Below are 56,471 nucleotides of genomic sequence, written 5' to 3'. Positions count from 1 at the left end.
CCGGGGGACGTCCTCTCGTGACGAGTTCGTCCACCTCACCCACCGGTCATACGTACCTGGGCGTCCCCCGGCTCGGTCAAAACGGAAAAAATTTTGATCGAATTCGGTTTTCCCAGGTCAGCCGCGTTGCGCGACGGCGAGCCGGACGCACACCGCCAGCGCGCGGACGGCCTCTTCGACCTCGGCGAGCTTCGGGAACGTCGGCGCGATCCGGATCACGGCGTCGGCCGGGTCGTCGCCGTGCGGGTGGGTCGCCCCGGCGGGGGTCAGCGCCACACCGGCCTCCTTCGCCAGCCGCACGACCTCCTTCGCGGTGCCCTGCGGGACGGTCAGCGTGATGAAGTACCCGCCGGTCGGCTTGGTCCAGGACGCCAGGTCGGCCAGCTCCTCGGTGAGGATGCGGTCGACGGCCGCGAACTTCGGGCCGATGATCTCGGCGTGCTTGCGCATGTGGGCGCGGACGCCGGCCTCGTCCTTCAGGAAGTGCGCGTGCCGCAGCTGGTTGACCTTGTCCGGGCCGATGGTGCGCTTGCCGGTGTTGCCGGTCCACCAGGCGAGGTTCGCCTCGGAGGCGCCGAAGAAGCCGACGCCGGCCCCGGCGAGGGTGATCTTCGAGGTGGAGCCGAAGACGAAGACGCGGTCGGCGTGGCCGGCCGCGGTGGCCAGGGCCAGCAGGTCGGCCAGCTCCGCCTCGTCGTCGGTGAGGTGGTGCACGGCGTAGGCGTTGTCCCAGAAGATCCGGAAGTCCGGCGCCGCGGTGCGCATGGTGGCGAGCCGCTTCACGACGTCGTCACTGAACGTGACCCCGGTGGGGTTGCTGTACTTCGGCACGCACCAGATGCCCTTGACGCTCGCGTCTTCGGCGACCAGCGTCTCGACGACGTCCATGTCGGGGCCCTCGTCGGTCATCGCGACTCCGACGAGCTCGATGCCGAAGCGCTGGGTCAGCGCGAAGTGGCGGTCGTAGCCCGGGACGGGCGCGAGGAACTTGACCTGCGGCTCGTCGGCCCAGCGGCGCTCGGCGCCGGGCAGCTTGCTCAGCAGGGCCTGGACGACGGCGTCGTGCATGAGCTCGAGGCTCGAGTTGCCGGCGGCGAGCAGCTGCCCGGCGGGCACCTGCAGCGCGGGGGCGAAGATGCGGCGCAGCTCCGGCAGGCCGTTGAGGCCGCCGTAGTTGCGGACGTCGGTGCCGTCCTCGGCCTTGAAGGTGCCGTCGCCCGGGAGGGACAGCAGCGCGTTCGAGAGGTCGAGCTGCTCGGGGGACGGCTTGCCGCGGGTGATGTCCAGGGAGAGGCCTCGGCCGACCAGGGCCGCGTAGTCGCTGCGGGCCGTGTCGACGTCGACGGAAGCAGTGGTCATGGCCTCAACGCTAAACCCGCCGTCGATACCATTTCGGGGCGGGTCCTGGCTAGGGTGGTGAGTGTGCATCTCGTCGTCCACGCCGACCAGCGTCAGTTCTCGGTGCGGGACTCCCGCTTCCGGTTGACGGGCAGCGGGTGGACTTCGGTCGCGGTGGAACGGCACCGGATCGGGGTGGAGCCCGGCGGTCTCGCGATCGCGACGGCACGGTCGGACCTGGTGGAGTCTTCGGTGACGCTGCTGCCATCGCCGCCGGTCCTGGCCGCGGATGCGGAGCACGTCGTGGAAGCGGATCTTCCGGTTCCGAGCGGCCGGCTGGTGATTTCCGGACCGGCCGACTACCCGTCGCAGGAGAAGTACTTTTCGGTGCTGCCGGGGCTCTACCGGGCGCGGGTTTCCTACGTGCCGGCCGGGCCGCCGTCGGTGGACTGGAACGACCACGAGTACGGGGAGCACTACCGGTACGTGGTGGAGCTGTGGCCGGTCGACGACCAGTCCGATGTGGAGGTTCTCCGCCAGGGCGCCGCCGTCTGGGACGGCTGAGGGGCCGCCGATATCCGGTCGCGGCGCACCCGCCGGGGGCGGCATCATGCGACCCATGGACCAGTCGTTCCTCCCCGGCCTGGAACTGTCCCGCCGCTTCTACCACGAGGCAGTCCGGCCGGTGCTCCACGCGCGCTTCGGGGAGCTGCCCCACACGGCCGCGCGGATCGGCACCGGTTCGGAGGTCCTCGGCTTCGACACCGCTCGATCCGCCGATCACGAATGGGGTCCGCGCCTGCAGCTGTTCCTGGGCCGCGACGACGGCGAGCGCTACGCCCAGGACATCGTCTCGGCGTTGAGCGACGAGCTGCCCAAGACGTTCTACGGCTACCCCACCCACTTCGGCCCCACCGCCAACGAGCACGTGCGCCACATGGTGGTCACCGACGGACCGGTCTTCCACCGCGTCGACGTCACCACCCTCGACGAGTGGCTCCCCCACCACCTGGGCTTCGATCCCCGCCACGGCAGCACCACGCTCGACTGGCTCGCCACCCCCACCCAGGCCCTCGCCGAGCTCACCGCCGGCGCGGTCTTCCACGACCACACCGGGGAACTCACGACCGTTCGCTCCCGGCTCGGCTGGTACCCGGAGCAGATCTGGCGCTACCTCCTGGCCTGCCAGTGGCAGCGGATCTCGCAGGAAGAGGCGTTCGTCGGACGGTGCGGAGAAGTCGGCGACGAACTCGGCTCGGCCGTCGTCGCCGCCCGCCTGGTCCGCGACCTCCTGCGCCTGAGCCTGCTGATGCACCGCCGTTACCCGCCCTACGGCAAGTGGCTCGGCAGCGCCTTCGCGCAACTCCCGTTCGCGGCCACCGTTTCCCCGGCACTGACCGCGGCACTGGCCGCCACCACCTGGCCCGAACGGGAGAGCCACCTCGCGGCGGCCTACACCGCCATCGCCGAACAGCACAACCGGCTCGGCCTGACCGAGCCGCTCGACCCCGGCACCCGCCCCTACCACGACCGGCCGTTCCAGGTCCTGCACGCGGACCGGTTCGGCCAGGCGCTCCACGACACCCTGACCGACCCGGCACTTCGCGCTTTGCCGCGCACCGGGGCGATCGACCAGTTCGCCGACAACACCGATCTGTTCGGCGATCGCGCGGCGGCTCGCGCCGTCACCGCTGCGCTGGCTCCCCGGAGTTCAGAGCCCGGCAGCTGAGCGGATCAGAGCGCCGTCAGGGTGGCCAGTTTCCAGCGGCCGTCGACCCGTTTCGCCGTCACCGCCAGCTGGGCCACCGACGACGTCGGCGCTCCGCCGCCTTGGGCCACCGTCTGCTGGTCCAGGAACAGGAGCAAGTCCGCGGAGTCGCCCCGCAACGACCGGACCCCGATCGCCCGGACCGTGGTCGTGCGGGTCAGCTTCTCCGCCGTCGCGTGGGTTCGGGCCGAGGCGAACTGGGCCTGGTACTGCCGGACCGCGTCTCCGGTCAGGACCTCCGAAGCCGCCCGCTCGGTGCGAGGCAGGTTCGCGTAGTCGTACGAAAACACCGCCTTCACCGCGTCACTCACCTCGGACGACACCGCCGCCGTCGCCGCGGGATCCACCAGGGCGAGGTTGTCGCCCGGGGTGAGCGAGGCCGCTTCGATGCCGAACCACGCCGTGCAGCCCAGCGCCAGGACCACGATCGCCACGAGGACCCTCGTCATGAGCCCGCCGCCTGGACGCCCGCGATCTTCCACCCGTCCGGGGCGCGGGACACGTCCACCGTCAGCCGGTTCAAGCGCGGTGTGGCGGGAGATCCGCCCGTCGACACCCGGACGTCCACCACGGCCAGGAGCCGCGCTGTCCCGCGTGGCACGTCGATCTCCGTCACCGCCGCCTGGACCAGCGACGCGGACGACACCGTGCGGGCCGTGGCGGCCCGGTCGATCTGCAGCTGGCGGTCTCCGGCCAGGTCCTTCCCGTACTGGCCCGTGGTCGCCGTGAGCCAGCGGTCCACGTCCGCCGCCGCCGTGCGGTAGTCGATCGTGTTCAACGTGACCAGCTGGGGACCCGCCGCGGCCAGCACCGCGTCACGCTCGCGGCCGCGGGCGTAGGAATCGTCGGCCGCCGCGCGCCACCAGGACCAGCCCGAGAACGCCGCCGCCAAGACCGCCAAGACCGCCAGAACCACCAGGAACCGCAGCTTCACGGCGCGCCCAGCAACCGGGCCAGCCCGCCCGCCGACGGCCCGGTGAGCAGGCTCAGCATCCCGGGCAGCTGCTGCGGAGCCGGGGCGGCCTGCTGCTGCGGCGCGGCCGGAATCGCGGGCGGTTTCCCCGCGTAGGGCGCGTTCTGCGCCCCGCGGACCCCGGTCGGGCTGCCCGGCGGCTCGGCGCAGTAGGCGTTCATGTTGACCGGCGCTTCGGTCTCGTCGTTCGCCGGACGCTGCTTCGTTCCCTCGTACCCCTTCGTGCACGAAGCCGGGTCGAAGAAGTTGAACACCACGCCCAGGTGACCGGTGCCGTCCGGGGACGTCGACGGCGAGAACGCCGAAATGATCGGGTACGCGACCAGCAGCTCCTCGAGCGAATCCTTCCGGGACGTCGTGATCTGCGCGGTGGTCAGCAGATTGGCGAACAGCACCCCCAGATCGGTCCCGGACGCGGCCAGCACGTCGCTGATCTGCCGGCTCAGCCGCGGCGCTTCCGCGATCACCCGCCGCAGGTCCGGATCGGACTTCTTGAGCTGACCGGCGATCGTGCGGAGCCCCGAAGCGAAGTCGGTGATGTTCGCCGCCTGGCGCTCCTGGGTGCCGAGCACGATCCGCGAGTTCGCCAGCAGCCCCTGCGTCTGCGGCACGTACTGCGCGGCCACCGCCGTCAACGACCCCGTGCTGTCCAGCAGCTGCTGCAGTTCCGGCCCCGCGCCCGCGAACGCGTTGTACGTCTCGTCGACGACCGTCCGCAGCGAGTCCGGGTGCACACTGGCGACGAGGTCGTCGAGGTGGGTGAGCACGGTGTCCGGCGACGGCGGCAACGACGTCTTGTCCGCCGTGATCACCGAGCCGTCCTTCAGGAACGGCCCGCCGTTGTGCTGGGGCAGCAAGTCCACGAACTGCTCCCCCACCGCCGACCGGTTCGCCACCTGCGCGTGCGCGTCGGCCGGGATGTCCGGGGCACTCGCGTCGATGTCGAGGGCGACGTCGACGCCGTGCTCGGTGAGCGTCATCGACGTCACCCGCCCGACCGTGACCCCGCGGTAGGCGACCTCGGAGTTGACGAAGACGCCGCCGGAGTCGGTCAGCTGCGCGGTGACGACGTAACCGCGGTTGCCGAAGAGCCGGTCCAGCCCGGCGTACCGGCCGCCGGCGTAGACGACCGAAACCACCGCGATCACGACGAACGCGAACAGCTGGATCCGGATCTTGCGGGTCACCGGCCGCCCCCGATCAGGCCGAGCAGCCCGCCCAGCAGGCCGGGACCGGCCGCCTGCGGGACCGAACCCAGGTCGGGCAGCGGCAGGGGTGGCGCGACCGGCGTCTGCTGACCGCCGATCCCGGACGGCAGCGCGATCGGCGGCTGCGACGAGTTCGTGAAGTTCGAGATCAGCGTGTCCAGGTCGAGGTTCACATTCGCCTCGACGTTCGCGTAGTCGCCCTTGATCACGTTGCCCGCGTAGTCCGGGAACGGGTAGGTGAGCAGGATCTGCAGCGCGTTCGGCAGGTTCTGGCCGGCCTCGCCGAGTTTGGCCAGCGTCGGCTGCAACGCCTTGAGGTTCGCGACGAGCTGGTCGCGGCTCTTCGTCACGGTGTCCACCGCGACGCCGGACAACGTGTTCAGCGCGGTCAGCATGCCCACGAGCTGGTCACGCTGGTCCGTGACGACCTTCAGGCCCGGCGCGAGGTTGTCCAGCGCGTTCGTCAGGTTCTGCGTCTGGCCCGTCAAGGTGTGGGACAGCTTCGCGAGGCCGTCGATCGCGCGGAGGATCTCGGTCTTGTGCCCGTCGAGCTGGGTCGCCAGTTCGTCCACCCGGGACAGCAGCGCGCGGATCTCCGGCTCGTTGCCCGACAGGGCGTCGTTGAGCTCGTGGCTGATCTTCTGGATCTGCTCGACGCCGCCGCCGTTGAGCAGCAGCGAAAGCGCGCCGAGCACCTCCTCGACCTCGGGGTTGCGGTTGGTGCGCCCGAGCGGGATCTGCCCGCCGTCGGCCAGTTTCCCGCCGGCCGGCTCGGCCGTGGGCACGCTCAGCTCGACGAACTTCTCCCCCAGCAGGCTCGACTGCTTCAGTTCGGCGCGGGCGTTGGCGGGCAGGGCGATGTCACCGTTGACGGTCATCGCCACCAGCGCCGAGCGCGTGTCCGGGGTCAGCGTGATCTTGTCGACCCGCCCGACCGCGACGTCGTTGACCTTGACGCTGGACTGCGGCACCAGGTCGAGCACGTCGGTGAACAGCGCGGTGACGTGGTAGGGGTGGTCGCCGACGTCGGCGCCGCCCGGCAGCGGCGTGCCGTAGAGGCCGTTGAACCCGCCGTCGCTGCAGCCGGCCAGCACCAGCACCCCGGCCAGCGCCCCGGCGATCCGCCGGCGTCCCTTCACTTCGCACCGCCGGAAAGCTGTTCCATCACGTCGACCAGCGGGAGCGGGAGCGGCGGCAGTGTCCCGTTCTGCAGGGAGTTGAGCACCTGCGGGATCGTCGGCAGCTTGAGCGCGCCGTCCAGGATCGGCGCGAGCTGCTTGCAGATGTTCCCGAGTGCGTCGGGGACTTCCTTCGGGGTGACCGCGCTGATCAGCCGGCACACGGTGAGGATCGGCGGGTTGGTCAGCTCGTTCAGGTTGTCGCGGACGGCGATGGTGCCCGACGCCGCGTCGTAGGAGTTGATGAAGTTCGTGGCGCCGGTCGGCGCGATGTCGAGCACCTCGGCGAGCGCGGCGCGCTGGTCGACCAGGACCTTCGACAGCGACGCCAGCTTGTCCACATTGGATTCCAGGGCCGTCTTGTTGTCGTTGACGAACTGCTGGACGTCGCCGAGCGCGCCGCCGAGGGACTGCAGCGCGGCGCCCACCTCGGAAGAGTCCGCGGCGAGGAAGCGGCTGACGTCGGCGACGCGGCCGTAGAACTCGTTGAGCTGCTGGTCGCTCTGCGCCAGGGCACCGGTGAAGGAGTTCAGGTTCTGCACGGTCGAGAACAGGTCGTCCTTCGAGCCGTCGAGGGTCTTCGCGAGTTCGGCCAGCTGCCCGACCGTCGAATTCAGCGAAGCACCGTTGCCCTTCAACGTGTTCGCGGCGGTGTCGAGCACGCCGGACAGCGCGCCGTCCTTGTTCGCGCCGTTCGGGCCCAGCGCCGTCGACAGCTTGTCGAGGCTCGAATACAGGTCGTCCAGCTCGACCGGAGTGGCCGTCCGGTCCTTCGCCAGTACCGTGCCCGAAGCGAGGACAGGTCCGCTGTCGTAGGCCGGGGTCAGCTGGACGTACCGGTCGCTGACCAGGCTCGGCGCGACGACGACGGCCCCGACGCCGGCCGGCAGCGGCACGCCGTCGACCCGCATGTCCACGCGGACCGCGTCCCCCTGCGGCGTGACGTCGGTGACCTCGCCGACCGGCACGCCGAGCACCCGCACCGACGAACCGGCGTACAGCCCGACGGTCTTGCCGAAGTACGCCGAAAGCTTGGTGCCGTTCGAAGACCGGAACACCAGGTACAGCCCCGCGGTGACGATCAGCGCGAGGATGCAGGCGAACGCGAGCCAGGTCACCAGGCTGCGGCCGCGGGACGTGTGGATGGTCATCGGCGGCCCACCCCCTGGTTCGGCGCCGCGATCGGCGGGGTGCAGCCTTCGGGGTTGATGTGCAGCCCGCCCACGGTGATCGTCGGCGGCAGCAGCCCGCACAGGTAGCCCTCGAACCAGCGGCCGTTGCCGGTGGCGTTCGCGCCGACGCGGGCGAACGGCGCCATCAGCTGCAGGCTCTTGTCGAGGTTGCCCTGGTTGCGCTGCAGGATGTCGGTCACCTTCCCCAGCTTGTCCAGCGTCGGCTTGAGCTGTTCGCGGTTGTCCTGGACGAGCCCGGTCAGCTGCGCCGAAAGCTGCTGGGTGCCGGTGAGCAGGGCGTTGATGGCCTGCTTGCGGTTCTGCAGCTCGGTGAGCAGCAGGTTGCCGTCGCTGATCACGCGTTGCAGCTGCGCGTTGCGGTCGGACAGCGTCTTCGAGACCTGGCTGGTGTTCGCCAGCAGCGTGTGCAGGTCGGCGTCCCGTGACGACACCGTGCGCGCCAGCGACGACAGCCCGGTGAGCGTGTCCTTCAGGTACTGCGGGCTGTCCTTGAGGCTGTCGGACAACGCGTTGAAGCTGTCCGCGAGCTGTTTCGTGTCGATGTCGCCGACCGTCGTCGACAGCTGCTCGAAGGCGTCCTGCAGCTGGAACGGCGTGCGCGTGCGGGCCTGCGGAATGGTCTCGTTCGGCTCCTGCGCGCCACCGCCCTTCGGGTCGAGGGCGAGGTACTTCTCCCCCAGCAGCGTCTTGATCTCAATGGACGCCGTCGTCGCGTCACCGACGCGGACGTCCTTGACGCGGAACTTGACCAGGACCTGCTTGCCCGCCAGCTTCACCGACGACACCGTGCCGACCTTGACCCCGGCGACCTCGACCTCGTTGTCCGCGGCCAGCCCGGCGGATTCGCCGAAGTACGCCGAATACGTCGTGCCGTTGCCGAAGAACGGGAGCTGGTCGGAGAAGTACGTGGTGGCCGTGACGAGCACGATCAGCACGAGCGCGACCGCGCCGACCATGGCCTGGTTGCGTTCCTTCAGCGGCTTCACGGACCACACCTCTCCGCGCGCTGCGTACCGGGGATGGGGATGATCGGCAGGGTGATGTCGAGCGAGGAAATGCCGATGGTGCCGGTGATCCCGCACAGGTAGTAGTTGAACCAGCTGCCGTAGCTCAGGGTCCGGGTGAACTTCTCCAGGTTGCCCGGCAGCACCTCGAGGAGGTGGTTGAGCAGCTCGCCGGAGTCGCCGAGGTTCTGCGAGAGCACGCCGAGCCGAGCGACGTCGTCCTTGAGGGCCGGGCGCGCGTCGGCCAGGAGCCCGGTGGTCGACACGGCGAGGTCGCCGAGCGCGCTGACCGCGTCGCCGATCGGCTTGCGCTGCTCGGCCAGCCCGCTGACCAGCTTCTGGGTCTGCTCGATGAGGTCGCCCAGCTGCGGGCCGCGGGCGTTGACCGTGCCGAGCACCGTGTTGAGGTTGGCGATGACCTGGCCGATCACCTGGTCCTTGCTCGCGATCGCCGACGTCAGCGACGCCGTGTGCCGCAGCAGGCTGGTGATCGTGCCGCCCTCGCCCTGGAAGACGCTGATGATCTCGGCCGAGAGCTGGTTGACGTCCTTCGGGCTCAGCGCCTTGAACAGCGGCTTGAAGCCGTTGAAGAGCACGGTGAGGTTCAACGCGGGTTTCGTGCGCTCCGGCGGGATCGTGCCGCCTTCGGGCAGCGCCTTGTCCCCGGGGACGTCGGTGCCGAGCGCGAGGTAACGCTGCCCGACCAGGTTGCGGTACTTGATCGTCGCGGTCACCGTTTCCGGCAGCCGGTAGGCGTGCTCGACGTCGAACCGGACCTCGGCGAGGTTCCGCTCGCCCTCGACCACCTCGATCGTGTCGACCTGGCCGACCTTGACGCCGGCGATGCGGACGTCGTCGCCTTCCTTGAGCCCGGACGCGTCGGTGAACTTCGCCAGGTAGCCCGATGTCTCGCCGAAGTTCGTGTTCGCGATGGTGGCCGCGAGGATCCCGGTGAACAGCACGGTGACGACGGCGAACACCGCGAGTTTGAGCAGGGACGGGACGAAACTCCTCATTTCAGCTCGACCTCCGCCCCGCGGTAGAGCGGCCCGACGAGCAGGCCGGCCCAGCCCGGCACGGCACCCGGCGACGTGCCGAGTGCGGGCGAGGCGAGCAGGTCGATCAGGTCGTTCTCGTAGGCCGACCCGACGATCGTGCCGTCCCCGCCGACGGCCCCGCCGCCCGCGGTGATCGGGCCGGGCAGCTTCTCGGGCGGGTTCTTCGGCGGCGCCGGCTTGCTGGAGCCGTCCTTGATGGCGCCGTCGGGCGGGTACTGCGGCCACACCCCGGGCTTCGGCACGGTCGGGTAGCAGCGCGGGCCGCGCTTGTCTTCGTACTTCGGCTCGTCGACACCGGGCAGGTACTTCCCGCGGCTGGCGGCGAACTCGATGGTGACCCGGCTGACCTCGGGGTGCGCGGTGCCCTTGCCGAACGCCAGCTCCGCCCGCGGCACCGACTCGGCGAGCTGCCGCATCAGGCACGGGTACTCGGGCGCGTACTTGGCGAGGACGTCCAAGGTCGGCTGGATCGCCGTGGTGAGCCGGATCAGGTTGTCCTCGTTGACCTGCAGGAAGCTCGTGAGGTCCACCGAAGCCGCCGTGACCGTCGCGTAGAGGTCGCTCAGCTGCGCGCGCTGGTCGACGATCGTCCGGCTCGTGGTCGTCAGGTCGGAGAGCGCCTGCAGCAGGTCCGGCGCCGCCTTGTCATAGGTGGCGGCGACGTTCGCGAGGCCGGTGATGTCGGCCTTGACGTCGGGCAGCGACGGGTTGAGCTTGCCGAGGTAGTCCGACAGCCCCGCCAGGGTCTCGCCGAGCTGCTTGCCGCGGCCGTCGAGCGCGGTCGCCACCGCGGTGAGCGTGCTCGACAGCTTTTCCGGCTGGACCGCCTGCAGCAGCGGCATCACGTCGTCGAGGACCTTCTGCAGCTCGATCGCGGCACTGCTGCGGTCCTGCGGGATGACGTCGCCGGCCTGGATCGGGCGTTCCGGCTTCCCGGGCAGCTGGAGGGCGACGTACCGCTCGCCGAAGAGCGTCTTCGGCAGCAGCCGCGCGGACACGTTCGCCGGGATGACGGGCGTCTTGTCCGGGTCGAGGGCCAGCTCCAGCTCGGCGTGGTCGCCCTTCGCCAGCACCGAGCGGACTTCGCCGACCAGCATGCCGCGGACCTTGACGTCGCCGCCGGTGCGCAGCTGGCTGCCGACCCGGTCGGTTTCGAGTTTCACGAGCGTCACCGGCGTGAACGCCTTGTGGTAGACGGCGAGGGTGAGCGTGATGAACAACGCGGCGACGAGCAGGAAGACGAGCCCCAGCACCTGGTACCGGAGCCGCTGCCAGAGCTCGCGCCTCATCCCGAAATCCTCACCGTGGTGTTCGCGCCCCAGATCGCGAGGGACAAGAAGAAGTCCAGCACCGAGATCAGCACGATCGACGTCCGCACCGCGCGGCCGACCGCGATGCCGACACCGGCCGGGCCGCCACTGGCGTTGAAGCCGTAGTAACAGTGGGACAGGATCACGAGCACGCTGAACACGATCACCTTCCCGAACGACCAGAGGACGTCGCCGGGTGGCAAGAAGAGCGTGAAGTAGTGGTCATAGGTGCCCGCGGACTGGCCGTAGAGCCAGATGGTGATCTGCCGCGACGCGAGGTAGCTCGAGAGCAGGCCGACCGCGTACAGCGGGATCACCGCGGCGACCCCGGCGAGCACCCGGGTGGTCACCAGGTACGGCATGCTCGGCACGCCCATGACTTCCAGCGCGTCGATCTCCTCGGAGATGCGCATGGCGCCGAGCTGGGCGGTGAAGCCGCAGCCGACCGTCGCTGACAGCGCCAGCCCGGCCGAAAGGGGCGCGACTTCGCGGGTGTTGAAGTAAGCGGAGATGAACCCGGTGAGCGCGGCCGTGCCGAGCTGGTTGAGCGCGGAATAGCCCTGCAGGCCGACGATGAGCCCGGTGAACAGGGTCATGCCGATCATCACGCCGAGCGTGCCGCCGATGACCGCGAGGCCGCCGGTGCCGAAGCAGACCTCGGTGAGCAGCCGCAGCGTCTCCCGGCTGTAGCGGCGGATGGTGCGCGGCGACCAGGCGAGCGCTTTCGCCGCGAAGGCCAGCTGCTTGCCCAGGCCTTCCAGGCTCTGGCCCGGGCGCGCGATGTACTCGAGCGTCCGGTCGGCGTCCAGGGGTTCCGCGGTCATCACATCGCCTTCGGCGGGACGATCCGCAGGTAGATCGCGGTGAGCACGACGTTGATGAGGAACAGCAGCAGGAACGTGATGACCACGGCCTGGTTGACGGCGTCGCCGACGCCCTTCGGCCCGCCCGCCGGGTTCAACCCGCGGAAGGCGGCGACGACCCCGGCGACGAAGCCGTACAGCAGCGCCTTGATCTCGCTGACCCACAGGTCCGGCACCTGGGCGAGGGCGTTGAAGCTGGCCAGGTACGCGCCGGGCGTGCCGCCCTGCAGGACGACGTTGAAGAAGTAGCCGCCGAGCACGCCGACCACGCTGACCAAGCCGTTCAGCAGCACCGAAACGACCATCGCGGCGAGCACCCGCGGCACGATGAGCCGCTGGATCGGGTTGACGCCGAGGACCTCCATCGCGTCGATCTCTTCGCGGATCTTGCGCGCGCCGATGTCCGCGCAGACCGCGCTGCCGCCGGCGCCCGCGACGAGCAGCGCGGTGATCAGCGGGCTGGCCTGCTGCACGATGGCCAGGGCGCTGGCCGCGCCGGTGAACGACTGGGCGCCGATCTGCGCGGTGAGCGAGCCGAGCTGCAACGCGATCACCGCGCCGAACGGGATGGCGACCAGGGCCGTCGGGAGGATCGTGACGCTGGCGAAGAACCAGCACTGCTGGATCCACTCGCGGGCCTGGAAGGGGCGCTTGAAGATCGCGCGCAGGACTTCCCAGGAAAGCGTCGCCAGGCGGCCGACCTGGGTCAGGGCCGCGGTTCCCGGGAGCGTGCCAGTGCCTCCGCTCACCACACCTCCCAGTAAGTCGCCATTGACCTCCGAGTCTTCTCCACACCCGGTTCCCGCTTTTGGTTAGCGGTGTTTACTCAAGCTTCGGCAGTTCTCCTTCAGAAGTTGAGGGCGTGCGTCGCCGTGGCTCCGCCGTCCGCGACGAATTCCGCACCCGTGCAGTACGCGCTCTCGTCGCTGGCCAGGAACAACACCAGCTTGGCGATGTCCTCCGGCTGCCCGACCCGCTTCAGGGCGACCTTCTTCCCGACGTACGACATGTCGACTTTCTGGCCGCCCGCCGCGGTCTCGACCATCTTGGTGTCGATCGCGCCGGGGTGCACCGAGTTGACGCGGATGTGCTTCTTGCCGAGCTCCATCGCCGCGACCTTGGTCATCCCGCGGATCGCGAACTTGCTCGCGGTGTAGGCGACGAGGTAGGGCATCCCGGCCAGACCCTCCACAGAGGACACGTTGACGATGGAGCCACCGCCGGCGGCGGTCATCGGTTCAACGACCGAACGCATCCCGAGAAACGCCCCGATCTGGTTCACCCGGATCACGCGTTCGTAATCGGCCAGCGTCGTCTGCGCCAGCTCGGAGAAATGGAGGATGCCGGCGTTGTTGACCAGCACGTTCGGCGCGCCGAACTCGGTGGTCGCGCGCTCGACCGCGGCGGTCCAGCCGTCCTCGTCGCCGACGTCGAGGTGCTGGTAGACGGCCTGCTCGCCGAGGTCGGCGGCGAGCTGCTTGCCCTCGTCGTCGAGGATGTCGGCGATCACCACCTTGGCGCCCTCGGCGACGAACGCGCGCGCGGCGGCCTCGCCCTGCCCGCGCGCGGCGCCGGTGATCAGGGCGATCTTCCCGTCCAGCCTCATGACTCTCCCAGGATCTCGGTGGCGGCGAACATCCGGCCGGGGTCGCGGTCGGCGAAGAAAGTGGTGAGGGACGTTTCGAGCTCGTCGAGCTTCCAGCGCTGCTCGATCCTCGGGGGCTCGACCAGCGCGACGGTGCCGCCGTGCACGACGAACACCTGGCCGTTGACGTGCTCGGCCGCGGGCGAAGCGAGGTAGGCCACGAAGGGAGCGACGTGCTCGACCGAGAGCGGATCGGCACCCTCGGCGGGAGGAGCACCGAACACGCCCTCGGTCATCGCCGTCCGCGCGCGAGGGCAGATCGCGTTGGCGCGGACGCCGTACTTGGCCAGGCTCCGGGCGGCCGACATGGTGAGCGCCGTGATGCCCGCCTTCGCCGCGGCGTAGTTGGGCTGGCCGGGCGAGCCGATGAGGAACGCCTCGGACGCGGTGTTGACCAGCCGCCCGTACACCGGCGCGCCGGTGTCCTTGGCCTGGTCGCGCCAGTGCTTCGCGGCGTTGCGCGACAACAGGAAGTGGCCCCGCAGGTGCACGCGCAGCACGGTGTCCCAGTCGTCGTCGGACATCGAGAACAGCATCTTGTCGCGCAGCACGCCCGCGTTGTTCACCACGATGTCGAGCCCGCCGAGGTCGAGTGCGGCCTCGGTGAGCGCGTCGGCCGTGGCCCGCTCGCCGACGTCGCCCGCGACCGCGACGGCCTTGCCGCCGGCCGCTTCGATCTCGGCGACGACGTCCTTCGGCTCGCCGATGTCGTTGACGACGACCGTGGCGCCCCGTCCGGCCAAGGCGAGCGCCTCGGCCCGGCCCAGCCCCGCGGCGGCGCCCGTGACGATCGCCGTCCTGCCGGTCAAGCTCACCGCGGACCTCCTCGTCGAGTCCTGGATGTCGCGCCTACAGTAGAATCTGTTCTCGTTCAGGGCAAGCCCCTGAGTGAACGGTGCTAACTGGCGATGAACAGCGCATTCTTCGGACAGCCCTTGACCGCACTCGAAACGCGTTCTACCTGTTCGGCCGGTACCGGGCCCGGCTGGATCACCAGTTCTTCCTCGTCGTCGAGGTCGAAGACGCCCGGGGCGAGCCCCACGCACACCGCGTTCGCCTCGCACAGCTGCCGGTCGACGCCGATCTCCATGCTTCCTCCGCCGCTCGAGCCCTGGTACAACTAGAACAGGTTCTACTGTAACGCCGGGAGCCGGTACGGCACCACAACGAGCCGGACCGGGTGGAGGTGACGGGTGCGGATCGACTACACGCCGGAGCAACGCGCGCTGGCGGCCGAGCTTCGGGAGTACTTCGCCGAGCTGATGACGCCCGAACGGCGCGGCGGCCTCCGCTCGGGCGGCGGCGAGTACGGCGATGGCCTGGCGTACAAGGAGATCGTGCGGCAGCTCGGCAAGGACGGCTGGCTCGCGCTGGGCTGGCCGAAGGAGTACGGCGGGCAGGCCCGGTCGATGCTCGACCAGCTCGTCTTCACCGACGAAGCGGCCGTCGCCGGGGTGCCGGTCCCGTTCCTCACGGTCAACACCGTGGGCCCGACGATCATGCGCTACGGCACCGAAGAACAGAAGGCGTTCTACCTGCCGAAGGTCGCCGCGGGCGAGCTGCACTTCTCGATCGGCTACTCCGAGCCGGAGGCCGGCACCGACCTGGCGTCGCTGCGCACGCGCGCCGAGCGCGACGGCGACGAGTACGTCGTCACCGGCCAGAAGATGTGGACGAGCCTGATCGAGTACGCCGACTACGTCTGGCTCGCGGTCCGGACCGACCCGGACGCGAAGAAGCACCGCGGGCTGTCGATCCTCATCGTGCCGACGTCCGCGGCCGGCTTCTCCTGGACCAAGGTGCACACGGTCGCGGGTGCCGGGACGAGCGCGACCTACTACGACGGCGTGCGCGTGCCGGTGTCTTCGCGCGTCGCCGAGGAGAACGCCGGCTGGCCGCTGATCACCAACCAGCTCAACCACGAGCGCGTCGCGCTGACGTCGTCGGCACCCATCCGCAAGGCCCTGGCCGACGTCACGGCGTGGGCGAAGGAGACCGGCGCCATCGACCACGAATGGGTGCGGCTGCACCTGGCGCGGGTGCACGCGGGCGCGGAGTACCTGAAGCTGCGGAACTGGCGGATCGCCTGGGCGGCCGCGGCCAGTGAGCTCGGCCCGGCCGAGGCGTCGGCGACGAAGGTGTTCGGCACGGAGTTCGCGATCGAGGCCTACCGGCTGCTGATGGAGGTGCTCGGCGCGGCCGCCGTCGTCCGCGAAGGCTCGCCGGGCGCGCTGCTGGCCGGGCGGATCGAGCGGCTGCACCGGTCGGCGCTGATCCTCACCTTCGGCGGCGGCACCAACGAGATCCAGCGGGACATGATCGCCGCCACCGCCCTCGGCCTGCCCGTCACGCGCTAGGAGCGACCATGGACTTCACCCCTTCCGAAGCGTCGGCCGACCTCGCGGCGCTGACCCGGCGGCTGCTGGCCGACAAGGCCACCCACGACCCGCACGGCACCGGCGGCTTCGACACGGTGGCGTGGACGGCGCTCGGCCAGGCGGGCGTCCTCGACGCGGCGCTGCCGTCATCGCTGGGCGGCGGCGGGTTCGGGCTGCTCGAGCAGTGCGCGGTGCTGACCGAGATCGGCCGCGCGGTGGCGGCGGTCCCCTACCTGCCCTCGATCACGATGGCGGCGTCGGCACTGGCGGAATTCGGCTCGCCCGAACTGGTGGACCGCTGGGTGCTGCCGGTGCTGCGCGGCGAGCGCGTCCTGGCCGTGGCGCTGTCCGGGTTCACGGCGGCGGACGGCCGGGTGTCCGGTACGCAGACGGCGGTGCCGTTCGCGGCGTTCGCCCACGGGTTCCTGGTCGCCGCCGCGGACGAGGTCTTCCTGATCGACGCGGCGGCGTCCGGGGTCTCGGTGCGGCCGCAGCAGACGGTCGACCACGCGGACGCGGGCCTGCTTTCCCTGTCCGAAGTGCCGGGAGTGTCGCTGGGCGGCATCGGCGAGTGGCTGCGCCTGCGCGGAACGGTCGGGGTGTGCGCCCAGCAGCTCGGCGTGGTCGAGCGGGCCCTGGAGCTGACGGCGGCGTACGCGGCCGAGCGGAAGCAGTTCGACCACGTGATCGGCGGGTTCCAGGCGGTCCGCCAGCGCCTGGCGGATGCCTACCTGGACGTCGAAGCGGTCCGCCTGACGACGCTGCAGGCGGCCTGGCAGCTGACCGCGGACGTCCCGGCCGCCGAAGCGGTGGCGACGGCGAAGTTCTGGGCGGCGGAAGCGGGCCACCGGGTCGCCCACACGGCGGTGCACGTCCACGGCGGCGTCGGCATCGACGTGGACCACGTGGTGCACCGGTACTTCACGGCGGCGAAGCGCCTGGAGTTCCAGCTGGGCCCGGCCACCCACCAGCTCCTGGCCCTGGGCGACCTCCTCGCCGGTCCGCGCTAACCGGCCGCGTAGGTCCAGAACTCGCGCATCAGCGAGGTGGGCTCGGGGCTGGTCAGCTCGACCTGGGTCAGCAACACCGAAACCGTGCCCGTCGCCGGGACCAGGTGCAGGGACGTGCCCGCGCCGCCGACCCAGCCGTAGCGGCCCGGGACCTCCCACGGTTCCTTCGCGTCGACGTCCACCGATCCGCCGAAGCCCCAGCCCTGGCCGTGCAGGAACGGACGGCCCGCGGCCCGCTGGGCCGGCGTCAGGTGGTCGGTGGTCATCCGGTGGACCGACTCGGGCGTCAGCAGGCGGTGACCGCCCGCCGTGCCCTCGTCGCGCAGGAACCTCGCGAACGCCAGCAGGTCGTCGGCCGTCGAGACGAGCCCACCGGCCCCGGACGGGAACGGCGGCGGGGTGCTCCACCGGCCCTCCGGCGAGTCGATCAGCCGCAACCCGTCCTCGCCGCGGCGGTAGGCGCTGGTGAACCGGCCGAGCGCCGCGGTCGGCACGGTGAACCCGGTGTCGGCCATATCGAGCGGCTCGAACAGCCGCTCCGCCAGGAACTCCGGCAGCGGACGGCCGGCGACCCGCGCGATCAGCACGCCTTGCAGGTCCGAGCCGGTGTCGTAGAGCCACGCCTCCCCCGGCTGGTGCAGCAGCGGCACCTGCGCCAGCGCCGCCAGCCACTCGTCCGGCGACAGCGCCCGCGGCGACGCGGCCGGGTGCCCCAGCACCTGCAGGAGCAGGTCGACCGCGGGCAGCGTCATGTCCTCGGCGAGGCCGTACCCGCAGCGGAAGGTGAGCAGGTCGGCCACCGTGATCGGGCGGGCGGCCGGCACGACGTCGTCGATCGGGCCCGCCGGCGTCCGGACGACCACCGGCGACGCCAGCTCCGGCAGCCACCGGGAGATCGGGTCGTCCAGGGACAGGTCACCGTCGTCGACGAGCAGCAGGGTCGCCGCGGCCACGATCGGCTTGGTGAGCGACGCGATGCGGAACAGCGAGTCGCGCGCCATCGGCACGGTGCCCTCGGCGTCGGCCGAGCCGACGGCGGCGGCCTCGACCTGCTCGCCGCGGGCCACGAGCGCCACCGCGCCCGGCAGGTCGCCGACGTGGGGGGTCAGCAGTTCGGTCAGCGGGGCCATCTGAGCACCTTATGCTGCCGCCGGCCGGCGCGAGGTTCGCCTGGAGCGGGCGGGTTGCGTTCCGTGGCGCCTTCCTGACCGGAACAAGGTTCTCAGTCCTGGGGGTTGATCGCGCGCAGCCGGCGCGGACCGGTGTCCGGCCGGGACGGCGGCGCCCCCAGCACCACGCGGGCGTTGGCGGCGAAGGCGCCGTCCGGCGAGGCCAGGATCGGGTCCAGCACCAGCGACCGCACCTCCGGGTTGTCCTCGGCCAGCGCGGCCACGCGCAGCACCATGTCCTGCAACGCGGCGAGGTCGGCCGGCTCGTCGCCGCGGTAACCGGTGAGCAGCGGCGCCGTCCGCGGTTCGCGCAGCAGCGTCGCGGCGTCGACGTCGGTGAGCGGCACGGCCCGGTAGGCGCGGTCGCCGAGCAGCGTGCTGACCAGCCCGGACAGCCCGAACGACACGAGCGTGCCGAACGACGGGTCGTCCTGCAGCCCGATCACGCACGACAGGCCCTTGGGCGCCATCCGCTGGACGTACACCTCGTCGTCGCGGGAGACCTCGCGCAACGTCTCGTAGGCCGTGCGCACCGAGTCTTCGGACGCCAGGTCGAGCCGGACACCGGCCAGGTCGGGCCGCCCGCGCAGCCGTTCGTCGACCGCCTTGAGCGTCACCGGGTAGCCCAGCTCGGCCGCCGCCGCGACCGCGTCGTCCACAGTGGACACAATGCGGAAGGGCACGACCTCGATGCCGTAGCACTCCAGCAGGCGCACGACTTCGGCGTCCGAGAGCATGGTCGTCTTGCCGCTGTCGGCCTCCAGGATTTCGTGCACGATGCCCTGCGCCTGTTCGGTGTGGATCCCCGCGGGGCGCACCAGGTTGCCCTGCGGGCGTTGCCGCCACGCCGCGTACCGGATGACCCGGGCCAGGGCGTTCACCGCGCGTTCGGGGCTCGGGTACGACGGGATCGACCCCCGCGTCGGCACGCCGTCGCCGGACAGGACCGCCAGTTCGTCCGGAACGCCTTCGGCGGCGAGGAACGTCGAGACGATCGGCTTGCGCTGGCCCAGTTCGACGACGGTCTCCCGCAGGGCCCGCGCGTACGCGGTGCCGGGGATCGCCACCGGCGGCGCGAACACGACGACGAGCGCGTCGGTCTCCGGCGAGGTGAGGGCCTCGCGGACGGCCTTGGCGAACTCCTCCGGCCCGGCCTGCGGCCCGACGTCCACCGGGTCCGACGCCAGCCGCAGGCCCTGCATCCGCGCGGTGTCGGCGGCCAGCAGCCCGATCGCGCTGGAGTTGCCGACGATGCCGACCCGCGGCCCGGCGGGCAGCGGCTGGTGGGCGAACACGAGCGCGGTGTCGAACAGCTGCGCCAGCGACTCGACGCGCACGACGCCGGCGTGCTCAAACAGCGCCTGGACACTGGCCTCGTCGATCTCCGTCGACGTCGCCGCCAGCTGCGGCCGGACCGCGTGCCGCCCCGACTTGACCGCGACGATCGGCTTCGTCCGGGCGAGCCGCCTCGCCAGCCGCGCGAACTTGCGCGGGTTGCCGAAGGACTCCAGGTACAGCAGCACCAGGTCGGTGTCCGGGTCGGTTTCCCAGTACTGGAGCAGGTCGTTGCCCGAGACGTCGGCGCGGTTGCCGGCCGAGACGAACGTCGACAGGCCGAGGCCGCGCGCTTCGGCGTCGGCGAGGATGGCGGTGCCCAGCGCACCGGACTGGCAGAAGAAGCCGGTGCGCCCGCGGCCGGGCAGCCGCGGCGCGAGCGTGGCGTTCAGCCGGATCCCGGGCGCGGTGTTCAGCACGCCGAGCGCGTTCGGGCCGACCACGCGCATGCCGTGCGCCCGCGCCTCGCCGACCAGCCGCAGCTCGGCGTGCAGGCCGCGCGGGCCGGCTTCGGCGAACCCGCTGGACAGGATCAGCAGCGTCTTCACGCCCTTCGCCAGGCAAGCGTCCAAGACGGACTCGACGGCCTCGGCGGGCACCGCGACGACGGCCAGGTCGACCGAGTCCGGGATGTCCAGCACCGACGGGTACGCGCGGACGCCGCGCACCGAGCGGTGCTCCGGGTTGACCGGGTAGACGGTGCCGGTGAACGCGGCGGCCAGCAGGTTCACGAAGGCGACGTGGCCGACCTTGCCCGGCTCGGCGGACGCGCCGATCACCGCGACCGAGGACGGGTGCAGCAGGTTGTGCACGCTGCGGGCCTCGGCCGCCTGTTCACGGGACCGCGCGACGGCGAGGGACTCCTCGGTCGGGTCGATGTCGAACTCCAGGTGCAGCACGCCTTCCTCGATCTCGCGGCTGACCTGGTAACCGGCGTCGCGGAAGACCCGCACCATGGCGGCGTTCTCGGCGAGCACCTCGGCGACGAACCGGCGCAGCCCGCATTCCGACGCGGCCGCGGCCAGGTGCTCCAGCAGGATCGAGCCGAGCCCGCGGCCCTGGTGCACGTCGCTGACGACGAAGGCGACCTCCGCCGACGGCCCGTGGTCGAGCCGTTCGTAGCGGCCGACGGCCACGATGTCGTCACCCAGGAAGGCGGCGAACGCCACCCGGTCGTGGTGGTCGACCGTGGAGAAGCGCTTCAGGTCCTTCTCCGGGATGCGCGGGTAGGCGCCGAAGTAGCGGAAGTAGCGGGTGCGCTCGGAGAGCTTCGCGTGGAAGGCGACAAGACCGTCGGCGTCGGTGGGCACCACCGGGCGCAGGTGGACGGTGCCGCCGTCGGACAGCACGACGTCGGCCTCCCAGTCGCGGGGGTAGTCGAAGGGATCTCGTCCGGCCATGGTCAGTCCCTGGGGTCGTCCGGATCGAGGCCGTGCAGCGGGAAGACGGCGCGGCGGGTGTCCCGGACGGCGACGTCGACCGGGTCGTCCTCGCCGTCGCCCCACGGCTTGAACCCGGTGTCGCGCTCGTCGGTCATCGCCGGTGGCAGCTCGGCGTGCGGCGCGGCTTTGCCGACCGTGGCGACCCATTCGGGCGGCAGCGGCGTCGCCGGGTCGACGTCCCGGTCGAGGACGGTGGCGATCAGGTGCGTCCACGACCGCGGCACGACCCGGATCAGCTGGTACCCGCCCCCGCCGACGGCGATCCACTTCCCGCCGGCGTAGGTCTCGGCGAGGTCGCGGAGGGTGGCGTAGATGGTGCGGTGCCCGTCGACGCTGAGCGAGAGGTCGGCGAGGGGGTCTTCCTCGTGGGAGTCGACCCCGCACTGGGTGAACAGCAGCTGCGGTTCGAAGTCGGCGAGCAGGGACGGGACGACGGCGTTGAAGGCCCGCAGCCACCCGGGATCCCGCGTGCGCGGCGGCAGCGGGACGTTGACGGAGGTGCCGTCGGCCTTCCCGCGGCCGGTTTCGGCGGAGTAGCCGGTGCCGGGCCAGAGCGTGAAGGGGTGCTGGTGCATCGAGATGGTGAGGACGCGCGGGTCGTCGTAGAAGGCGGCCTGGACGCCGTCGCCGTGGTGGACGTCGGTGTCGATGTAGGCGATGCGGTCGAAGCCGTGGTCGAGCAGCCAGGAGATGGCGACGGCACAGTCGTTGTAGACGCAGAAGCCGGCGGCCTGGTCCCGCATGGCGTGGTGCAGGCCCCCGGCGATGTTGACGGCCCGCCGGGCTTCCCCCTCGGCGACCTTCCGCGCGGCGAGCAGCGTGGAGCCGACGACGAGGGCGGAGGCGTCGTGCATGTCGGAGAAGACGGGGTTGTCGGAGGTCCCGAGCCCGTGCCCGACATCCCACCCGACGAGCGGAGCCTCCCGCACGGCGGCGAGGTATTCGGGGGCGTGGATCCGGAGGAGCTCTTCGTCCCCGGCGCCGGTGGGGACGAGCAGTTCGACGTCCCGGAGCACGCCGAGCTCGGTGGCCAGCCGGACGGTGAGCTCCAGCCGGACGGGATTGAAGGGGTGATCCCCACCCAGGTCATAACCCAGCAGGGCACGGTCCCAAACAACGGCCGGCGACATACCGCCCGACTCTAGTGCCGATCGGGGAGATAGGTGGGCTGGAAGGTGCGGCAGAGGCTGGGTGCGGGCTGGTCGGGGGGCGAGGTGGGGTCTTGGTGGGCGGGGGTGCTTTGGCTTGGCGCGGGTCGCCGGGCTTGGCTGGCCGCGGATGGCTCGGCGAGCGTCGCGGAGCCCAGCTGGCGCGGATGGCTCAGCGAGCGTCGCCGAACTCGGTCGGGCGCGGATGGCCGTGCATGGTGCCGGTGCGACCCAGGCGGGCGGGCTCCGGCTCGGCGAGCGTCGCTGAACTCGGTCGGGCGCGGATAGCTCAGCTAAGCGTCGCCGGACTCGGCTGAGCGCGGATGGCCGTGCAAGGCGCGGGTGCGGCCCAGCTGCGCGGGCGTGCTTCAGCTCGGCGAGCGTCGCCGGGGGGAGGTCGGCCGGGCACGGACGGCTCAGCCGGGTCGGCGAGCGCGGCTCAGCCTGGGCCGTCACCCTCTCCGGGTCGGGCGCGCCGTGGCTCAGCCGGGCAGGGTGCCTGTCGCCGCCGGGCGGTGGGGGTCGCGGGACCAGTGGGACCACGAGCCCGCGTACAGGCCCGCGCCCGGGTGGCCGGCCAGCTCCAGGGCCAGGACCACCGAGCTCGCCGTCACCCCTGAGCCGCAGTAGGCGCCGACCGGTTCGCCCGGGCGCAGGCCCAGGCCCGCGAACCGCTCCGCCAGCTCGGCCGGTGGCCGCCAGCGGCCGTCGGCGGCGGTGTGGGCCGAGAACGGGGCGTTCACCGCTCCCGGGATGTGGCCGGCCCGGGGGTCCACCGGCTCCGTCTCGCCCGCGTACCGCGGGGTTGCGCGGGCGTCGAGGAGCAGGCCGTCGCGGGCCAGGGCGGCCGCTTCGTCCGCGTCCAGGACCGGCATGCCTCCCGGGTGGATCGTGATGTCGCCTGGCTCCGGCCGCGGCTCCTCCGTGCTTGTCGGGTGTCCCTCGGCCGCCCACGCCGCGTAACCGCCGTCGAGGACCGCGACCTCGTCGTGGCCCGCCCAGCGCAGGAGCCACCAGGCCCTCGCCGCCACCGAGCCGTCCGCGTCGTCGTAGGCCACCACCGGGGTGCCCGTCCGGATGCCGGCCGTGCGCAGGTCGCGCTGCAGATCGGCCGGGTCGGGCAGGGGGTGCCGGCCGCCCTCGCCCGGCTCGCCGGCGAGCACGCTTTCGAGGTCGGTGAACACCGCGCCGGGCACGTGCCCCTCCCGGTAGGACTCGGCGCCGGGCGGGCCGGCGAGCCGCCAGCGGACGTCGAGGACCACGGGGCGGTCCCCGGCCGGGCCGGCCAGCGCGGCGGCGAGGTCGGTGGTGCTGATCAGCGGACGCATGCCTCCCATCTTCCAGCGGCCGCCCGCCCGGCCGCGCCGGGGTGCGGACATATCCCCCACCGGCGAGTTGTTACCGATCCGGCCAAAAGCAGGCCGTCCCCCGCTCGGCACGTAACCGTTGCCACGAAGTCTTCGGCCGTGACTGTGGCCGGATTGGTAACCATCGGCGCTGTAGCCCCGAGGCCCGCCGCCGCTGCCGGGGTCAACGACTACGATGAGCAACGCGGACGAAGGGGACAGCGTGAACGATCTCATCGACACCACCGAGATGTACTTGCGTACCATCTACGAGCTCGAAGAAGAAGGTGTCGTTCCGCTGCGCGCCCGTATCGCCGAGCGCTTGCAGCAGAGCGGCCCGACCGTGAGCCAGACCGTCGCCCGGATGGAGCGCGACGGGCTGGTCGTGGTCGCCGACGACCGGCATCTCCAGCTCACCGACCACGGCCGGGAACTGGCCATCGCCGTGATGCGCAAGCACCGCCTCGCCGAACGCCTCCTCGTCGACGTGATCGGGCTCGAGTGGGAGCACGTGCACAACGAGGCCTGCCGGTGGGAGCACGTGATGAGCGAGGCCGTCGAGCGCAAGCTGGTCAAGCTGCTCGACCACCCGACCACCTCCCCCTACGGCAACCCCATCCCCGGCCTGGACAAGCTGGGCGACGGCGACCCCGCGCCGCCCGCGGAGGCCGACCTCGTCCGGCTCGACGAGTTCGCCCGCACCGGCGGCGGCCGCGTCGAGATCCGGCGCATCGCCGAGCACGTCCAGCTGGACGAGTCGCTGATGACCGAGCTCAAGTCCGTCGGCATCGTGCCCGGCGGCACGGTCACCGTCGGCAAGGCCACCGGCGGCACCATCGAGGTCACCGGCGGGGACACCACCGCCCAGGTCGCCAGCTCCGCGCTGCACGCCGTCCTGGCGCAGGCCCGATGAGCCCCGCAACGGACGCCGTGGCGGCGTTCCGCACGATCCACGGCAAGGCGCCGGCCGGCGTCTGGTCGGCGCCCGGCCGCGTCAACCTGATCGGCGAGCACACCGACTACAACGACGGCTTCGTGCTGCCGTTCGCCCTGCCCCACCGGCTGGCCGCGGCGGCTTCGCCCCGCGAAGACGGCGTGCTGTCCGTGGCCACCCTGGGCGACGACGGCCAGCTCCAGCGCTCCGGCGAGCTCAAGATCGCCGACCTGGCGCCGGGCACCGTCGACGGGTGGGCCGCGTACCCGGCGGGTGTCGCCTGGGTGCTGCGCGACCAGGGCTTCGCGAACGGGGCCGACCTGGTCATCGCCGGGGACGTGCCGTCGGGGGCGGGGCTGTCCTCCTCCCACGCGCTCGAGTGCGCGGTGTCGCTGGCGCTGCTCGGGCTGGCCGGCCTGGAGCTGGACGGCAGCCGCGCCGACGTCCCGACGCGGCCCCAGGTCGCGCGGTGGGTGCAGCGGTCGGAGAACGACTTCGTCGGCGCCCCCACCGGCCTGCTCGACCAGACGGCCTCCCTCTGCTGCACCGAGTCCCACGTCCTGTTCCTCGACGTCCGGTCGGGCGAGCAGGAGCAGGTCCCGTTCGGCCTCGCCGAGGCCGGGCTGCAGGTGCTGATCATGGACACCCGCACGAAGCACTCGCACGCCGAGGGCGGGTACGGCGAGCGCCGCCGCGGCACCGAACGGGCGGCGGAGCTGCTCGGGGTGAAGGCGCTGCGCGACATCACCAACGAAGGCCTTTCGGACGCTCTCGACCGGCTGCCGGAGGACCTGGTGCCGCTGGTGCGGCACGTCGTCACCGAGAACCAGCGGGTGCTCGACACGGTCGAACTGCTGCGCGCCGGACGGCTGGCCGACATCGGGCCGTACCTGGACGCCTCGCACGTCAGCATGCGCGACGACTACCGGATCTCCACGGCCGAGCTGGACCTCGCGGTCGACTCGGCCCGGGCGGCCGGTGCGCTCGGCTCGCGGATGACCGGCGGCGGCTTCGGCGGCTCGGCGATCGCGCTGGTCCGCGACGCGGACCTGGAGCGCGTCAAGGAGGCCGTCGAGGCGGCGTACGAGAAGGCCGGCTACCGGCGGCCGCGGATGTTCACGGCGGTGCCCTCCCGCGGCGCCGGCCGCGACGAGCTCTGACGCCGCGCGGGTCCGCCCGGGGCAACCCCCGCGCGGACCCGCGCGTCGGCTAGAGGGAAGACTGTGGAACACAGTCACCCTCGGCAGGAAGGCCTGAACGTGTCGGAGCAGAGCAACGCCCTGAAGCTGGTCGTGACGGGCGGAGCCGGGTACGTCGGAAGTGTCTGCGCCGCCCGGCTGGTCGAAGCCGGGCACCAGGTCACCGTCGTCGACGACCTGTCGACCGGGCACGCCGACGCCGTCCACCCGGACGCGCGGTTCATCGAAGGCGACGCCGCCGAGGTAGCGGGCAGCCTGCTGCGCGAAGGCTTCGACGGCGTGCTGCACTTCGCGGCCAAGTCGCTGGTCGGCGAGTCGATGACGGAGCCGGCGAAGTACTGGGAAGGCAACGTCGTCACGTCGCTGCGGCTGCTCGAGGCCATGCAGGAGCACGGCACGCCCCGGCTGGTGTTCTCCTCGACGGCGGCGACCTACGGCGAGCCGGAACAGTCGCCGATCCCGGAAACGGCGCCGACCCGGCCGACCAACACCTACGGCGCCACGAAGCTCGCCATCGACGCGGCGATCACCAGCTTCGCCGGCGCGCACGGCCTGGCGGCGGTGAGCCTGCGCTACTTCAACGTCGCGGGCGCGTACGGCGCCTTCGGCGAGCGCCACACCACGGAAACCCATCTCATCCCCCTCGTCCTCCAGGTCGCCACGGGCGACCGCGAGCGCATCCAGATCTTCGGCGACGACTACCCGACGCCGGACCACACGGCGGTGCGCGACTACATCCACGTCGTGGACCTCGCGGACGCGCACCTGCTGGCGCTGAAGCACGCCACCGCGGGCGAGCACCGCATCTACAACCTGGGCAACGGCACTGGCTTCTCCGTTCTCGAGGTGATCGAGGCCTGCCGCGAGGTCACCGGCCACCCGGTGCCGGCGGCGGTGGCCCCGCGCCGCGCGGGCGACCCGTCGGTGCTCGTGGCGGCCAGCGACCGGGCCCGCGAGGAGCTGGGCTGGAAGCCGGAGCGGACCGACCTGGCCGGGATCGTGCGGGACGCCTGGGCATTCACCCAGGCACGGCGAGGCTGATTTCTGCGCTGATCGACGGGCGGCGGGCCGGGCTCTGTGCCTGGGCCTGCCGCGCCGGCGGAGGTTCGGGTCTCGGTGGCGGTGGGCGTGGCGAGCAGTGGTCTCGCGTGCGGCGGGCTGGTTTGACCGGCCCACGCGGCGAGGTCCTCGGACCCAGGCCGAAGCCAGAGGGACCGGCCCAAAATGCCCAAGAATGCACCCCTGGGCACGAGCCGGAGCGATCGGCCTGGCCCGATTCGCTCGCGACACCCGGGAATCCACCCAGCCACGGCGAGGCCGACCCGTCCGGATCGACGGCAGTCGACAAGCTGGGCCTGCGCCTGCCGCGCCGCCGGATGGCTGGCTCCCGGTGGGGCGCTGGGGCAAACGGACACCGATCTCGCGCCTGACGGACTCGGCGGCCTGCCGGTGCTCGCGGCGGCCAACCACAGGGCGGCGAGTAGCCGGGCTGGAGGCCGAAGCGGGCCGGCCTAGCCGGAATCGCCCGTGGCGCCTCGGAACAAACCGAGTCACGGCGAGACCGACCCCCGGCCCAGTCCGACAGCGCGCCCGGCAGGCCGGGCTCTGTGCCTGGGCCTGCCGCGCCGCCGGATGGTCGGGTCTCGGTGGTGGGGTTGGGCCGGTGGGTGTGGCGAGCAGTGGTCTCGAGTGCGGCGGGCTGGTTTGACCGGCCCTTGATCGGCGCTTCGAGAGCCTTTAGCCCTGGCCTAAGTCGGAGGGAACCGATCCAGGACGCCCGGGAATCCATCCCGCCGCGAGGGACTGGGCACGAGCCGGAGCAGATCGGCCTGGCCCGAATTGCCCGCGACACCCCGGAATCCACCCAGCCACGGCGAGCCGACCCGTCCGGGCCGACGGCAGTCAACAAGCCAGGCCTGCGCCTGCCGCGCCGCCGGATGGCTGGCTCCCGGTGGGGGCTGGGACATGTAGGCATAGTGGGCCCGGCATCGAGACCGGCGGTCTCGGGCAACCGGCCCACGATCCCGCACCCCGGCACCCCGGCACCCCGGCCGAAACGGACCGAACTGACCGGAACCGTGTGGGGCGCCTGGAATCCACCCAGTCGCTGCGAGGCCGACCCTGCGCTGACCGCCGACGGCCCGCGCCCTGCGCCGCCTCGTGCTGGTGCGCCAGCCGACGGGCTTGGCGGCTCATGCCGCTTGGCCTACGTCGAAGTCCGCGGGTTCCAGGCCGAAGCCTGCGAGGGGGCCTGCTGCCGCCGCTGCCAGGCCGCGGATGACCTCCGGTGGCGTTCCCGTGTCCAGGACCCTTCTCAGCAACGAGGCCAGCGCATGGTCCGGGGCCGCCTCCAGGGCGTTGTCCAGGGCCATGCCCGCGAATGCCCCGTCGCCGCGCAGGTACGCCGTGAAGCCCAGCAGGGCCGCCGGTTCCGCTCTCTGCGGGGGTGGGATCTCCCGGACCAGCGTCAGCCAGAGGTGCTCGGCTTCGCGCGCTCCCGTGGTGGCCGGGGGTACCGCCATCGCCAGGCACAGGTCTCGGATTTCCGGCAGCTTCAACGCGTTCGCCAGCAGCACGGCTTCCTCGTCCGTCGGTGGCCCGTCGCCGCGGCGCCGGCGGTCGAATGCCGCGCGGACCACCGATGCCGCGTCGTTGACGCGGGTTGCGTCGGGCCAGGGCGGGGATGGCAAGCGGGACAGCTGATCCGCGCGGCGGGCCAGTGCCTCCGGTGACCGAGGGGCCAGCAGTGCCTCGAGTTCCTCGCGGCTGTCGAACGCCACCGTCCCGCACTCGGTCGCGGCCGCCGCCACGACCGTCGAGCGGGGGTCCGGCAACGCGCCGGCGCATTCCTCGCTGCGGTAACACGCCCAGGGTGCGCCCGTCCTGATCGCGGACGTCCACAAGGCGTGCAGCACCGGAAGGCCGATGTCCTCCAGTGCCCGCACCAGCTCGTCGATGAAACCCTTGTGCGGTGGCGGCTTTCCCGGTCTTCGCCGGCCGCCGACGATCACCAGGGTCAAGCCGAGGTGGCAGCCCGCGGCGAACCGCTCCGCCAGCGCTCGCGCCTGGCGGACGCGGTGTTCGCGGCGAGGCAGGTCGCCGCGCAGGATCAGGCCGGGGCTGTCGCCCGGGTAGAGGTGGCCGAGCAGGACGATGGACTTCGCGGGCCTGAACCCCATCAGGTACGGGAGCGCGGTCAGCAGCTGTGCGGGGTTCCGGAGGTCGGCCGGGGTGGTTGTGGTCATGCCTCCACTGTGGGGCAGGCCGGGGCCGGATGGGGCGGTGGCGGGAAATCTGTGGATGGCGGGGGCCGATGTGGACGGAAGCCGCCCGGCGGGGCCGGGCGGGGCGTTCCTGTCGGTGGGGCGGGCTATGCTGCCCGGCCCCACCGGCCGGACAGGTTCAGCCGCAGTGCTCGAACCCGCTCTCATAGGTGTTGCTGCCCACCGAGCCGCCCCACTTCACGCAGGTCGAGTCGGCGGTCTTCTTGACCGGCCCGGCGTAGTAGGTGAAGCTGCCGGAATCGGTCGTCCGGGTTCCGCCCTGGACCTCGAGGAACGCCGCGACCGCGCTGGCCGTGCCGAGCGATGTGGCCTTCAGCGTGGTCACGCAGTTCGCCTTGGTGGAAGCGTTGTACAGCAGGTAAGCCGTGCCCGAAGAGTTGGCCAGCGCCTGCTGGTCCACGACCGAGAAGCCGTCGCCGCACACCTCTTCGGCGGAGTAGGGGTTGCCGCCGCAGCCGTTCTTGCTCGTGAAGTCGGTGTGCGCGTAGTAGGGCACCGCAACACCGTTCAGCTTCGCCTTCTGCACCGCGCCGTCGAGGATCTCTTCGAAGTGCAGGTGCGGCCCGGAAACGCCACCGGTCGCGCCGGCCTTGCCGATCTCCTTGCCACCGGCCACGGACGCGCCGACGGAGACTTCCTGCACCGACAGGTGCGCGTACCGGGTCTTCCAGCCGCCGCCGTGGTCGACCTCGATCCACTTGCCGTAACTGGTGGCACCCTTGTCCTCCACCCGGGTGACGGTGCCGGACGCCGCCGCGAGCACCGGCATGCCGGTGATGCCGTCCTTCTGGAAGTCGACGGAGTACTGCGGGTTGTGGTCGCTGAACGTCGCCGCCTTCACCGTGACGCCGCACTTGAACGGCACCTGGAAGTTCGGCGCGGCCGAGGCGGTCGCCTGGCCGGCGAGGGTGAGGCCGAGCGCGGGCAGCGCCGCGGCGGCGGCGAGCAGGGCGAGCCGTCGCAACCTGGACATGGGGGAACCTCCTGACAAACGGGACAACTTGACCCCACGAAGGGAAGTCCCAGTCGGTACATTTTCCGTACAAGCACCCGCGGAGGACTGCCGAAATGACGACCCGACCAGCCACGTTCCCCCGAGTCCAAGGCTGGTTGCGCTGGGCGCTCGTCGCGGTGCCGATGGTCGCCGCCATGCCCCGGGCGGACCTGCGAGCCTGGCTGCTGATCGGGTTGACCCTCGCGCTGTCGATCCCGTTGCTGTGGATCCACGACGCCCGCGTCCGACCGCTGATGACGGCGCTGCCCCTCGCCGTGATCGCGAGTACGGGCGCACTCTGGGTGCTCCTGCCGAGCAGCTGGGCGTCGGTGGCGATGTTCAGCACCACGTTCTTCGTGGTGCTGAGGCATTCGACGGTGCCGATCGTGCTGGCGGTCGCGCTCGACATCGCGGCGATCACGGCCGGGGCGGCCCGCTACGACGTGTGGAAAGGCGCTCTGTCGACGTACGCGGTCCTCGCCGTGATCGTGCTGATGGGGCTCAACCGGCGGACCCGCCTCGCCCGCATCGAGCAGACCGAACTGGCGCTGGCCCGCGCGCAGACCGCCAACGAGGAGCACGCCCGCGCGGCCGCGCTCGCCGAACGCACCCGCATCGCCCGCGAGCTGCACGACGTCCTGGCGCATTCGCTGGCCGGGCTGGCGCTGAACCTGCAGGGCGCGCGGCTGATGCTGGTGCGCGACGGGGCGAGCCCGGACGCCGTCGCCCAGATCGAACGGGCGCAGACGCTGGCGTCGGAAGGCCTCGCCGAAGCCCGGAAGGCCGTGGCCGCGCTGCGCGAAGACGCCGTGGGTGTCGAACGCGCGATCGCGGACCTCCTCGCCGCGTACCGGCTCGACAGCGGTGCCCGCGCGGACCTCGAGATCAAAGGTGGACCGCGCGAACTGGACCCGTCCGTCGGCACCGCGCTGGTCCGCGCGGTGCAGGAGGCGCTGGCCAACACCCGCAAGCACGCGGCACAGGCCGAAGTGGACGTCACGCTGCACTACGCCGCCGGGTCGGTGGAGCTGACCGTGGCCGACCGGCAGGGCAGGCGGCCGCCGGCCGCGCCGGCCGCAGGCTACGGTTTGCGCGGGATGGGCGAACGGGTCGCGCTGCTCGACGGGCGGCTGGAGAGCGGACCGGGGGAGGACGGATGGCGGATTCACCTGACGGTGCCGGCGTGACGCTGCGCGTCGTGCTGGCCGACGACCAGGCGGTGGTCCGGGAAGGCCTGGTCACGCTGCTCGGGCTGCTGCCCGGGGTCGAGGTGGTCGGCGCCGCCGCCGACGGCCTGGCCGCGCTCGCGCTCGTCGCCGAGCACCACCCCGACGTCGTGCTGGTGGACCTGCGGATGCCGCGCTGCGACGGCGTGGAGACCACCCAGCGGATCCGCGCCGAACACCCCGGTACCGAGGTCGTCGTGCTGACCACCTACGCCGACGACGAGTCGCTGCTGGCCGCGTTGCGCGCCGGAGCTCGCGGGTTCCTCACCAAGGACGCCGACGCCGAGTCCATCGCGCGGGCGCTGCGCTCGGCGGCCGCCGGTCAGTCCACAGTGGACGGCGAGCTGCAGCGGCGGCTCGTCGAAGCCGCCGCCCGCAGCGCCCCGCAGCGCGTCAAGGAGGTCGAAGGCCTGACCGCGCGCGAGATCGAGGTGCTGCGGCTGATCGCGGCGGGCCTGTCGAACACCGAAATCGCCCGCACCCTGGTGGTCAGCGAGGCGACCGTGAAGACCCACGTGAACCACCTGTTCGCCAAGGCCGGGCTGCGCGACCGCGCGCAGGCGGTCGCGTTCGCCTACCGGGCGGGCATCGCCGGCTGATCCCTCACGGCGCGGGCAGGATGTTCGCGTTGTGGTGGAACACGTTGTGCGGGTCGTACGCCGCCTTGATCCGGGCCAGCCGCTCGTACTTTTCGGGCCCGTACGACGTCCGGACGCGGTCGGCTTCGTACTCGGCCATGAAGTTCACGTAGCCCGCCGAGTTGGACGAGACCGGCACCAGCGCTTCCCAGAACTCGCGCACCCACGCGCGGTCCACCGCGTACGGCTCCGGCTCGGTCGCGAGGGAGTCGATGTTGATCAGGATGCTCTCGCGCCGCGGGCCGCCGAACGCCGTCGCGTCGTCGGCCACCTCCGTGAAAGCGCCCCGCATCGAGAAGATCGGCATGATCGACAACGGGGACGTCTTGCGCGGCAGGAAGTCCGCGATCACCTCGATGACTTCGTCGGTGAAGCCGTCGGCGTAGGCGGCCTTCTCGTAGGCGAGGATGCCCCACGGCGCGGCGCCGTCGAGCATCCGCTGCAGCTCTACGTAGGGGATCGGCGAGACGAACTCGAACAGCGGCGCCGGCCCGGACCGCGCCGCCCGGACCGCTGCGGCGTGCTGTTCCTCCCCGTCGAAACCGGCGATCAGCACGGCGTACCCCGGCCGGAACCGGAACGGCTCCGGGACGAAGGGCGCGGGCGGCGCGTTGAGCCCGGCGACGAGCACCCCCAGTTCGCCGGGCAGCGTCCGGAGCAGCTCACGGGCGTGGCGCAACGCGGCCACGCCGTCGTCGAGACCGTAGAAGAACAGTCCCAGGTGGACGATCGGGCCGACCGGGTGCAGCCGGAATTCGAACTCGGTGACGACGCCGAAGTTGCCGCCGCCCCCGCGCAGCGCCCAGAACAGGTCGGAGTGCTGTCCGGCGGACACGCGCAGGATCTCGCCGTCGGCGGTGACGAGCTCGACCGAGACCAGGTTGTCGCACGACATCCCGTACTTGCCGGTGAGCCAGCCGAAGCCGCCGCCGAGGGTCAGCCCGCCGACGCCGGTGTGGCTGATGGTGCCGCCGGGGACCGCGAGCGCGTGCTCCTGCGTGGCCGCGTCGAGCTGCGCCCAGGTCGTCCCGCCGCCGCAGCGGACGGTGAGGCCGTCCGGGTCGACGTCGATCGCGCCGAGGGAGCTCAGGTCGAGGCAGAGACCGCCGTCGACGACCGCGGCGCCGCCGTAGTTGTGCCCACCGCCGCGCACCGAGACGTCGAGACCGGCTTCACGCGCGTACGCGAGCGCTGTCGCCACGTCCGCGGGCCCGGCGGGCCGCACCACCACCGCGGGGCGGCGGTCGATCTCCCCGTTCCAGACCGACCGCGCGACGTCGTAGCCGGGGTCGCCGTCGGTCAGCACGGCTCCGGACAGCTGGGTGCGCAGGCTCTCCAAGGCGGGTTCGGCGGTCGAGGTCATGGCGGGTCCTCTCGCAGCGGACGGAACGCCGGTAAGTCGCCTGACCTGCGACGACCGTTACATTCAGTGATCGTCGACGCGGACAGTGACCAGCCGCTGCGTGAACCCGGCGTCGACCAGCCTGCCGAACGCCCGCTCGACGCCGGGCGGGACGCGCTGCGGGATCGCGAAGCCCCGCTCGGCGTATTCGGTGATCCGCTGGGTCTCGCCGACGAGCATGCCGATCACCCGGTCGGCCTCCTCGCTGCCGGCGACGTAGTCCTCCAGCGAGCCGCCCTTCGCGGCGCAGACGAGGTCGGCTTCCGGCCACAGTCGCTTGGCCGTCGCGTACGCCCGGCGCTGCTGGTAGGGCCGCGAAACGAGCGTCACGGTCCGGACCGCGATCCCCCGCTCGGCGAGCAGCCGCCGGGTGAACACGATGTTCTCCCCCGTGTGCCGGGCCTCGGGTTCGACCAGGATCGCCTCGTCCGGCACCCCGAGGTCCAGGGCGATCTCGCGGTAGTGGACCGCCTCGCCGCGCGGGAAACGCTCCAGCGTCGTCGGGGCGTTGGCGCCGGTGAAGACGATCAGCGGGAAGCACCCGGCGTGGAACAGCTCCGCGGCGTGGACGGCCACGCCGGGGTCGCGGCTGCCGAGCCCGATCCCGACGTCCGACCGCCGCGGCTCGTGCCGCAGGTCGTGGTAGTCCCACAGCGTGCGGACATCGGCTCGGAGGTGCTCCGGCAGCATCAGCCGAACGCGGCCCGCAGCGCCGGCTTGCCGCCCGTGACCGGGAGCGTGACCGACGACTTCGTGAGGTCGAGCGCCAGTCCGGCGCCCGGCTTGGGCCGCAGCGTGTAGTCGTGGTCGCTGGAGGCGAGCAGGAACTCCAGCCGGTGGCCCGCCGCGAGGACGTAGTCCTTCGGCATCAGGTCGACGCCGATCCGGTAGGTCTGCCCGGGCGTGACCGGCTCGGTGCGGGCGGGCGACGTGCGGTTCTGCGGGTCGGTCCAGCCGCGGCTGATCACGTGGGACGTGCCGTCGGGCGCGCGGTCGAGCAGGATCGCCGAGACGTTCGCGGCGGGCCGGTCGAACGCCAGCGCCAGGTCGGCGCGAGCGGTGCCGGAGAGGCGTACGGACTGCTTCGCCGCCGGAGTCGCGTACAGCAGGCGGTTGCCGGACGACGCCAGACCGGCCAGCTGCTCGATCGTCTTCGACGAGTCGTCGGCGAGGGTTTCGGCGGCCGCCGTGCCCGGTACCGGGTTGCGCGTGTCGATCGCGCCCTTCGACCGGCCGCCCGGCCACGGGTACACGCGGACGTCGGCGGTGCCCGGCGCCGGCCAGTCGGCCTCGTCGGTCCACGACAGGTCCTCGCGCTGGATCGTCGCCTTCGGCTCGTTCTGGATGCCGTTGTCGATGCCGTAGAGGTAGTGCGACATCCACTTGTTCAGCGTCGCGAGCCAGACGTCGCGGCGCAGCGAGTACGGGTCCGCGTGCCCGGACTGGTGCAGCCAGATCTTGTGCTCGACGCCGCGGGCCTTCAGCGCCTCGTACCAGGTCGCGACCTGCTCGGACTTGACGTTCCAGTCGTTGAGGCCGTGCACCGCGAGCACCGACGCGCGCACCTTGCCGACGTCGTTGCGGTAGTTGCGGACGTCCCAGAACGGCGTGTAGTCGCCGGTGACCCGGTCCTGGTCGCGGGTCAGCCCGTCGATCACCGGGCGGCAGACCTGCCGGTCGGCGCGGGTGTACACGTACTCGGCGAGCACGTCGGCGTCCTCGCCCTGGAACCCACCGGCCGCGACGACCGCGCCGTCGTGGCGGTAGTACTCGTACCAGCTGGAGATCGCCGCGATCGGCACGATCGTCTCCAGGCCGGCGACACCGGTGCTGGCGACGGCGTTGGGCAGGGTTCCGTTGTAGGACACGCCCATCATGCCGGTCTTGCCGGTGCTCCAGTCCGCCTTCGCCGCGGCGCCGGCCGAGTCGCGTGCGCTCGTGCGGCCGTTGAGCCAGTCGACGACCGAGCGGGCGCCGATCGTCTCGTTGACGTCACCCGTCGTCGGGCAGCCGGTCGAGAGGCCGGTGCCGAGTGATTCGCCGTAGACGACGGCGAACCCGCGCGCGGTGAAGTAGTCCTGGTAGCGCCAGGTGATCGGGGCGGCCGGCCCGACGCCGTGCGCGGCGACCCGCGGGCCTTCCGGACCGCGGGCGTACCCGGGCGCGGACAGCTCGACGTCGACGTCGTGGTTGGCGACGTCGTTGCCGCCGGCGTAGTACGGGCTGGCCTGGTAGACGACGGGCACCTTCAGGCCCTGCTGGGTCGCGCGCGGGCGCACGACCTGGGCGTGCACGAGGTCGTCGGTGCCGTCGTGGTCGCTGTCGACGGGCGCGGTGACCCAGACGTCTTCGCGGACGACGTCGGCCGGGTCGAACACCGGTTGCGCCTGGCCGCCGGTGAACACCGGCGACGGCGGGGCCGCGGCTTCCGCGGCGACCGAAGTCAGCGGAAGGGCGAGCACGGCGGCGAGCAGGACTGCGGCTTTCACTCAGGACCCCCAAGCCGGGCGAAGCGGACGACTGAAGACACTTCCGGCCGCCCGCGGGGGTGTCAAGAGACTAACGTCGGAGGCATGCCGACCGTCGAAGCGCCGATCGCCGCCGTGACCGTTTACCCGCAGCAGGCGCGGATCACCCGCCGGGGCAAGGCTCCGCTCGACGGCGGGCCGCGCCTGACGTTCGCGGGGTTGCCCCCGGCGCTCGACCCGGCTTCGGTGCGCGTCACCGGCACCGGGCCCGCGCTGGTCACCGGCGTCGACGTGCGCACCGAGTGGCACGCCGACCCGGCCGACCCGGCGTTGCAGGCACTGGTCGAGCAACGGCGGGCCGATCAGGCGACGCTCGACGGCGTCCTGGACGACGAAGCGGCCGAAACGATGAAGGTGGATCTGCTGACTTCGCTCGCGAAGCGCAGTGGCGGCAGCTTCGCGAAGGCACTGGCCAACGGCACCGCCGAACCTTCGCGCGTCGCGGAGGTGACCGACGCGCTGAGTTCGCGGCTGGCGTCGGCGTTGAAGGCACGCCGGGTGCTGAGCGAGCGGATCGAGCGGCTGCGCGAGGACCTCGCCGCGCTCGACCGGCGGATCGAAGCGCAGGGTGCGCAGACCGGGCGGGACAGCACGTCGGTGGTCGTGGAGCTGGAGATCTCGGACGCGGCCGGGAGTGCCGAGCTCGAACTGTCCTATGTGGTCCCCGGAGCGAGCTGGGAGCCGGGCTACGACATCCGGGTGCGCGGCACCGAAGTCACGGTGGTGTCGTACGGGCTCGTCAGCCAGTACACGGGCGAGGACTGGCCGGAATGCGAGCTGGCGCTGTCGACGGCCCGGCCCGCGGTGTCGGTGGTGGTGCCGGAACTTTCGCCGTGGTACCTGGACCGCGTGCACCCGCTCCCGCCCGCGGCGGCCTACGGCGGAGCGGGCGGCGGGGCCCCGGAAGGGATGCGGAGGGGTTTCGCGGCGTCGTCGATCTCTTTGGCGCCGAACCTGGCGTCGGTCGAGCAGGGAACGACGGCGGTCACCTACCGGCCTCCGCGGCCGGTGGCGGTGCCGTCCGGCGCGCAGGGACACCGGACGACGCTGGCGCAGCTTTCGCTCACGGCCGACCTGGGTTATGTGACGGCGCCGGTGCTGGCGGAGGAGGCGTACTTGCGCGCCACGGTGGAGAACACGTCGGAGCACGCCCTCCGGCCGGGACGCGCTTCGGTGTTCCACGACGCGGAGTTCGTCGGGACGACGGTGCTGGAGCCGTGGGCGCCCGGAGAGGAACTGGAGCTGGCACTGGGCGTCGACGACCGGATCCGGGTGGAGCGGGAACTGGTGTGGCGGACGGCTTCGAAGGCGACCTTGTCGGGGCAGAAGCGGCGGGAAGCGGAGTACCGCATTTCGGTCGTCAACCACGGGCCGCGGGAAGCCGTGGTGACGGTGCTGGATCAGGCGCCGGTTTCGCGGGACGACACGATCACGGTGAAGGAGGTGAAGACGTCGCCGGACCCGGTGGAGACGTCGGCGCTGGGTGAGTTCACGTGGAAGCTGACGCTGGCGCCGGGTGCCACGGGCGAAGTGAAGCTCTCGTATCGCGTGGATGTCGCGAAGGGCGTGGAGCTGACGGGTTGGCGGGAGTAGCCCGATCTGCTCGCGCCGGAATTCGTTCCGCACCGGCCGATCCTCCTGAACTCGTGACGGATCGGACACCAGCCGTTACGGTGGTGCCCGCACGGGGCCGTCGGGCAGGGGGATTAGTGGGTCGCAAACCGGGTTACGAAGACTATGCGCAGTTTCGGCTCAAGTACAAAAAAACCTGTGGCTTCTGCGGGCAGCAGCTTTCCGTGGGGCAGCAGGTACTCGGCCAGCGCCAAGAACCATCCTGGGACATCGTCTGCCTCGGCTGCGGGCTCGATTCACCCGCCGTTTCCCCCGCGCCCGAACCGCGGCCGGAACGATCGGAGCCGGCTCCCCGCGGCCGGGTGCCGGCTGCCCGCCGGGAACCACCTCCTTCGGCGTGGTCCAGGCTGATCGGATACCACCGGTCCTGCGTCGTGCACGAATCCCTCACCGCTCCGGTTCCGCTGCACCGGCGTGATCGGTGGACCCCGTTCCCGCTGTCCTTCGAGACGGTGCTCTGCGGCGGAGCCACGCAGCTTCCGGCTCCGGCACCGGTTTCGAAGCTGTTCGAGGACCTCGCTCCCCTCGAAGGCGTCTTTTACGGGTGGCCGACCCTCGTCGTCCGGGATCGACGCGGGCGGCCCCACGTCGCCTCTCTGTTCATCCGCGGTCTCGACGAGCCGGAATCGGCGCCCGGGGGCCCGACCGCGATTCCGCTGAACAGCGAACTCCCCCACATCAACACCGCGCTGCTCGGCCCAGAATGGTTCGATCCGGAGCTGCTGGGCGACGTGGCCACCGTCCTCGCCGACAAGGTCATCGGCTTCGGCGTCGCCACGGCGATGACCGACGTCACCCGGCGGATCCTCACCGCGTTGGGGCTGCCGGACGCGGACATCGACCCGCGGGGGCTGCACCGGTCGCCCGACGAGGACGACTTGTGGCGTCCTCAGGAGGCCGGGGTGTTCAACCTGGCCATGGCGTTCAAGGGCGAACTCGACTACGCGGTGCGGGGCCTGGTCAAAGACCTCGACTGGATGGCCCGCGCCGACGATTGGCAGGACAGCGCCGCCCGCTTCCTCTTCGAGACGTGGACCCCCGAAGCCCCCTTACCGCTCGAAGCGGGGCCGATCCGGTTGAACCGTGCGCAGGAGCACGCGGTGTCCGTCGCCGCGACGAGCCCGCTAACCGTGATCACCGGCCCGCCCGGCACGGGGAAGAGCCAGACGGTCACCGCGATCATCGCGGAAGCCTGGCGGCGTGGCGAATCCGTGTTGTTGAGTTCGACCAACAACAAACCAGTCGACGACGTCGTGACCGGCAAGGCCGCGCAGCTCGACCGGGCGCTGGTGCTGCGCACCGGCAACGCGGAAAAGCGTCAGGAACTCGGCTCCGCGCTCACCGAACTGGTGGATGAGGCCGCCGGTCGCCCGGTGGGCAGTGGCTTCGAGAACCTGGCCGAGGTGACCAACGACCGGCGCTGGGCCGAGCTCGATCTCCAACACCACGCTGAACTGGGCGGACAAGTGTTGACGGCGGCCGTCCACCGTGACGAGCTCCGGGCGCGGACGTGGCGGCACCAGCTTCCCTCCCCGACGCATCTGCCCGGCATCGAGAAGCTGGCGAACCGCGTACTCCGGACGCGCTGGCGGTGGTTGCGCCGTCGCCGTGACCGGAAGTTCCGCGGTTTCGCCGCCATCACCGATCCCACGGTCGGAGCCGAGGAGGTGGTGGCCTGGTTCGCCGCCGAACGCACCTTCGACCACCACTATGGCGAACTGCGACGGTTTCTCGAGGATCACCCGGGAGACTTGCCGGCGCGGCTCGAGGACACCGACGTGCTTTGGCGCGAAGCCTCGGAAAGCCAGGTGCGTGAGCTGGTGCGGCTCGGCATCACGGGCGGCTCGTCCGTGCTTCTCCAGCTGAGCGAAGCGTTGACCGAGGAGCTGCGCTGTCATGACCTGATGAAGGGAGCGCTCCGGCACGCCAAGGGCTGGGCGACTTCGGCTTTGTCCACTCGTCCGAACTTCGCCTGCAGCGCGGCGCAGATCGATCTGGTGGTGATCGACGAGGCCAGTCAGTGCAGCCTCGCTCAGGTGCTCCCGCTGGCCTACCGGGCGAAGCGCCTGGTGATCGTCGGAGATCCGCACCAATTGCCGCCGGTGGTGACGGCGGACCCCGGCCAGCTGCGCTGGCTCGCCCAGCAGAGCGGCACCACACACCCGGACTTGGCGGCCCGGCACCACACCTACGGGGACGACTCCGCGTTCAGCGCCTTCGCCGCGCGGTTCCGGCCGGAACCGCTCCTGCTCGACGAGCACTACCGGTGCCACCCGGACATCATCCGGTTCTGCAATGAAGAGTTCTACCGGAACCAGCTGAAAGTCCTGACCAGAGTCGAGTACCCCGAGGGCGCCCGCCGGGGAATGCACTGGCACGAGGTTTCCGGCCGCACCCGGCCGGGTCCCACCGGGAGCGTGATCAACGAGATCGAAGCACAGGCCATCGCCGATTGGCTGGCCACTGCTGATGTGGCGGCTCTCGGCTCGGTGGGTGTCGTGACTCCGTTCCGAGCCCAGGCGAACCTCATCGAGCGCCTGCTGGAGAAGGCCGGTCCGCATCAGGTCGAAGTCGGTACGGCACACACTTTCCAGGGCGGCGAGCGTGACACGATCCTGTTCTCCACGGTCGTGTCCGAAGGAGCTCAGCCGGGCACGATCGGCTGGCTCGAGAGCCAGCGCAACCTCATCAACGTGGCGGTCAGCCGAGCCCGGCGCGAACTCGTCGTGTTCGGGAACGACCGGGCGATCCGGGAACACGGACCGCGGACGCTGCGGGCGCTGGCCGAGATGACGTCGGGCAGGTCCTCGGCGTCGGCAGCCCCGCCGAGCGCCATCGTCCGCCGTCTGCACGCGGCCCTCACGGCCCGCGGCATACCCGCGGAACTGGGGCGCACCGTGGAGGGCTACCCCATCGCCATCGCGATCACCGGCCGCTCCGGCACCTTGATCGACTTGGAGGTGAGCGAACTGCCCGACGGCGACCCCGGCGGCGGCCTCCAGCGTGCCTTCTCCCTGCGGGACAGCAACCTTCGCGCTCTCGGCTGGCAGGTCCTGCGGATACCGGATTGGCAGGCGTACCTCGAAGCCGGCGAAGTCGTCTCAACCGTACTGCGGACGGCCCGGGCTTGACGGGAACACCGAGGCGGGCACGCACCGGCGATCAGCGGATCGCGCGGTGCGTACCGCACCGGAAGCTCAGCCCTGCGCGATGTAGGCCTGCAGCTGTTCCTGGCTCTGCTCCAGCTGTTCCATCCGGTTCTTCACGACGTCCCCGATGGACACGATCCCGGCCAGCCGGCCCTCGGCCAGGACCGGGACGTGGCGGATGCGGCGTTCCGTCATCAGGACCGACAGCTGGTCCACCGAGTCGTCCGGGGTGCAGCTCGCCACCAGTTTCGTCATGATCTCCGACACCGGGCCGTCGAGCAGGCCCGGGCCGTGTTCGTTCAGGCGCCGGACGACGTCGCGTTCCGAGACGATTCCCGCGATCGAGCCGTCCGGGGCGACGACCACCATCGCGCCGACGTTGTGGTCGGCCAGTCCGGCCAGCAGTGTGGTCACCGTCGTCTCCGGGGTGACCGTTGCGACCGCCGACCCCTTCGTGCGCAGCAGATCCGCAATCCGCATGGCGATCCTTCCCGTCGGTGAGCTGGATCACCACAGGTTAGGGCCCTCCGGCGCCCGGCGAAAGTCCGGCAAACGGGGCGTCTTCGTGGTAAAGGGAGGAGATTCAGCCGAGCCGTTCGGCCAGGCCGTCGAGGGCCAGCCGGATCCCGGCCGCGTAGTCGTCGTCGCCGAGGGCGTTCAGGCGCTCGCGGGCCAGCGCCAGCTGCTCGCGCGCCGCGGGGAGGTCGCCGAGCTTGCGGTAGTCCTCGCCCAGGTTGAGGTGCAGGGACGGGTAGAACCCGCGCACCGCCAGGGACGAGTGGTACTCGCGGGCCCGCGAGTCGGTCAGCGAATCGGCCGCGGCCAGGGCCCGCAGGTCCCACTCGAGCTCCTCGGCCGGGTCGTCGCAGACGTCGGCCATGTGGTGCGCCAGCGCGACGCGGTGCAGCGGGTCGCCGTCGTCGCCGATCGAATCCCACAGCTTCGCGAAGGCCGCGTACGCGCCGGCGCGGTCGCCGCCGATGTGCTGCCGAAGACCGGCGTCGATCGCCACCATCACGTCGTCGGTCATGCCACTCCTTCGTCCGCCAGCGCCCGCAGCCGGGCCAGTCCGGGCTCGATCCGCTCGGCCGCGACCGCACCGTAACCGAACACCAGGCCGTGCCGCCGCTCCCCCACGCCGAAGTCCCCCAGCGAGTACAGCCGCACGCCACGACGGCGAGCGGCGCGGACCAGCCCGCCGCAGTCCGCCGGCGCGAGCGCGCTGAGGTGCAGGCCCGCCGTCGACGGCAACGGGGTCAGGAAGTCCGCGAAGTCGCGGGCGAGCACCGCGGAGAGGAGCTCGTGCCGGCCGCGGTAGACCTTCCGCATCCGCCGGACGTGCCGGGCGAAGCCCCCTTCGGCCATGAACGCCGCCAGCGCCGCCTGCTCGACGTTCGGCGCGTGCCAGTCGGTGAGGTAGCGGGCCTTGACCAAGGCGGGCACCAGCGTCGGCGGCGCGATGAGGAAGCCCAGCCGCAGTGCCGGCGAGAGCACCTTCGAGAACGAGCCGACGTACACGACGCGGCCGCGGGAATCCAGGCTGTGCAACGGTTCCAGCGGGCGCCCGGTGTAGCGGAACTCGGTGTCGTAGTCGTCCTCGACGAGCACCGCGTCGTTCCGCTCGGCCCAGTCCAGCAGCTCCAGGCGGCGGTCCAGCGACATCGACAGGCCGAGCGGGTACTGGTGCGACGGCGTCACGTACACCAGCCGCGTCCCCGCCGGGATGGCGTCGACGACGATCCCGGACGCGTCCACCGGCACCGGCGCGACCCGCACCCCGCGCGCGCCGAGCACCAGCCGCGGCGGCGGGTACCCCGGGTCCTCGACGGCCGCCAGGTCGCCGGTCCGCAGCAGCACCCGCGCGACGAGGTCGGTCGTCTGCTGGGCGCCCGCGGTGACGACGACCTGCGCCGCACCGGCACGGACGTCCCGGGAAACGCCGGCGTGCCGGGCGATTTCGGCGCGCAGCGCGGGGTGGCCCTGCGGGTCGCCGTAGGTCATCAGGTCGGCCTGGCCGGCGCGCAGCCGCTGCGTGATCAGCCGCCGCCAGGTGTCGAACGGGAACAGCGAGAGGTCGGGGACGCCCGGCCGGAAGTCGAACTCCGGCGCCGGGGCGAACGGCCCGGGCGGCGGCGGGACGGCGTCCCACTCCGGCAGCGGCCGCACGCCCGGACCGTCCGGCACGGGCTCGGCGGACACCGGCGAAGCCGTGACGAACGTGCCCGCGCCGACGCGAGCGGCGAGGAACCCCTCGGCGGTGAGCCGGTCGTAGGCGGCGCTGACCGTCGTCCGGGAGACCGCCAGCCGCTGCGCGAGCTCACGCGTCGGCGGGAGCGCCTCGCCGGGCCGGATCCGGCCGGCCAGGATCGCCGCGCGGAGCTGCCGGTAGATCGCGTCGCGGTGGCCGCGTGTCCCGGTCAGGTCGATGTGGATCTCCACCGGATCAGTCTAGATTGGCCCACGAAGGTTGCGGCGGATTTGGCACTGTTCGTGGTCCGCTTCCCCGCTTAACGTGATCGGCATGGATCTCCGCGAACTCGACCGCCGCACCCTGCTCCTCCTCGACAAGATGGTCGCCGGCGTGACACCGACCGACCTCGCCCGCCCCACCCCGTGCGCCGGCTGGACCCTCGCCGATCTGCTCCGCCACCAGGTCAGCGAGAACCACGCCTTCGCGACGGCGGCCCGCGAAGGCTCGGCGCCGGACTGGGACGCCGGTGTCCTCGGCGACGACGCCTACGCCGCGTACCAGGCGTCCGTCGAGGACTTCCTCGACGCCTTCGCCGGCGACGCCGTGCTGGAGCGCCAGCTCACCATCAACCACTTCGGCACGTTCCCCGGCTCGATCGCGGCGCACATGCACCTGGTCGACACGCTCGCGCACGGCTGGGACCTGGCCCGCACCCTGGGCCTGCCCTACGAGCCGGACGCCGAAGCCGTGTCCACCGCCTCGAAGCTGGCCGAACGGATCCCGGACGAAGGCCGCGAGAAGAACGGCTCGTTCGCCCACAGCGTCGAGGTCCCCGCGGACGCGAGCCCGCTCGACCGGTTCCTCGCCCTCCTCGGCCGCGACCCCGCCTGGACCCTCAGCTGACCTCGCCGGCCGGGGCGCTCCACGTGTCACACGCCTTCGTGGCCTTGCCGTCGTAGCCCGCCTTCGCCCAGGACAGCTGGTGCTCGCGCGAGCCGTGGGTGTCGCTGTTGTTGGCCCGGCCGTAGTCGGCGACCGCGGCGTTCGCCAGCGATCGGCTGATCGAGCCCGTGCCGGCGACGGCCGTCAGGAACAGCGCGCCGAAGCAGTTCGCCTGCAGCTCGATCCGGCGCACGACCTCCTTGTCCGCCGCGCTGTCCTCGTCCGGCGAGGTCATCTTGTCCGCCGCCGCGGAGAGGATGCCGCTCTCGCGCTGCACGTGGTGGCCGTATTCGTGGGCGAGCGTCGCGATGTGCCGGGCCTTGTTGAGCCCGGCGTCCGACAGCATCCAGTCGGTCGGGGCGTAGATCGTCGTGTCGCCGCCGCAGTAGTAGGCGACGGCTTCGTTCTCCGTCGGCGCCTCGCCGCACGAGCTGTGCTCCGGCAGCGTCACCGAAACGGTGGCCGTGAGCGTCGGCTCGTTCGCCTTCTCCAGTGCCGGGCGCCACGACTGCTCCAGGCAGCCGACGAGCGCGCCGTAGTAGGCCTTGAGCTGTTCGGCCGCCCGGCCGAGCTCGGGCAGGGAGCAGGTGGCGGGCCCGGGGCTGATGCCGTCGCCGAGCAGGGGGTTGCGCGCCAGCTCCGGCACGGCCTTCGGGGGCTTCCCGGTGCCGCTGTACGCCCGGCCGGGATCGGCGCCCTGCGCGGCGAGCGCGCGGCCGTCCACCCGGTGCGGGATGGTGGCGGCGATCAGGGAGAAGGCCACCACGACGATCAGGACCCCGGTGACGGCACCCCAGAGCCGGTTGCGTGGCGGCGCGATCGGGACGGGCGGGGCCGCGGGCCAGCCGGGCGCCCACGGGTTCGGCTCCGGCGTCCACGCGGGTTCCGGCGGCCGGGCCGTCCCCGGCCACGGCGGTTCGGCGTCGTTCACGGTCTCCCCCTGCTGTGTGGCACCAGCATACGGACACCCCGGGAGGCAGGGATCACGAAACGAACACGCCACCGGGTGGCCGCCGGGCCCCGGACCAGGCGAGACTGTCTGTCATGAGTGTCGAGGATCCTTATCTGTGGCTGGAAGACGTGACCGGCGACGACGCGCTCGGCTGGGTGCGCGCCCGCAACGACGAAACGCTGGCCGAGCTGACCGCCGGCGCGCGGTTCGCCGAACTGCGCGCCGAACTGCGCGAGGTGCTCGACGCCGACGACCGGATCCCGTACGTGCGCCGCCGCGGCGAGTTCCTCTACAACTTCTGGCAGGACGCGAGCCACCCGCGCGGCCTGTGGCGGCGGACGACGCTCGAGTCCTACCGGCAGGCCGAGCCCGAGTGGGAGCTGCTGCTCGACGTCGACGCGCTGGCCGAGGCCGAGGGCGAGAACTGGGTCTGGCAGGGCGCGACCGTGCTGCGGCCGGGCTACCGGCGCGGCCTGGTCGAGCTGTCCCGCGGCGGCGCCGACGCCACCGTCGTCCGCGAGTTCGACCTCGACTCGCACGAATTCGTCGCGGACGGCTTCACGGTCCCGGAGGCGAAGACGCGGATCGGCTGGATCGACGAAGACCGCGTCTACGTCGGAACGGACTTCGGCCCGGGCTCGCTGACCAGCTCCGGGTACCCGCGGCTGGCCAAGGAGTGGCGCCGCGGCACGCCGCTCGAAGCGGCGACCGTGGTCTTCGAAGGCAAGCCCGACGACGTCTCGATCGGCGCGTCCCACGACCCGACCGAAGGCTTCGAGCGCGACTTCGTCAGCCGCGCCATCGACTTCTACCGCTCGGAACTGCACCTGAAGACGCCCGGCGGCCTGGTCAAGATCGACGTCCCGGACGACGCGAGCGCGTCCCTGCACCGCGAATGGCTGCTGGTGCGGCCGCGGACGGCGTGGACCGTCGGCGGCACGGAACACCCCGCCGGCTCGCTGATCGCCATCCTCTTCGACGCCTTCATGGCCGGCGACCGCGACTTCACGACGCTGTTCACCCCCGACGAGCACACTTCGCTGAGCTACTGGGCCTGGACGCGCCACCACCTGCTGCTCGGCACGCTGCGCGACGTCCGCACCGAGCTGCGCACCCTCACCCCGGGCCCGGACGGCTGGCAGGAGGCGCCGCTGGCCGGCGGCCCGGAGTTCGGCAGCGCGGACATCTTCGACACCGATCCCGACGTCAGCGACGAATACCTGATCGACTCCAGCGGCTTCCTCCAGCCGTCGACGCTGAGCTACGGCCAGGTCGGCGAAGAGGTCGAAGTCCTGAAGCAGGCTCCGGCGTTCTTCGACGCTTCGGGCATGAGCGTCGCGCAGTACTTCGCGACGTCGGAGGACGGCACGAAGATCCCGTACTTCGTCGTCCGGCCGTCCGGCGCCGAGGGCGGCCCGACGCTGCTGACCGGCTACGGCGGCTTCGAGGTCTCGCTGACGCCGTCGTACAGCGGGATGATCGGCCGTGGCTGGCTCGCCCGCGGCGGCACGTACGTCGTCGCGAACATCCGCGGCGGCGGCGAGTACGGACCCGGCTGGCACACGCAGGCCATCAAGGCCGAACGTCACCGCGTGTACGAGGACTTCGCCGCGGTGGCCGCGGACCTGGTTTCGCGGGGCATCACGACACCGGAGAAGCTCGGCATCCAGGGCGGCAGCAACGGCGGCCTGCTGATGGGCGTGATGCTGACGCGTTACCCGGAGCGGTTCGGCGCGATCGTCAGCCAGGTGCCGCTGCTGGACATGCGGCGCTACCACCTGCTGCTGGCCGGCGCGTCGTGGATGGCCGAGTACGGCGACCCCGACGACGCCGCGGAATGGGACTACATCGCGAAGTACTCGCCGTACCAGAACGTCCACAGTGGACGCGCGTACCCGCCGTCGCTGTTCGTGACCTCGACGCGCGACGACCGCGTGCACCCCGCCCACGCCCGCAAGATGGTGGCGCGGATGCGTGAGCAGGGGCACGACGTCCGGTATCACGAGAACATCGAAGGCGGCCACGGCGCCGCGGCGGACAACGAGCAGCTGGCCTTCAAGTGGGCGCTGGTGTTCGAGTTCCTGTGGGAGCAGCTCACGAAGTGAGCCGCGCGAGCACGACGCCGCCGACGATCAGGGCCAGCGCGGCCACCCGGCCGACGCTCAGCGGGTCCTTGGTCACGACGACGCCGAGCACGATCGCGCCGACGGCACCGATCCCGGTGAACACCGCGTAGGCGGTGCCCACCGGGACGGTGTCCATCGCGCGTGAGAGCAGGTACACCGCGGCAGCGCCGAGCACGAAGCACAGGAGCGTCGGCCACGGCCGGGTGAAGTTCTCCGTCGGCTTGATGCTCTGCGACCACGCGATTTCGACGAGCCCGGCGAAGACGAGCGTCACCCAGCCCATCAGAGCGCCTTCAGGGCCGCTTCGCGCGACGCGACCCGCTCGCCTTCGCGCGCGGCCAGGTGCGGGTCGACCAGGGCGTTGGTCAGCTCGGCGTGCACGAACCGGACGTCGTCGACGTCGTAGTGCCCGGCGATGAAGTCCCGCAGGTAGCGCTCGTGGTGGTCGAACGGCGCCCGCGGCGTCCCTGCCGCGTACGTCCCGCCCCGCGCGCCGGCGATGACGAATTTCTTGCTCCGCAGGGACATCTTCGGGAACGTCACCTGGTCGATCCAGGCCTTCAGGGCGGCCGGGATCGAGAAGTTGTACATCGGCGCGCCGATGAGCACGACGTCGGCTTCGAGCAGCTCGGCGAGCAGCGGCTCGACGATCGCCCACGCCGTCTCCTGCTCCGGCGTGCTGAGGACATCGGCGTAGTGCGCCGGGTCGGTGATCCCCGCGGCGAGCAGGGCGTCACAGATTTCGGTCCACGCTTCGCCGATCACCGGGACCGGGTCGGCGGCGAGGTCGCGGTAGGTCCGGGTGCCCGCCCAGGTGGCGGCGTACCGGGCGGACAGCTCGCGGGAGAACGACGAGCGGCGCGCGCTGGAGTCGAGGTGCAGCAGGTGGGGCACGATTCCTCCTCAAGTGGACGCGGTGTCCGCTTGAGTCAACTGGACGCCCTGTCCGGATATTCCCTAGGCTGGCGCCCATGCCCGAACGCGCCGACGCGGCCCGCAACCGCGCGAAGATCCTCGCGGCGGCCGAGGAGCTGTTCACCGCCCGCGGCGCGGCGGAGGTGACGATGGAGGACATCGCCCGGACGGCCGGAGTCGGCCGCGGAACGCTCTACCGCCGTTACCCGGACCGCGCGGCGATCGCCGTGGCCCTGCTGGACGAGCACGAGCGCCGTCTGCAGGAGGAGCTCCTGCGCGGCGACCCGCCACTGGGCCCGGGCGCACCGCCGGCCGCCCGCCTGACGGCGTTCTACGAGGCGATGGTGGAACTGCTGGAGCGGCACGCGCCCCTGGTGCTGGGGGCCGAGGTGGGGCATTCCCGCTTCACGACGGGCGCGTACGGGTTTTGGCGCACGCACGTCCGCGTCCTGGCGGAGGCGGCGGGCGCCCCGGACCCCGACGTCCTGGCCGACGTGCTGCTGGCCCCGCTGGCCCCGGAGCTGTTCCTGCACCAGACGTCTCGCGGGGTGCCGGCGGAGCGGATCACCGCGGCCCTGCGGCAACTGGCCGGTCTCCTTTAGACCTGGTCTCAAAACTCGGCGTGTCGCTAGGTGAACCAACGGCCCGCCCGTGGCTCCGCACCGCCCGCCTGTGGGGCCCGGCCCGACGGGCCGGAGGTCTGTCAGGGAGACTGGGGGCCATTGCCCGCCCTCTCGACCTGGAGTCTTTGATGCCGCAAGGGACCGTCCGTTGGTTCGACGCCGAACGGGGTTTCGGCTTCCTCGCGCCCGAGGACGGCTCGCCGGACGTGTTCGTGCACGCCTCCGAGATCGTCGGGGACGGCGGCGCGAAAATGCTCCGCGAGGGTCAGGCCGTCGTGTTCGAGGTCGGCGAGAACGACCGCGGGCCCCAGGCGCTGCACGTTCGCGTCACCGCCGATGCGGCCACCGGCAGCGCCGTGGGCCTGCTCGGCACCATCAACTGGTACGAGCCGGGCAAGGGGTACGGCTTCGCGTCGCCGGACGGCGGCGGCGCCGACATCTTCGTGCACAGCTCCGCCATCGTGACCGGCGGCGTGGTCACCGAGGGGCAGCGGGTGGCCTTCCTGATCGTCGAAGGCGAGCGCGGCCCGCAGGCCGGGCACGTGATCCCGCTGGGAGCAGGGGCCGGCTCACCCGCTGCGGCCGGTATCGCGGACGGTGCCGACGGCACGGTGGCCTGGTACGACGAGGACAAGGGCTTCGGCTTCATCAACCCCGACTCCGGCGCCGGGGACGTCTTCGTTCACGCCCGGGCCCTGGCCGAGGGGCTGACGTGGCTCGCGGAGGGCGACCGCGTCGCCTACGAGGTGGCTAGTGGAGACAAGGGCCCGCAGGCCCGCGACGTGCACCTGGTCCGGGGCGCCGAGCCCCAGACGGCGCCGCAGCGGTCGGCACCTGCCGCGGCCGCAGGGCCGGCAGCGCCGGACGTGCCCGTACGAGGCGGCGAGGGCGTCGTCGCGCGCTACGACAGCGACCGCGGCTTCGGCTTCATCACCCCGGACGCAGGCGGCGACGATCTCTTCGCCCACGCGTCCGTGATCATGGGGTCGGAGCCGCTGCAGAAGGGTGACCGGGTCCGGTACGCGGTGCGTCAGAGCGACCGGGGCCCGCAGGCCGACCGCATCGAACGCCTCTGAAGAGGCGGCCCCACCGATGGCTGAGCACTTCCCGACGAGAGTGCTCGTTCATCCCCGTCGATGGTGCCGTCAGCAACGCGGCTGCAGCTTTCCTCCAGGAGATCGATCTCCCTTGTGGTGCAGGCCGGCGTGAGTAGCGCCAGCGTGGTGCGTTCGGTCCGGTCGTAGCGCAGCCCGAGGCGTTTGAACCGCAGCAGCCAGGAGATGGTGCGTTCGACGACCCAGCGGACCCGGCCGAGGCGGGACTTGCCCTCAATCCCGCGCCGGGCGATACGGACCTTTGATACCGCGGCGGGTCAGGTAGCGGCGGCAGCGGCGGTAGTCGTAGACCTTGTCGGCGTGCAGCTTGTCCGGTCGCCCGTCGTGGCCGGCCCGCCCGGCCGTGGTGGCCGCGCACGGTCGGGTTCGTGTCCGGCAGCGGCTCGAACAGCATGCTGTCGTGGGTGTTCGCCGCCGACAACATGATGTGCAGCGGTAGCCCGTTCGCGTCGCACAGAACGTGGTACTTGGAGCCGGCTTCACCCCGGTCAGTGGGGCTGCGGCCGGTCAGCTCGCCCCCCTTTTCGACCGCACCGACACCGCGTCGATGCAGCCTCTGGTCCAGTCGAGCTCGTCGATGTCGGACAGCTCGTCGAGCACGAGCTGGTGCAGCCGGTCCCACACGCCGGCGTCCTAGCGCGGCACGGTCGTCGATCCGGGGCCGCCCCACCCGGACCGCGCGGCGCTGGTCGGGACGGGATCAGGGGTTCGATCAGCTCCCAGAGCCGGTCTTCGACCCGCCGCTGCTGCGTCGTCTTCGCCACGACTGCCCACGATCGACGACCAGGACCGGCAGGTTACGCAGTGACACACCCTTAAGTTTTGAGACCAGGTCTTAGAAGAGCCCGCGCGGCCGGGCGCGCTTGGGGGTGTACCGCGGGCCCGGTTTCGGCTGCTCGCCACGGATCCTCGCGAGCGCGGCTTCGAACGCGGTGAGCACGTCGGCGACGAAGACGAGCCGGCCGACGCCGAGGCGGTGCAGAGCCTGGCCGTGGTCCGCGGCGACCGTGATCGCGACGCCGAGCAGCAGGACCCGCCACGCGCCGAACACCGCCGCCCGGGCGGGCTTGCCCAGCTCGCGGAAGGCGATCTCCAGCCGGTGGCAGTGGAACGGCACGTGCCGCTCCTCGTCGGCGAGGATCCGCGCGGCGACCTGCGTGAGCAGCGGGTCGCCGGTGCCGTCGCGCAGGGCGCGGTAGTACCGCAGCGCGACGACCTCGGCGATGAGCAGGACCATCAGTTCCAGCCGCAGCCCGAGCGCCCGCCGCAGCTTGACGAACACGGTGTCCGACCAGTGACTCGCGATGGTGGGCACCCCGGCGGCGGCGAGCAGTCCGGCGAGCATCCGCGCGTGGTTCTGCTCCTCGGCGACGAAGAGCTTCACGGCGGCGAGGTAGGTGTCGTCGCCGGCGGCTTTCGCGATGAGGTTGGCGCCGTCGCCGGCTTCGCCGACCTGGAACCGCTGCACGCTCTTCGCGACGTCGGGGTGCAGCTTCGCGCCCCGTTCCCACGGCGGATCTTCGCGTTGCCCGCGACGTTCGGCTTCGGTTTCGAAATCCTGGAGCCAGTGTGCGTACGTCATCGGTCCGATGATGCCGCGTGCTTGTGGATCCGGTGGGTGGCTCCCGTGGAGATTCAGTGAAGGCCGGACCGCGTGCAGCGCTCGACGTGCAGCAACGCCATCGGGTTCCGGCCGGGGTAAGGGCTCCAGGTCCCGAGCGCGATCTCCGCGCAGCCGCTTCCACCGGGACGCCGGAAACCCGAGACTGTGGTGCAGCAGTACCAGATCGAGCTTCCGGCCGCCGTCCCCCTCGCCGCAGCTCGACGCGGCCGACCGCAACGGAAGGTGGACGATGCTGCGCGGCGACCGCGCCGCCAGCCACCACGCGCACGCGAGTTCCACCGTCGCGGCCTTGCCGACCGACAGCCAGGCCCCGTGCCGCCTTTCGGACAAGCAGGCGTGGGCGATCGGGCGCGCCGGCCGGATCACCCGGTAGGCGCGGCCGGCCAACCGAGCCGTGCTCACCATCGTCCGCCACTCCTGTCCGGCGAGCTTCGAGCTCGTCGACCGCCATCCGCTCACTGTTCCTGACGGGTGACTCGGAGAACTGCGCATTTGTCGGATGGACCCGGCGGCGGGAGGCTGGACCCATGACGATCGCCGATGAGTTCCGGGCGCTGCACGAGCGACCCGAGCCGTTCCTGCTGCCGAATCCGTGGGATGCCGGAACGGCCCGGCTGCTGGCGGGGCTCGGCTTCGAAGCCCTGGCCACGACGAGCCTGGGCGTGGCCAACGTGGTGGGCCGGACCCGCGCGACCCGGGCGGAGATCCTGGCCAACGTCCGGGAAATCGCCGAAGCGACGCCCTTGCCGGTCAGCGCGGACCTTGAGAACTGCTTCGCGGACGATCCGGCCGAAGCCGCGAAGATGGTCGGAGCGGCGGCCGACGCCGGGGCGGTGGGCGCGTCGATCGAGGACCTCACGAGCGACCCGCAGAAGCCGATCTACGAGCTCGGGCTGGCGGTCGATCGCGTCCGGGCGGCGGTGGAGACGGCTCGCGCCCGGTCGGTGGTGCTCACGGCTCGCTGCGAGAACCAATGGCTCGGCGTCAACGACCTCGCCGACACGATCCGCCGGTTGCAGGCGTACGAGGAAGCGGGCGCCGACGTGCTCTACGCGCCGGGCTTGCGGACGCTGGAGGAGATCCGCGCGGTGGTGACGTCGGTGGGCAAGCCGGTCAACGTAGTGATGGGCTTTGCCGACCCGTCGATCACCCTGGACCAGCTGGCCGGGATCGGCGTCCGCCGGGTCAGCATCGGGGCGGCGCTCTCCCGGCTCGCCCTGAAGTCCTTCATGGACGGAGCCCGCGAGATGCGCGCGGGCCGGTTCGGGTTCGTCGCCGACCTGCCGCCGGTTTCGGAGGTGCAGCAGTTCTTCGGCTGAACCGGGCGCCGACCGCCCGGTTCAGCCGGAGGAACGGTCAGCTGCAGCCGGATGTGGCGCCGCAGCCTTCGCAGGCGTAGCACGAGCCGGCCGGGCGCATCTTCGTTCCGCACGTCATGCAGAGCGGGGCGTCCGCCGCCTTGCCGAGGCGGAGCTCCATCAGCTCCGTCGTCGTCTGGGCTTCGCGGTGGGGGTGCTCCGGTTCTTCCGCGTGCGGCTCCGGTGATGCGTCCACTGTGGACTGCAGGGCCTCCAGGTCGACGCCGGGGCTGCCGTACGTCGCCTCGACTTCGGCCGACCGCTCGTCCGCCGAGAGGATGCCCAGCTGGGAGCGCTTCTCGTACGGCAGGTAGTCCAGGGCCAAGCGGCGGAACAGGTAGTCCATCACGCTCGTCGCGATGCGGATGTCCGGGTCGTCCGTCATGCCCGCCGGCTCGAAGCGCAGGTTGCAGAACTTCGAGACGTAGAACTCGAGCGGGATGCCGTGCTGGAGGCCGACCGAGATCGACATCGAGAACGCGTCCATCACGCCGGCCAGCGTCGAGCCCTGCTTGCCGAGCTTGACGAAGATCTCGCCGAGGCCGTCGTCCGGGTACGAGCCCGCCGTCAGGTAGCCCTCCGCGCCGCCGACGGTGAACGACACCGTCTGGCTCGGGCGCTTCTTCGGCAGGCGCTTGCGGACCGGGCGGTACTCGACGACCTTCTCGGGCTCGGCGGCGGCGGCCGTCGTCTCCTTCTTCGCCGTCGACAGCGGCTGGCCGACCTTGCAGTTGTCGCGGTAGATCGCGAGGGCCTTCAGGCCGAGCTTCCAGCCCTGGAAGTAGATCTCCTCGACCTCCTCGACCGTCGCCGACTCCGGCATGTTGACCGTCTTGGAGATCGCGCCGGACAGGAACGGCTGCACCGCGGCCATCATCCGGACGTGCCCCATCGGCGCGATCGAGCGCTCGCCGACCGCGCAGTCGAACACCTCGTAGTGCTCGGGCCGCAGGCCCGGCGCGTCGACGACGTGGCCGTTCTGCGCCACGTACTCGACGATCGCCTCGACCTGCTCGGTCAGGTAGCCCAGTGCCTCGAGCGCGCGCGGCACCGTCTGGTTGACGATCTGCATCGAGCCGCCGCCGACGAGCTTCTTGAACTTCACCAGCGAGAAGTCCGGCTCGATCCCGGTGGTGTCGCAGTCCATCATGAAGCCGATGGTGCCGGTGGGGGCGAGCACCGACGCCTGCGCGTTGCGCCAGCCGTGCTTCGTGCCGATTTCGATGCCCTTCTGCCACTCCTCCGTCGCGAGCGCGCGGACCGCGGCGTCGTTGGAGTGGTAGGTGCGGACGAGCTCGTTCGCCGCCGCGTGCTTGCGCATCACGCGCTGGTGGGCTTCGGCGTTGCGCCCGTAGCCCTCGTACGCGCCGACGACCTGGGCCATCTCCGCCGAACGCCGGTAGGAGACGCCCGTCATCAGCGACGTGATCGCCGCCGCGAGCGCGCGGCCGCCGTCGGAGTCGTACGCGTGGCCCAGCGCCATCAGCAGCGCGCCGAGGTTGGCGTAGCCGATGCCGAGCTGGCGGAACTTCCGCGTGGTGTCGGCGATCGGCTCGGTCGGGAAGTCCGCGAAGCAGATCGAGACGTCCATCGCGGTGATGATGAACTCGACGGCGCGGGCGAACAGCGGCGCGTCGAACGTGCCGTCGGGCGTGACGAACTTCAGCAGGTTCAGCGACGCGAGGTTGCAGCTGGAGTTGTCCAGGTGCATGTACTCGCTGCACGGGTTCGACGCGGTGATCCGGCCGGACTCGGGGCAGGTGTGCCAGTCGTTGATCGTGCCGTCGTACTGGATGCCGGGGTCGGCGCACTCCCACGCGGCCTGGGCCATCGTGCGGAACAGCTTCTTCGCGTCGGTGCGGTCGATGACCTCGCCGGTGAGCCGGGCACGCAGGCCGAAGTCGGTGCCGTTCTCGACCGCCTGCATGAACTCGTCGGACACGCGGACCGAGTTGTTCGCGTTCTGGTACTGCACGGAGGAGATGTCCGCGCCGGAGAGGTCCATGTCGAACCCGGCGTCACGGAGGACCTTGATCTTCTCCTCTTCGCGCGCCTTGGTCTGGATGAACTCCTCGATGTCCGGGTGGTCGACGTCGAGCACGACCATCTTCGCCGCGCGCCGGGTGGCGCCGCCGGACTTGATGGTGCCCGCGGACGCGTCGGCGCCGCGCATGAACGAAACCGGCCCGGACGCGGTGCCGCCGGAGGTGAGCAGCTCCTTCGAGGAGCGGATGCGGGAGAGGTTCAGCCCGGCGCCGGAGCCGCCCTTGAAGATCAGGCCCTCTTCGCGGTACCAGTTGAGGATCGACTCCATCGTGTCGTCGACCGCGAGGATGAAACACGCCGAGACCTGCTGCTTCGACGACGTGCCGACGTTGAACCAGACCGGGGAGTTGAAGCTGAAGACCTGGTGCAGCAGCATCCAGGTGAGTTCGTGCTCGAAGATCTCGAGGTCCTGCGGCGCGGCGAAGTAGCCGTGGTCGCGCGCGGCCTTGACGTAGGTGTGCACGACCCGGTCGATGAGCTGCTTGAGGCTGCGTTCGCGCTGCGGGCTGCCGACGGCGCCGCGGAAGTACTTGCTGGTGACGATGTTGGTGGCGTTGACCGACCAGAAATCGGGGAACTCCACGCCGCGCTGCTCGAAGTTGACCGAGCCGTCGCGCCAGTTCGTCATGACGACGTCCCGCTGTTCCCAGGTCACCTGGTCGTACGGGTGCTGCCCCTCGGTCGTGAAGACGCGCCGCACGCTGAGCCCGCCGGCGGCCTTGCCTTTTTTGCCGGCGGCCGCGCGGGCCCCCGTTCCCACGGTTTCCGTCATCGGTTGAACCCTCTCCCGCAGCGGGACGGCTCAGTCGCCGTCTTCGCGCTGATCGCTCTCCTCGTGGGCAGCAGAACCCGCCATGGCCTCACGGAGGTCGGCGATCTCCTTCTCGAAGTCTTCGACCGAGGAGAAGGACCGGTAGACACTGGCGAACCGGAGGTAGGCGACCCCGTCGAGCTCACGCAGTGGGCCCAGGATGGCCAGGCCGACCTCGTGACTCGGGATCTCCGCCAGCCCGGCGGAGCGGATCGACTCCTCCACGCGCTGCGCGAGCTGCTGCAGCGCGTCGTCGTCGACCGGCCTGCCCTGGCAGGCGCGGCGGACGCCGCTCACCACCTTGTCCCGGCTGAACTGTTCGGTGACGCCGGACCGCTTGACGACGGCGAGCACCATCGTCTCCGACGTCGTGAACCGCCGTCCGCACGACGCGCACGAGCGCCGCCTGCGGATCGCCTGGCCTTCATCCACCTCTCGGGAGTCGACGACCCGAGAGTCCGCATGCCGGCAGAACGGGCACCTCATCCGCCGATCACCTTCCCCTCCTCGCCGGCCGCCCGCGGTCGACGTCCCCGCGGCCACCGCGCACCCCTGCACTTGGTGATCGTTTTGTGGACATCCGGTGGGTAAACGCCGACCAGCTGTGGACAACTACTGCCCAGTCTACCCCAACCTGTGGACCAACTACAGCGGTGTAACTACTACATATAGCGGGCGAGCGTAGAACTCGGCGGGGGTGGGCGCAAGCGACGCGGCCGGGTTCCACCTCGGCCGGGTGAGACCGGCGCGGCGCGTCCGGCCGGCCCGGAACGGCGGTGGCGAGGGGGCCGCGGGGTGCTTGCCCTGGTCGGGGCGTGGTTGGTCTGTTCGGGTGGCGCACCAGGACGCTCCGCGCGAGCTTCGGATTGGGTGCGCGGGTGGTTTCGGCGGGCGAAGGTTTCACCGAGGCGGGTGATTTCCCGGTACTCGGCCCAGCGCCCGGACGACCCGCTGAAGGCACGCTTGCTCGGGCGCTGCGCACGTTCCGAGAAGATCCCGGCCATCACAGCGGCAGTGCAGCGCAAGACCCGTCCGGCACCGGAGCCGTCACCTCGACCACCATCCAGCGGTGCCCACTCGGCCCGCGGGGATTCACGGCGCCGGGACGTCGGCGACCGGGACCGTGAGCGGCAGCCCGGGCACCAGCACGGCCTGGTCCAGCCGGTTCAGCTCCTTGATCCGGGCGACCACCGCGCCCGGCTCGCTCTCCGGCGCGAATCGCGCGGCCAGCGACGCGAGCGTGTCGCCCTGCTCGACCGACACCGTCGCGGTCCGCACGGGCACCGGGGCACCCGGCGCACCGCCGGCGAACAGCCCCAGCCCGGTGACCACCAGGCAGCTCGCGACGGCGAGCCCGGCGAGCCACGGCCAGCGCCCCCTGCGCGGCGCCGCGGCGGGTGCCGGTGCGCTGGCCGT

General features: G+C 71.5%; 51 protein-coding genes and 2 pseudogenes (1 of these 53 running past the window's edge). 18 read left to right on the top strand and 35 right to left on the bottom strand.

Going from position 1 to position 56,471, the window contains the following annotated elements; translation table 11 throughout:
- Both AB0F52_RS45655 and AB0F52_RS45650 read right to left on the bottom strand, forming a co-directional pair.
- Position 1: a 1-nt sliver of a ferritin-like domain-containing protein gene (locus AB0F52_RS45655; protein WP_360184888.1), read on the bottom strand. The gene continues 977 nt to the left of window position 1, outside the view; just 1 of its 978 coding nucleotides falls inside the window; its start codon straddles the left edge of the window (only 1 of its three bases is visible, at position 1); its stop codon lies off the left edge, out of view.
- Between the two features lie 116 nt (positions 2-117).
- Complete coding sequence (locus AB0F52_RS45650; protein ID WP_360184885.1) at positions 118-1,359, bottom strand: aminotransferase class I/II-fold pyridoxal phosphate-dependent enzyme; 1,242 nt, start codon at positions 1,357-1,359, stop codon at positions 118-120.
- A gap of 63 nt (positions 1,360-1,422) precedes the next feature.
- Here AB0F52_RS45650 and AB0F52_RS45645 point away from each other — a divergent pair, with 63 nt between their 5' ends.
- On the top strand, positions 1,423-1,902 hold the full coding sequence (locus AB0F52_RS45645) for a hypothetical protein (RefSeq protein WP_360184882.1): 480 nt from the start codon (positions 1,423-1,425) through the stop codon (positions 1,900-1,902).
- A gap of 55 nt (positions 1,903-1,957) precedes the next feature.
- Positions 1,958-3,067, top strand: a complete 1,110-nt coding sequence (locus AB0F52_RS45640; protein ID WP_360184879.1) for a DUF4037 domain-containing protein — start codon at positions 1,958-1,960, stop codon at positions 3,065-3,067.
- Between the two features lie 5 nt (positions 3,068-3,072).
- Here AB0F52_RS45640 and AB0F52_RS45635 read toward each other — a convergent pair whose 3' ends face one another.
- From AB0F52_RS45635 to AB0F52_RS45575, 13 genes are all read right to left on the bottom strand, one after another.
- Positions 3,073-3,555 (bottom strand): hypothetical protein, encoded by a 483-nt coding sequence (locus tag AB0F52_RS45635; protein ID WP_360184876.1) that lies wholly within the window; start codon positions 3,553-3,555, stop codon positions 3,073-3,075.
- Positions 3,552-4,040, bottom strand: coding sequence for a hypothetical protein (locus AB0F52_RS45630; protein ID WP_360184873.1), 489 nt, complete (start codon positions 4,038-4,040; stop codon positions 3,552-3,554). Before AB0F52_RS45630 ends, AB0F52_RS45635 begins: the two co-directional genes overlap by 4 nt.
- Positions 4,037-5,266 carry an MCE family protein gene (locus tag AB0F52_RS45625; RefSeq protein ID WP_360184870.1) on the bottom strand — a complete coding sequence of 410 codons (1,230 nt, stop codon included), beginning with the start codon at positions 5,264-5,266 and terminating at the stop codon, positions 4,037-4,039. Before AB0F52_RS45625 ends, AB0F52_RS45630 begins: the two co-directional genes overlap by 4 nt.
- Positions 5,263-6,426, bottom strand: a complete 1,164-nt coding sequence (locus AB0F52_RS45620) for an MCE family protein (protein WP_360184867.1) — start codon at positions 6,424-6,426, stop codon at positions 5,263-5,265. Before AB0F52_RS45620 ends, AB0F52_RS45625 begins: the two co-directional genes overlap by 4 nt.
- Entirely contained in the window at positions 6,423-7,616 is a 1,194-nt protein-coding gene (locus tag AB0F52_RS45615; protein WP_360184865.1) for an MCE family protein, read from the bottom strand. The genes AB0F52_RS45620 and AB0F52_RS45615 overlap by 4 nt, the downstream gene beginning before the upstream one ends.
- Complete coding sequence (locus AB0F52_RS45610) at positions 7,613-8,644, bottom strand: MCE family protein (RefSeq protein WP_360184862.1); 1,032 nt, start codon at positions 8,642-8,644, stop codon at positions 7,613-7,615. The genes AB0F52_RS45615 and AB0F52_RS45610 overlap by 4 nt, the downstream gene beginning before the upstream one ends.
- Entirely contained in the window at positions 8,641-9,678 is a 1,038-nt protein-coding gene (locus AB0F52_RS45605; RefSeq protein ID WP_360184859.1) for an MlaD family protein, read from the bottom strand. Before AB0F52_RS45605 ends, AB0F52_RS45610 begins: the two co-directional genes overlap by 4 nt.
- Positions 9,675-11,009 carry an MCE family protein gene (locus AB0F52_RS45600; RefSeq protein WP_360184856.1) on the bottom strand — a complete coding sequence of 445 codons (1,335 nt, stop codon included), beginning with the start codon at positions 11,007-11,009 and terminating at the stop codon, positions 9,675-9,677. The genes AB0F52_RS45605 and AB0F52_RS45600 overlap by 4 nt, the downstream gene beginning before the upstream one ends.
- Complete coding sequence (locus tag AB0F52_RS45595; protein WP_360184853.1) at positions 11,006-11,854, bottom strand: ABC transporter permease; 849 nt, start codon at positions 11,852-11,854, stop codon at positions 11,006-11,008. Before AB0F52_RS45595 ends, AB0F52_RS45600 begins: the two co-directional genes overlap by 4 nt.
- Positions 11,854-12,642, bottom strand: coding sequence for an ABC transporter permease (locus AB0F52_RS45590; protein ID WP_013224299.1), 789 nt, complete (start codon positions 12,640-12,642; stop codon positions 11,854-11,856). Before AB0F52_RS45590 ends, AB0F52_RS45595 begins: the two co-directional genes overlap by 1 nt.
- 98 nt (positions 12,643-12,740) lie before the next feature.
- Positions 12,741-13,499 carry a glucose 1-dehydrogenase gene (locus AB0F52_RS45585; protein ID WP_360184850.1) on the bottom strand — a complete coding sequence of 253 codons (759 nt, stop codon included), beginning with the start codon at positions 13,497-13,499 and terminating at the stop codon, positions 12,741-12,743.
- Entirely contained in the window at positions 13,496-14,353 is an 858-nt protein-coding gene (locus AB0F52_RS45580; protein WP_360184847.1) for a 3-oxoacyl-ACP reductase, read from the bottom strand. The genes AB0F52_RS45585 and AB0F52_RS45580 overlap by 4 nt, the downstream gene beginning before the upstream one ends.
- Positions 14,354-14,436: 83 nt before the next feature.
- Positions 14,437-14,628, bottom strand: a complete 192-nt coding sequence (locus AB0F52_RS45575) for a ferredoxin (protein ID WP_360184845.1) — start codon at positions 14,626-14,628, stop codon at positions 14,437-14,439.
- A gap of 103 nt (positions 14,629-14,731) precedes the next feature.
- On the opposite strand from AB0F52_RS45575, the gene AB0F52_RS45570 reads away from it, so the two are divergent.
- Entirely contained in the window at positions 14,732-15,895 is a 1,164-nt protein-coding gene (locus tag AB0F52_RS45570) for an acyl-CoA dehydrogenase family protein (RefSeq protein ID WP_360184842.1), read from the top strand.
- 8 nt (positions 15,896-15,903) lie between these two features.
- On the top strand, positions 15,904-16,926 hold the full coding sequence (locus AB0F52_RS45565; protein WP_360184839.1) for an acyl-CoA dehydrogenase family protein: 1,023 nt from the start codon (positions 15,904-15,906) through the stop codon (positions 16,924-16,926).
- On the opposite strand, the gene AB0F52_RS45560 is transcribed toward AB0F52_RS45565, so the two are convergent.
- The 4 genes from AB0F52_RS45560 to AB0F52_RS45545 all read right to left on the bottom strand — a co-directional run bounded on the left by AB0F52_RS45560 (position 16,923) and on the right by AB0F52_RS45545 (position 23,348).
- Positions 16,923-18,056, bottom strand: a complete 1,134-nt coding sequence (locus AB0F52_RS45560; RefSeq protein WP_360184837.1) for a serine hydrolase domain-containing protein — start codon at positions 18,054-18,056, stop codon at positions 16,923-16,925. The genes AB0F52_RS45565 and AB0F52_RS45560 overlap by 4 nt on opposite strands.
- Positions 18,057-18,148: 92 nt before the next feature.
- Positions 18,149-20,830: a GNAT family N-acetyltransferase gene (locus AB0F52_RS45555; protein WP_360184834.1), complete on the bottom strand. Its 2,682-nt coding sequence runs from the start codon at positions 20,828-20,830 to the stop codon at positions 18,149-18,151.
- Positions 20,831-20,832: 2 nt separating this feature from the next.
- Positions 20,833-22,002 carry an acetoin utilization protein AcuC gene (locus tag AB0F52_RS45550; protein ID WP_360184832.1) on the bottom strand — a complete coding sequence of 390 codons (1,170 nt, stop codon included), beginning with the start codon at positions 22,000-22,002 and terminating at the stop codon, positions 20,833-20,835.
- A 500-nt stretch (positions 22,003-22,502) separates the two neighbouring features.
- Complete coding sequence (locus AB0F52_RS45545; protein WP_360184829.1) at positions 22,503-23,348, bottom strand: sulfurtransferase; 846 nt, start codon at positions 23,346-23,348, stop codon at positions 22,503-22,505.
- Positions 23,349-23,562: 214 nt separating this feature from the next.
- Between AB0F52_RS45545 and AB0F52_RS45540 the strand changes: the two genes are divergently transcribed.
- The 3 genes from AB0F52_RS45540 to galE all read left to right on the top strand — a co-directional run bounded on the left by AB0F52_RS45540 (position 23,563) and on the right by galE (position 26,540).
- Positions 23,563-24,279, top strand: coding sequence for a metal-dependent transcriptional regulator (locus AB0F52_RS45540; protein WP_013224289.1), 717 nt, complete (start codon positions 23,563-23,565; stop codon positions 24,277-24,279).
- Positions 24,276-25,460 carry a galactokinase gene (galK, locus tag AB0F52_RS45535; RefSeq protein ID WP_360184826.1) on the top strand — a complete coding sequence of 395 codons (1,185 nt, stop codon included), beginning with the start codon at positions 24,276-24,278 and terminating at the stop codon, positions 25,458-25,460. The genes AB0F52_RS45540 and galK overlap by 4 nt, the downstream gene beginning before the upstream one ends.
- Before the next feature lie 99 nt (positions 25,461-25,559).
- On the top strand, positions 25,560-26,540 hold the full coding sequence (gene galE / locus AB0F52_RS45530; RefSeq protein ID WP_360184824.1) for a UDP-glucose 4-epimerase GalE: 981 nt from the start codon (positions 25,560-25,562) through the stop codon (positions 26,538-26,540).
- Between the two features lie 1,151 nt (positions 26,541-27,691).
- Here galE and AB0F52_RS45525 read toward each other — a convergent pair.
- Together AB0F52_RS45525 and AB0F52_RS45520 are read right to left on the bottom strand one after the other, a co-directional pair.
- A complete protein-coding gene (locus AB0F52_RS45525; protein WP_360184821.1) occupies positions 27,692-28,744 on the bottom strand; it encodes a DUF4192 domain-containing protein in 1,053 nt (350 codons plus the stop codon).
- A gap of 157 nt (positions 28,745-28,901) precedes the next feature.
- On the bottom strand, positions 28,902-29,756 hold the full coding sequence (locus AB0F52_RS45520; RefSeq protein ID WP_360184818.1) for a M23 family metallopeptidase: 855 nt from the start codon (positions 29,754-29,756) through the stop codon (positions 28,902-28,904).
- A gap of 95 nt (positions 29,757-29,851) precedes the next feature.
- Between AB0F52_RS45520 and AB0F52_RS45515 the strand changes: the two genes are divergently transcribed.
- On the top strand, positions 29,852-30,964 hold the full coding sequence (locus AB0F52_RS45515; protein WP_360184815.1) for a sensor histidine kinase: 1,113 nt from the start codon (positions 29,852-29,854) through the stop codon (positions 30,962-30,964).
- Positions 30,961-31,602: a response regulator transcription factor gene (locus AB0F52_RS45510; protein WP_360184977.1), complete on the top strand. Its 642-nt coding sequence runs from the start codon at positions 30,961-30,963 to the stop codon at positions 31,600-31,602. Before AB0F52_RS45515 ends, AB0F52_RS45510 begins: the two co-directional genes overlap by 4 nt.
- A gap of 4 nt (positions 31,603-31,606) precedes the next feature.
- On the opposite strand, the gene AB0F52_RS45505 is transcribed toward AB0F52_RS45510, so the two are convergent.
- From AB0F52_RS45505 to AB0F52_RS45495, 3 genes are all read right to left on the bottom strand, one after another.
- Entirely contained in the window at positions 31,607-33,004 is a 1,398-nt protein-coding gene (locus tag AB0F52_RS45505; RefSeq protein WP_360184812.1) for an FAD-binding oxidoreductase, read from the bottom strand.
- Between the two features lie 63 nt (positions 33,005-33,067).
- Entirely contained in the window at positions 33,068-33,733 is a 666-nt protein-coding gene (locus tag AB0F52_RS45500; RefSeq protein ID WP_360184810.1) for a YdcF family protein, read from the bottom strand.
- On the bottom strand, positions 33,733-35,532 hold the full coding sequence (locus AB0F52_RS45495; RefSeq protein ID WP_360184808.1) for a Xaa-Pro dipeptidyl-peptidase: 1,800 nt from the start codon (positions 35,530-35,532) through the stop codon (positions 33,733-33,735). Before AB0F52_RS45495 ends, AB0F52_RS45500 begins: the two co-directional genes overlap by 1 nt.
- An 84-nt stretch (positions 35,533-35,616) precedes the next feature.
- Between AB0F52_RS45495 and AB0F52_RS45490 the strand changes: the two genes are divergently transcribed.
- Together AB0F52_RS45490 and AB0F52_RS45485 are read left to right on the top strand one after the other, a co-directional pair.
- A complete protein-coding gene (locus AB0F52_RS45490; RefSeq protein WP_360184806.1) occupies positions 35,617-37,164 on the top strand; it encodes a DUF4139 domain-containing protein in 1,548 nt (515 codons plus the stop codon).
- Positions 37,165-37,577: 413 nt separating this feature from the next.
- On the top strand, positions 37,578-40,334 hold the full coding sequence (locus AB0F52_RS45485; RefSeq protein ID WP_360184803.1) for an AAA domain-containing protein: 2,757 nt from the start codon (positions 37,578-37,580) through the stop codon (positions 40,332-40,334).
- Positions 40,335-40,400: 66 nt separating this feature from the next.
- On the opposite strand, the gene AB0F52_RS45480 is transcribed toward AB0F52_RS45485, so the two are convergent.
- From AB0F52_RS45480 to AB0F52_RS45470, 3 genes are all read right to left on the bottom strand, one after another.
- Positions 40,401-40,832 (bottom strand): CBS domain-containing protein, encoded by a 432-nt coding sequence (locus AB0F52_RS45480; RefSeq protein WP_360184800.1) that lies wholly within the window; start codon positions 40,830-40,832, stop codon positions 40,401-40,403.
- 103 nt (positions 40,833-40,935) lie between these two features.
- The gene (locus AB0F52_RS45475; protein ID WP_360184798.1) at positions 40,936-41,382 is read right to left on the bottom strand and encodes a hypothetical protein; all 447 of its coding nucleotides are present in this window, start codon (positions 41,380-41,382) and stop codon (positions 40,936-40,938) included.
- Positions 41,379-42,791, bottom strand: a complete 1,413-nt coding sequence (locus tag AB0F52_RS45470) for a PLP-dependent aminotransferase family protein (protein ID WP_360184795.1) — start codon at positions 42,789-42,791, stop codon at positions 41,379-41,381. Before AB0F52_RS45470 ends, AB0F52_RS45475 begins: the two co-directional genes overlap by 4 nt.
- Positions 42,792-42,873: 82 nt before the next feature.
- Here AB0F52_RS45470 and AB0F52_RS45465 point away from each other — a divergent pair, with 82 nt between their 5' ends.
- Positions 42,874-43,446, top strand: a complete 573-nt coding sequence (locus AB0F52_RS45465; RefSeq protein WP_360184793.1) for a TIGR03086 family metal-binding protein — start codon at positions 42,874-42,876, stop codon at positions 43,444-43,446.
- Here the strand turns inward: AB0F52_RS45465 and AB0F52_RS45460 are convergent.
- Positions 43,439-44,416, bottom strand: coding sequence for a neutral zinc metallopeptidase (locus AB0F52_RS45460; RefSeq protein ID WP_360184790.1), 978 nt, complete (start codon positions 44,414-44,416; stop codon positions 43,439-43,441). The genes AB0F52_RS45465 and AB0F52_RS45460 overlap by 8 nt on opposite strands.
- 113 nt (positions 44,417-44,529) lie before the next feature.
- On the opposite strand from AB0F52_RS45460, the gene AB0F52_RS45455 reads away from it, so the two are divergent.
- Positions 44,530-46,542, top strand: coding sequence for a prolyl oligopeptidase family serine peptidase (locus AB0F52_RS45455; RefSeq protein ID WP_360184788.1), 2,013 nt, complete (start codon positions 44,530-44,532; stop codon positions 46,540-46,542).
- Here the strand turns inward: AB0F52_RS45455 and AB0F52_RS45450 are convergent.
- Together AB0F52_RS45450 and AB0F52_RS45445 are read right to left on the bottom strand one after the other, a co-directional pair.
- Positions 46,532-46,846, bottom strand: coding sequence for a multidrug efflux SMR transporter (locus AB0F52_RS45450; protein WP_043783342.1), 315 nt, complete (start codon positions 46,844-46,846; stop codon positions 46,532-46,534). The genes AB0F52_RS45455 and AB0F52_RS45450 overlap by 11 nt on opposite strands.
- Positions 46,846-47,457: an NAD(P)H-dependent oxidoreductase gene (locus AB0F52_RS45445; RefSeq protein WP_360184785.1), complete on the bottom strand. Its 612-nt coding sequence runs from the start codon at positions 47,455-47,457 to the stop codon at positions 46,846-46,848. Before AB0F52_RS45445 ends, AB0F52_RS45450 begins: the two co-directional genes overlap by 1 nt.
- 77 nt (positions 47,458-47,534) lie before the next feature.
- On the opposite strand from AB0F52_RS45445, the gene AB0F52_RS45440 reads away from it, so the two are divergent.
- The 3 genes and pseudogenes from AB0F52_RS45440 (at position 47,535) to AB0F52_RS45430 (ending at position 49,177) form a co-directional block, all read left to right on the top strand.
- Positions 47,535-48,080 (top strand): helix-turn-helix domain-containing protein, encoded by a 546-nt coding sequence (locus AB0F52_RS45440; protein ID WP_360184783.1) that lies wholly within the window; start codon positions 47,535-47,537, stop codon positions 48,078-48,080.
- Between the two features lie 149 nt (positions 48,081-48,229).
- A pseudogene (locus AB0F52_RS45435) lies at positions 48,230-48,427 on the top strand (cold shock domain-containing protein); the annotation flags it as partial.
- Between the two features lie 30 nt (positions 48,428-48,457).
- Complete coding sequence (locus AB0F52_RS45430; RefSeq protein ID WP_360184974.1) at positions 48,458-49,177, top strand: cold shock domain-containing protein; 720 nt, start codon at positions 48,458-48,460, stop codon at positions 49,175-49,177.
- 131 nt (positions 49,178-49,308) lie between these two features.
- Here the strand turns inward: AB0F52_RS45430 and AB0F52_RS45425 are convergent.
- A pseudogene (locus AB0F52_RS45425) lies at positions 49,309-49,980 on the bottom strand (IS5 family transposase); the annotation flags it as partial.
- Between the two features lie 71 nt (positions 49,981-50,051).
- Entirely contained in the window at positions 50,052-50,798 is a 747-nt protein-coding gene (locus AB0F52_RS45420; protein WP_360184780.1) for a ferritin-like domain-containing protein, read from the bottom strand.
- A gap of 271 nt (positions 50,799-51,069) precedes the next feature.
- On the opposite strand from AB0F52_RS45420, the gene AB0F52_RS45415 reads away from it, so the two are divergent.
- Together AB0F52_RS45415 and AB0F52_RS45410 are read left to right on the top strand one after the other, a co-directional pair.
- Positions 51,070-51,213: a hypothetical protein gene (locus AB0F52_RS45415; RefSeq protein WP_360184778.1), complete on the top strand. Its 144-nt coding sequence runs from the start codon at positions 51,070-51,072 to the stop codon at positions 51,211-51,213.
- Positions 51,214-51,367: 154 nt separating this feature from the next.
- On the top strand, positions 51,368-52,159 hold the full coding sequence (locus AB0F52_RS45410; RefSeq protein ID WP_360184776.1) for an isocitrate lyase/phosphoenolpyruvate mutase family protein: 792 nt from the start codon (positions 51,368-51,370) through the stop codon (positions 52,157-52,159).
- A 37-nt stretch (positions 52,160-52,196) separates the two neighbouring features.
- On the opposite strand, the gene AB0F52_RS45405 is transcribed toward AB0F52_RS45410, so the two are convergent.
- The 3 genes from AB0F52_RS45405 to AB0F52_RS45395 form a co-directional block, all read right to left on the bottom strand.
- Positions 52,197-55,016 (bottom strand): vitamin B12-dependent ribonucleotide reductase, encoded by a 2,820-nt coding sequence (locus tag AB0F52_RS45405; protein ID WP_360184773.1) that lies wholly within the window; start codon positions 55,014-55,016, stop codon positions 52,197-52,199.
- Positions 55,017-55,046: 30 nt separating this feature from the next.
- Entirely contained in the window at positions 55,047-55,541 is a 495-nt protein-coding gene (nrdR, locus tag AB0F52_RS45400) for a transcriptional regulator NrdR (protein ID WP_103342822.1), read from the bottom strand.
- A 606-nt stretch (positions 55,542-56,147) separates the two neighbouring features.
- The coding region (locus AB0F52_RS45395) for a LysM peptidoglycan-binding domain-containing protein (RefSeq protein ID WP_360184771.1) at positions 56,148-56,471 on the bottom strand (324 nt) is incomplete at its 5' end.

This window comes from Amycolatopsis sp. NPDC024027, from assembly GCF_040638975.1.
Lineage (GTDB): Bacteria > Actinomycetota > Actinomycetes > Mycobacteriales > Pseudonocardiaceae > Amycolatopsis.
This window is presented reverse-complemented; position numbering and strand designations above follow the sequence as displayed.

Excerpts from the sequence above, each read along its gene's own strand:
- AB0F52_RS45540 (WP_013224289.1), top strand. The coding sequence starts at position 23,563 with ATGAGCAACGCGGACGAAGGGGACAGCGTGAACGATCTCATCGACACC.
- AB0F52_RS45505 (WP_360184812.1), bottom strand. The coding sequence starts at position 33,004 with ATGACCTCGACCGCCGAACCCGCCTTGGAGAGCCTGCGCACCCAGCTG.
- AB0F52_RS45480 (WP_360184800.1), bottom strand. The coding sequence starts at position 40,832 with ATGCGGATTGCGGATCTGCTGCGCACGAAGGGGTCGGCGGTCGCAACG.
- AB0F52_RS45420 (WP_360184780.1), bottom strand. The coding sequence starts at position 50,798 with ATGACGTACGCACACTGGCTCCAGGATTTCGAAACCGAAGCCGAACGT.
- AB0F52_RS45550 (WP_360184832.1), bottom strand. The coding sequence starts at position 22,002 with ATGTCGCCGGCCGTTGTTTGGGACCGTGCCCTGCTGGGTTATGACCTG.
- AB0F52_RS45565 (WP_360184839.1), top strand. The coding sequence starts at position 15,904 with ATGGACTTCACCCCTTCCGAAGCGTCGGCCGACCTCGCGGCGCTGACC.
- AB0F52_RS45440 (WP_360184783.1), top strand. The coding sequence starts at position 47,535 with ATGCCCGAACGCGCCGACGCGGCCCGCAACCGCGCGAAGATCCTCGCG.
- AB0F52_RS45475 (WP_360184798.1), bottom strand. The coding sequence starts at position 41,382 with ATGACCGACGACGTGATGGTGGCGATCGACGCCGGTCTTCGGCAGCAC.
- AB0F52_RS45635 (WP_360184876.1), bottom strand. The coding sequence starts at position 3,555 with ATGACGAGGGTCCTCGTGGCGATCGTGGTCCTGGCGCTGGGCTGCACG.
- AB0F52_RS45545 (WP_360184829.1), bottom strand. The coding sequence starts at position 23,348 with ATGCGTCCGCTGATCAGCACCACCGACCTCGCCGCCGCGCTGGCCGGC.
- AB0F52_RS45640 (WP_360184879.1), top strand. The coding sequence starts at position 1,958 with ATGGACCAGTCGTTCCTCCCCGGCCTGGAACTGTCCCGCCGCTTCTAC.
- AB0F52_RS45650 (WP_360184885.1), bottom strand. The coding sequence starts at position 1,359 with ATGACCACTGCTTCCGTCGACGTCGACACGGCCCGCAGCGACTACGCG.
- AB0F52_RS45600 (WP_360184856.1), bottom strand. The coding sequence starts at position 11,009 with ATGAGGCGCGAGCTCTGGCAGCGGCTCCGGTACCAGGTGCTGGGGCTC.
- AB0F52_RS45450 (WP_043783342.1), bottom strand. The coding sequence starts at position 46,846 with ATGGGCTGGGTGACGCTCGTCTTCGCCGGGCTCGTCGAAATCGCGTGG.
- AB0F52_RS45515 (WP_360184815.1), top strand. The coding sequence starts at position 29,852 with ATGACGACCCGACCAGCCACGTTCCCCCGAGTCCAAGGCTGGTTGCGC.
- AB0F52_RS45500 (WP_360184810.1), bottom strand. The coding sequence starts at position 33,733 with ATGCTGCCGGAGCACCTCCGAGCCGATGTCCGCACGCTGTGGGACTAC.
- AB0F52_RS45490 (WP_360184806.1), top strand. The coding sequence starts at position 35,617 with ATGCCGACCGTCGAAGCGCCGATCGCCGCCGTGACCGTTTACCCGCAG.
- AB0F52_RS45525 (WP_360184821.1), bottom strand. The coding sequence starts at position 28,744 with ATGACCACAACCACCCCGGCCGACCTCCGGAACCCCGCACAGCTGCTG.
- AB0F52_RS45405 (WP_360184773.1), bottom strand. The coding sequence starts at position 55,016 with ATGACGGAAACCGTGGGAACGGGGGCCCGCGCGGCCGCCGGCAAAAAA.
- AB0F52_RS45410 (WP_360184776.1), top strand. The coding sequence starts at position 51,368 with ATGACGATCGCCGATGAGTTCCGGGCGCTGCACGAGCGACCCGAGCCG.
- AB0F52_RS45455 (WP_360184788.1), top strand. The coding sequence starts at position 44,530 with ATGAGTGTCGAGGATCCTTATCTGTGGCTGGAAGACGTGACCGGCGAC.
- AB0F52_RS45465 (WP_360184793.1), top strand. The coding sequence starts at position 42,874 with ATGGATCTCCGCGAACTCGACCGCCGCACCCTGCTCCTCCTCGACAAG.
- AB0F52_RS45575 (WP_360184845.1), bottom strand. The coding sequence starts at position 14,628 with ATGGAGATCGGCGTCGACCGGCAGCTGTGCGAGGCGAACGCGGTGTGC.
- AB0F52_RS45520 (WP_360184818.1), bottom strand. The coding sequence starts at position 29,756 with ATGTCCAGGTTGCGACGGCTCGCCCTGCTCGCCGCCGCCGCGGCGCTG.
- AB0F52_RS45615 (WP_360184865.1), bottom strand. The coding sequence starts at position 7,616 with ATGACCATCCACACGTCCCGCGGCCGCAGCCTGGTGACCTGGCTCGCG.
- AB0F52_RS45415 (WP_360184778.1), top strand. The coding sequence starts at position 51,070 with ATGCTGCGCGGCGACCGCGCCGCCAGCCACCACGCGCACGCGAGTTCC.
- galK (WP_360184826.1), top strand. The coding sequence starts at position 24,276 with ATGAGCCCCGCAACGGACGCCGTGGCGGCGTTCCGCACGATCCACGGC.
- AB0F52_RS45560 (WP_360184837.1), bottom strand. The coding sequence starts at position 18,056 with ATGGCCCCGCTGACCGAACTGCTGACCCCCCACGTCGGCGACCTGCCG.
- nrdR (WP_103342822.1), bottom strand. The coding sequence starts at position 55,541 with ATGAGGTGCCCGTTCTGCCGGCATGCGGACTCTCGGGTCGTCGACTCC.
- AB0F52_RS45585 (WP_360184850.1), bottom strand. The coding sequence starts at position 13,499 with ATGAGGCTGGACGGGAAGATCGCCCTGATCACCGGCGCCGCGCGCGGG.
- AB0F52_RS45555 (WP_360184834.1), bottom strand. The coding sequence starts at position 20,830 with ATGGCCGGACGAGATCCCTTCGACTACCCCCGCGACTGGGAGGCCGAC.
- AB0F52_RS45605 (WP_360184859.1), bottom strand. The coding sequence starts at position 9,678 with ATGAGGAGTTTCGTCCCGTCCCTGCTCAAACTCGCGGTGTTCGCCGTC.
- AB0F52_RS45595 (WP_360184853.1), bottom strand. The coding sequence starts at position 11,854 with ATGACCGCGGAACCCCTGGACGCCGACCGGACGCTCGAGTACATCGCG.